This is a genomic window from Gilliamella sp. Occ3-1, from assembly GCF_001690655.1.
Lineage (GTDB): Bacteria > Pseudomonadota > Gammaproteobacteria > Enterobacterales > Orbaceae > Gilliamella > Gilliamella apicola_P.
On the sequence record NZ_LZHQ01000019.1, the window covers coordinates 1 to 44,058 of the forward strand.

The 44,058-nt window shown below is 35.6% G+C and carries 46 protein-coding genes and 1 pseudogene; 19 read left to right on the forward strand and 28 right to left on the reverse strand.

All coding sequences use genetic code 11. From position 1 onward, the window contains the following. The coding region (locus A9G43_RS05505; RefSeq protein ID WP_065606286.1) for a transposase at positions 1-220 on the reverse strand (220 nt) is incomplete at its 3' end. A gap of 222 nt (positions 221-442) precedes the next feature. On the opposite strand from A9G43_RS05505, the gene asnA reads away from it, so the two are divergent. Then, positions 443-1,435: an aspartate--ammonia ligase gene (gene asnA, locus A9G43_RS05510; RefSeq protein ID WP_065607305.1), complete on the forward strand. Its 993-nt coding sequence runs from the start codon at positions 443-445 to the stop codon at positions 1,433-1,435. 57 nt (positions 1,436-1,492) lie between these two features. On the opposite strand, the gene A9G43_RS05515 is transcribed toward asnA, so the two are convergent. The 3 genes from A9G43_RS05515 to A9G43_RS05525 form a co-directional block, all read right to left on the reverse strand. After that, positions 1,493-1,861, reverse strand: a complete 369-nt coding sequence (locus A9G43_RS05515; RefSeq protein WP_065607306.1) for a DUF1161 domain-containing protein — start codon at positions 1,859-1,861, stop codon at positions 1,493-1,495. Between the two features lie 337 nt (positions 1,862-2,198). Further along, on the reverse strand, positions 2,199-2,462 hold the full coding sequence (locus A9G43_RS05520) for a SemiSWEET family transporter (RefSeq protein ID WP_081298039.1): 264 nt from the start codon (positions 2,460-2,462) through the stop codon (positions 2,199-2,201). A 445-nt stretch (positions 2,463-2,907) separates the two neighbouring features. After that, positions 2,908-4,320 (reverse strand): aminotransferase-like domain-containing protein, encoded by a 1,413-nt coding sequence (locus A9G43_RS05525; RefSeq protein WP_065607308.1) that lies wholly within the window; start codon positions 4,318-4,320, stop codon positions 2,908-2,910. 194 nt (positions 4,321-4,514) lie between these two features. On the opposite strand from A9G43_RS05525, the gene pdxS reads away from it, so the two are divergent. The 5 genes from pdxS to A9G43_RS05550 all read left to right on the forward strand — a co-directional run bounded on the left by pdxS (position 4,515) and on the right by A9G43_RS05550 (position 8,496). Beyond that, the gene (gene pdxS / locus A9G43_RS05530; RefSeq protein ID WP_065574357.1) at positions 4,515-5,402 is read left to right on the forward strand and encodes a pyridoxal 5'-phosphate synthase lyase subunit PdxS; all 888 of its coding nucleotides are present in this window, start codon (positions 4,515-4,517) and stop codon (positions 5,400-5,402) included. Further along, positions 5,402-6,001: a pyridoxal 5'-phosphate synthase glutaminase subunit PdxT gene (gene pdxT, locus A9G43_RS05535; protein ID WP_065607310.1), complete on the forward strand. Its 600-nt coding sequence runs from the start codon at positions 5,402-5,404 to the stop codon at positions 5,999-6,001. The genes pdxS and pdxT overlap by 1 nt, the downstream gene beginning before the upstream one ends. A 722-nt stretch (positions 6,002-6,723) precedes the next feature. Further along, positions 6,724-7,080 (forward strand): ArsC family reductase, encoded by a 357-nt coding sequence (locus A9G43_RS05540; protein ID WP_065607311.1) that lies wholly within the window; start codon positions 6,724-6,726, stop codon positions 7,078-7,080. A 15-nt stretch (positions 7,081-7,095) separates the two neighbouring features. Next, positions 7,096-8,235, forward strand: a complete 1,140-nt coding sequence (gene dapE / locus A9G43_RS05545; protein WP_065607314.1) for a succinyl-diaminopimelate desuccinylase — start codon at positions 7,096-7,098, stop codon at positions 8,233-8,235. A 72-nt stretch (positions 8,236-8,307) separates the two neighbouring features. Continuing rightward, positions 8,308-8,496: a YpfN family protein gene (locus A9G43_RS05550; RefSeq protein WP_065607316.1), complete on the forward strand. Its 189-nt coding sequence runs from the start codon at positions 8,308-8,310 to the stop codon at positions 8,494-8,496. A gap of 8 nt (positions 8,497-8,504) precedes the next feature. On the opposite strand, the gene cysZ is transcribed toward A9G43_RS05550, so the two are convergent. The 7 genes from cysZ to A9G43_RS05585 all read right to left on the reverse strand — a co-directional run bounded on the left by cysZ (position 8,505) and on the right by A9G43_RS05585 (position 15,351). Continuing rightward, positions 8,505-9,335: a sulfate transporter CysZ gene (gene cysZ / locus A9G43_RS05555; RefSeq protein WP_081298040.1), complete on the reverse strand. Its 831-nt coding sequence runs from the start codon at positions 9,333-9,335 to the stop codon at positions 8,505-8,507. A 232-nt stretch (positions 9,336-9,567) separates the two neighbouring features. Next, a complete protein-coding gene (locus A9G43_RS05560) occupies positions 9,568-11,550 on the reverse strand; it encodes a GNAT family N-acetyltransferase (RefSeq protein WP_065607318.1) in 1,983 nt (660 codons plus the stop codon). 39 nt (positions 11,551-11,589) lie between these two features. Next, entirely contained in the window at positions 11,590-12,045 is a 456-nt protein-coding gene (locus A9G43_RS05565; RefSeq protein WP_065607320.1) for a DUF441 domain-containing protein, read from the reverse strand. Further along, positions 12,045-12,755, reverse strand: a complete 711-nt coding sequence (purC, locus tag A9G43_RS05570; RefSeq protein ID WP_065607322.1) for a phosphoribosylaminoimidazolesuccinocarboxamide synthase — start codon at positions 12,753-12,755, stop codon at positions 12,045-12,047. The genes A9G43_RS05565 and purC overlap by 1 nt, the downstream gene beginning before the upstream one ends. A gap of 65 nt (positions 12,756-12,820) precedes the next feature. Next, positions 12,821-13,588, reverse strand: a complete 768-nt coding sequence (gene bamC, locus A9G43_RS05575; protein ID WP_065607324.1) for an outer membrane protein assembly factor BamC — start codon at positions 13,586-13,588, stop codon at positions 12,821-12,823. Between the two features lie 30 nt (positions 13,589-13,618). Continuing rightward, a complete protein-coding gene (gene dapA / locus A9G43_RS05580) occupies positions 13,619-14,497 on the reverse strand; it encodes a 4-hydroxy-tetrahydrodipicolinate synthase (protein ID WP_065607326.1) in 879 nt (292 codons plus the stop codon). 95 nt (positions 14,498-14,592) lie between these two features. Beyond that, positions 14,593-15,351 (reverse strand): Nif3-like dinuclear metal center hexameric protein, encoded by a 759-nt coding sequence (locus A9G43_RS05585; protein ID WP_065607328.1) that lies wholly within the window; start codon positions 15,349-15,351, stop codon positions 14,593-14,595. A gap of 221 nt (positions 15,352-15,572) precedes the next feature. Here A9G43_RS05585 and rnt point away from each other — a divergent pair, with 221 nt between their 5' ends. Next, positions 15,573-16,259 carry a ribonuclease T gene (gene rnt / locus A9G43_RS05590; protein WP_218058621.1) on the forward strand — a complete coding sequence of 229 codons (687 nt, stop codon included), beginning with the start codon at positions 15,573-15,575 and terminating at the stop codon, positions 16,257-16,259. Between the two features lie 77 nt (positions 16,260-16,336). Here rnt and A9G43_RS05595 read toward each other — a convergent pair whose 3' ends face one another. The 7 genes from A9G43_RS05595 to nlpD all read right to left on the reverse strand — a co-directional run bounded on the left by A9G43_RS05595 (position 16,337) and on the right by nlpD (position 22,474). Further along, positions 16,337-16,663 carry a Grx4 family monothiol glutaredoxin gene (locus A9G43_RS05595; RefSeq protein WP_034914241.1) on the reverse strand — a complete coding sequence of 109 codons (327 nt, stop codon included), beginning with the start codon at positions 16,661-16,663 and terminating at the stop codon, positions 16,337-16,339. A gap of 500 nt (positions 16,664-17,163) precedes the next feature. Further along, positions 17,164-17,601: a hypothetical protein gene (locus A9G43_RS05600; protein WP_065607332.1), complete on the reverse strand. Its 438-nt coding sequence runs from the start codon at positions 17,599-17,601 to the stop codon at positions 17,164-17,166. An 18-nt stretch (positions 17,602-17,619) separates the two neighbouring features. Further along, positions 17,620-18,213 (reverse strand): UbiX family flavin prenyltransferase, encoded by a 594-nt coding sequence (locus A9G43_RS05605; protein ID WP_065607334.1) that lies wholly within the window; start codon positions 18,211-18,213, stop codon positions 17,620-17,622. Positions 18,214-18,450: 237 nt separating this feature from the next. Beyond that, positions 18,451-19,659, reverse strand: a complete 1,209-nt coding sequence (locus tag A9G43_RS05610) for an aldose 1-epimerase family protein (protein ID WP_065607336.1) — start codon at positions 19,657-19,659, stop codon at positions 18,451-18,453. A 178-nt stretch (positions 19,660-19,837) separates the two neighbouring features. Then, positions 19,838-20,416: a thymidine kinase gene (locus tag A9G43_RS05615; RefSeq protein WP_065607338.1), complete on the reverse strand. Its 579-nt coding sequence runs from the start codon at positions 20,414-20,416 to the stop codon at positions 19,838-19,840. A 113-nt stretch (positions 20,417-20,529) separates the two neighbouring features. Further along, positions 20,530-21,282 (reverse strand): 2,3-diphosphoglycerate-dependent phosphoglycerate mutase, encoded by a 753-nt coding sequence (gene gpmA / locus A9G43_RS05620; RefSeq protein ID WP_065607340.1) that lies wholly within the window; start codon positions 21,280-21,282, stop codon positions 20,530-20,532. 118 nt (positions 21,283-21,400) lie between these two features. Beyond that, the gene (gene nlpD / locus A9G43_RS05625; RefSeq protein ID WP_065607342.1) at positions 21,401-22,474 is read right to left on the reverse strand and encodes a murein hydrolase activator NlpD; all 1,074 of its coding nucleotides are present in this window, start codon (positions 22,472-22,474) and stop codon (positions 21,401-21,403) included. A gap of 443 nt (positions 22,475-22,917) precedes the next feature. On the opposite strand from nlpD, the gene rsmI reads away from it, so the two are divergent. The 3 genes from rsmI to moeA all read left to right on the forward strand — a co-directional run bounded on the left by rsmI (position 22,918) and on the right by moeA (position 26,434). Then, on the forward strand, positions 22,918-23,745 hold the full coding sequence (gene rsmI / locus A9G43_RS05630) for a 16S rRNA (cytidine(1402)-2'-O)-methyltransferase (protein ID WP_065607344.1): 828 nt from the start codon (positions 22,918-22,920) through the stop codon (positions 23,743-23,745). Positions 23,746-23,951: 206 nt separating this feature from the next. Then, positions 23,952-25,043, forward strand: coding sequence for a redox-regulated ATPase YchF (gene ychF, locus A9G43_RS05635; protein WP_065607346.1), 1,092 nt, complete (start codon positions 23,952-23,954; stop codon positions 25,041-25,043). 164 nt (positions 25,044-25,207) lie between these two features. Next, on the forward strand, positions 25,208-26,434 hold the full coding sequence (gene moeA, locus A9G43_RS05640) for a molybdopterin molybdotransferase MoeA (protein ID WP_065607348.1): 1,227 nt from the start codon (positions 25,208-25,210) through the stop codon (positions 26,432-26,434). Positions 26,435-26,519: 85 nt separating this feature from the next. Here moeA and A9G43_RS05645 read toward each other — a convergent pair whose 3' ends face one another. The 5 genes from A9G43_RS05645 to folB form a co-directional block, all read right to left on the reverse strand. Next, a complete protein-coding gene (locus A9G43_RS05645; RefSeq protein WP_065607350.1) occupies positions 26,520-26,948 on the reverse strand; it encodes an EamA family transporter in 429 nt (142 codons plus the stop codon). A gap of 1 nt (position 26,949) precedes the next feature. Continuing rightward, a complete protein-coding gene (locus A9G43_RS05650) occupies positions 26,950-27,156 on the reverse strand; it encodes a hypothetical protein (RefSeq protein ID WP_065560767.1) in 207 nt (68 codons plus the stop codon). Between the two features lie 63 nt (positions 27,157-27,219). Continuing rightward, positions 27,220-27,408: a hypothetical protein gene (locus A9G43_RS05655; RefSeq protein WP_065607352.1), complete on the reverse strand. Its 189-nt coding sequence runs from the start codon at positions 27,406-27,408 to the stop codon at positions 27,220-27,222. A gap of 27 nt (positions 27,409-27,435) precedes the next feature. Next, positions 27,436-28,032 carry an MBL fold metallo-hydrolase gene (locus A9G43_RS05660; RefSeq protein WP_141674034.1) on the reverse strand — a complete coding sequence of 199 codons (597 nt, stop codon included), beginning with the start codon at positions 28,030-28,032 and terminating at the stop codon, positions 27,436-27,438. A 212-nt stretch (positions 28,033-28,244) separates the two neighbouring features. Further along, positions 28,245-28,616 carry a dihydroneopterin aldolase gene (gene folB / locus A9G43_RS05665; RefSeq protein WP_065607356.1) on the reverse strand — a complete coding sequence of 124 codons (372 nt, stop codon included), beginning with the start codon at positions 28,614-28,616 and terminating at the stop codon, positions 28,245-28,247. Positions 28,617-28,713: 97 nt separating this feature from the next. Here folB and rsmE point away from each other — a divergent pair, with 97 nt between their 5' ends. The 8 genes from rsmE to A9G43_RS05705 all read left to right on the forward strand — a co-directional run bounded on the left by rsmE (position 28,714) and on the right by A9G43_RS05705 (position 38,439). After that, positions 28,714-29,439, forward strand: a complete 726-nt coding sequence (gene rsmE, locus A9G43_RS05670; RefSeq protein ID WP_065607357.1) for a 16S rRNA (uracil(1498)-N(3))-methyltransferase — start codon at positions 28,714-28,716, stop codon at positions 29,437-29,439. Positions 29,440-29,627: 188 nt separating this feature from the next. Beyond that, the gene (gene gshB, locus A9G43_RS05675; protein WP_065607359.1) at positions 29,628-30,584 is read left to right on the forward strand and encodes a glutathione synthase; all 957 of its coding nucleotides are present in this window, start codon (positions 29,628-29,630) and stop codon (positions 30,582-30,584) included. Between the two features lie 3 nt (positions 30,585-30,587). Beyond that, the gene (locus A9G43_RS05680; protein WP_065607361.1) at positions 30,588-31,040 is read left to right on the forward strand and encodes a GNAT family N-acetyltransferase; all 453 of its coding nucleotides are present in this window, start codon (positions 30,588-30,590) and stop codon (positions 31,038-31,040) included. Positions 31,041-31,061: 21 nt separating this feature from the next. After that, complete coding sequence (locus A9G43_RS05685) at positions 31,062-31,619, forward strand: YqgE/AlgH family protein (RefSeq protein WP_065607363.1); 558 nt, start codon at positions 31,062-31,064, stop codon at positions 31,617-31,619. A 3-nt stretch (positions 31,620-31,622) separates the two neighbouring features. Continuing rightward, a complete protein-coding gene (gene ruvX / locus A9G43_RS05690; RefSeq protein WP_034910963.1) occupies positions 31,623-32,033 on the forward strand; it encodes a Holliday junction resolvase RuvX in 411 nt (136 codons plus the stop codon). 98 nt (positions 32,034-32,131) lie between these two features. Continuing rightward, positions 32,132-33,169 carry a phosphoribosylformylglycinamidine cyclo-ligase gene (gene purM, locus A9G43_RS05695; protein ID WP_065607364.1) on the forward strand — a complete coding sequence of 346 codons (1,038 nt, stop codon included), beginning with the start codon at positions 32,132-32,134 and terminating at the stop codon, positions 33,167-33,169. Positions 33,170-33,461: 292 nt separating this feature from the next. Beyond that, entirely contained in the window at positions 33,462-37,004 is a 3,543-nt protein-coding gene (gene nifJ / locus A9G43_RS05700) for a pyruvate:ferredoxin (flavodoxin) oxidoreductase (RefSeq protein WP_065607366.1), read from the forward strand. Between the two features lie 247 nt (positions 37,005-37,251). Continuing rightward, complete coding sequence (locus A9G43_RS05705; RefSeq protein WP_065607369.1) at positions 37,252-38,439, forward strand: pyridoxal phosphate-dependent aminotransferase; 1,188 nt, start codon at positions 37,252-37,254, stop codon at positions 38,437-38,439. A gap of 139 nt (positions 38,440-38,578) precedes the next feature. Here A9G43_RS05705 and A9G43_RS05710 read toward each other — a convergent pair whose 3' ends face one another. The 4 genes from A9G43_RS05710 to zapB all read right to left on the reverse strand — a co-directional run bounded on the left by A9G43_RS05710 (position 38,579) and on the right by zapB (position 42,051). After that, positions 38,579-39,112, reverse strand: a complete 534-nt coding sequence (locus A9G43_RS05710) for a C40 family peptidase (protein WP_081298043.1) — start codon at positions 39,110-39,112, stop codon at positions 38,579-38,581. Then, positions 39,060-40,418 (reverse strand): DUF3482 domain-containing protein, encoded by a 1,359-nt coding sequence (locus A9G43_RS05715; RefSeq protein ID WP_065607371.1) that lies wholly within the window; start codon positions 40,416-40,418, stop codon positions 39,060-39,062. Before A9G43_RS05715 ends, A9G43_RS05710 begins: the two co-directional genes overlap by 53 nt. A 1-nt stretch (position 40,419) precedes the next feature. After that, positions 40,420-41,727, reverse strand: a complete 1,308-nt coding sequence (locus tag A9G43_RS05720) for a DUF2868 domain-containing protein (protein WP_065607372.1) — start codon at positions 41,725-41,727, stop codon at positions 40,420-40,422. A 78-nt stretch (positions 41,728-41,805) separates the two neighbouring features. Next, a complete protein-coding gene (zapB, locus tag A9G43_RS05725) occupies positions 41,806-42,051 on the reverse strand; it encodes a cell division protein ZapB (RefSeq protein WP_065607374.1) in 246 nt (81 codons plus the stop codon). Positions 42,052-42,151: 100 nt separating this feature from the next. Between zapB and tpiA the strand changes: the two genes are divergently transcribed. Continuing rightward, on the forward strand, positions 42,152-42,916 hold the full coding sequence (tpiA, locus tag A9G43_RS05730; protein WP_065607376.1) for a triose-phosphate isomerase: 765 nt from the start codon (positions 42,152-42,154) through the stop codon (positions 42,914-42,916). A 45-nt stretch (positions 42,917-42,961) separates the two neighbouring features. On the opposite strand, the pseudogene A9G43_RS11245 reads toward tpiA, so the two are convergent. Then, positions 42,962-44,058, reverse strand: a pseudogene (locus A9G43_RS11245) (transposase); the annotation flags it as partial.

The following is a 44,058-nucleotide window of genomic DNA, read 5'->3' on the forward strand; positions in this document are numbered from 1 at the left end:
TTAAGCTCAGTTCGGCAAACATCTGTTTAAGCTTACGGTTTTCAGCCTCCAGCTCCTTTAAGCGTTTGATATCCGAAGTTTCCATTCCGCCGTATTTTTCCCGCCATTTATAGAAAGTTGAATTACCCATGCCATATTTACGACAGAGTTCTTTAACCGGAATACCCGCTTCAGCTTCTTTTAAAATAGCGACGATTTGATGTTCAGTCATTTTTTTCATGTTTAAATCCTCTTTACTTTTATCATAGAGAATTTTCTACTTTTTTGCTGTATTATTTTAGGGGAGAGTTACATTTTAAAGTTCGGTTAGGTTTCAAACATTTTATCTATATGATAGAAAAATAATATCGGCTATCCAATGCTATACACCTCTATCTTCATCTTGCAAAATTTAATCATCTAGTTTACTTTACTTATACACGGAAATAACTAGAGCGTACACATGATGATATCTTTTAAAGAGCAGCAACAGCAAATTAGCTTTGTTAAGCAGTTTTTTGCTAATCAACTTGCCGAGCGTTTATCACTGATCGAAGTGCAAGCTCCGTTACTAAGTAAAGTTGGCGATGGTATTCAAGATAATTTGTCAGGAACCGAACACCCAGTGCAAGTTAAGGTAAAAGCAATACCTAATACACAATATGAAGTGGTACATTCACTAGCTAAATGGAAACGTAAAATCTTAAGCGATCACCATTTCGAAGTTGGCGAAGGAATCTACACTAATATGAAAGCATTACGCCCAGACGAAGATCAACTTTCGCCAATTCATTCAGTTTATGTTGATCAGTGGGATTGGGAAAAAGTAATTCGCCCAGAAGATCGCAATTTAACTTATCTAAAACAAACGGTCGAAAATATTTATGCTGCCATTAAAGCGACCGAAAAAATTGTTTCACAACAGTATCATCTTTCACAATTTTTACCCGAATCTATCACCTTTATCGATAGTGAGCAGTTATTAAAACGCTATCCAAATTTATCCCCAAAAGAGCGTGAAAACGCAATAACTAAAGAGCTTGGAGCCGTGTTTTTAATTGGTATTGGCGGTAAATTATCAAATAATGAAAAGCACGATGCTCGTGCACCTGATTATGATGACTGGAGCAGTGAAAACGATTTAGGATCTAATGGCTTAAATGGCGATATTTTAGTGTGGAATCCAATTTTGCATAGGGCATTTGAAATTTCATCAATGGGAATTCGGGTCGATCCTGAAACGTTAAAACGTCAATTAAAACTAACAAATGACGAAGATCGTTTAGAGTTTGCTTGGCATAAAGCATTAATCAATGGCGATTTGTTACAAACCATTGGTGGTGGAATTGGGCAATCACGTTTGGTTATGTTGCTTTTACAACAAAAACACATTGGTCAAGTACAATCAAGTGTATGGGACGATGATGTTAAAGCAAATTATAGCCATTTGCTATAATTCCAAGCATATAAATATAGGGCATTACGCCCTATATTTTCTGCAAAAATGATCTAATTAATTTTTAACAGGTAATTTACCCTCTGCTGCCGCAGATTCGGTTGGAGTGTTTATTGATTGTTTCGCTTTATCATTACTACTCTCAGTTTCATCTTTTGTTTTAGTTAGCTGAGTTTGGGTTTGCATTGCTAAATCATCCAAACGAACATAAACAATATTCTGGCGACCTCGATCGCATGATCCCACAATTTTTCCATTAATTTTTCGTTCTGAATTATCAGAAGGTTCAAGTTTTAATTGAAATCTTGATGGATCAACGCCATTATTTTTAATTTTTTCAACAATATTAGCACTAATTTCACCACAATTTGATGCTACTGCTAACATTGGTAAACTAAGTATAAATAAACCGGTTAATTTTTTCATTTCCTTTTCCTTTTGACGGTTATTTGTTTTTTGGATGCATCATAAAACTATCATTTTATCAGTAATATTAAAGCAAATCGATTAACTTGATTTATTCACTGTACAATTTGATAAGTATTTAACAAACCTGTTAATAACTTAATAACATTATAATTATTAAGTTATTTTTTTAATGGTTAAATATTAACCTGCACAATTTTCGATTTAATTTAAAAACAAAAATAGATCTTTTTTGCAATTCTTGTTGAAATTTATTATTAACTCTAACAATAACTTCCCCAAAAAAGCGATAATTTAAGAACAACTGATTACCTGTTACATAATGGCTTAATGTAAATTACAGAGCAGTAAAAAAGGCAATTAACCCAAAAAGCACTCCTGGCGAATTAGCAATTGCTAGTGGCCAATCTTTCTTTTCTTGTAGCAGCCCATAGCAGACCCATAGCGAGCAGTTAATGGAAGCGGCTAATGGTTGAATTGGATTTGTTTTCAATCCATGCAAATTATCGATGATTTGTGGAATATAAGAAACATACATCCCTAATGACGCCACTGTAGCGATAATACCTAAAATACGAAAAGCCTTAGATGAAAGATGCAAAATAGTCTCCTAATATCGTTTATGGTTTTCACCTGATGCTTGTAATTATAACGAGTTAGAATAGTGACAGTAAACTAACATATTTGTCTTAATAGTAAAGTAGAGTTAAAAAAGGTAAGTAATTAGCTAAATTTGGTTTAAGAACTATTGTTGTCTATAAGTGATTTTATATTTAATCATAATGTTATAAATTGTGGCAATTATTAGTATTGAGTTACAAAAGCAAATAACAAGAAGAAACTAATTTCAATAATTGGTTAAATGGTGTTATTTTGCGGATAATTCAAAAAGGGATTTAAGATACTTATGCACTGTATGACTTGATAATTACTGAATAAGCCTGTTGATAACTTTTTAATAAAATGATTATTATGGAGTTTTTTAAAAGATTACATATTGAACGACAATAAAATCAATTTTATTGTAACTAAAAAAGGAAGTATTTTTATAATTTTTCTGAAATTATTTCTTGATCAAAATGACCATAACTTAATCTGAGTGCCCCTAAGTTATCGCCAAAATCAACACCTTGCGATACCGTTACACCTTTTGATAACAGTTGGTTAAGTAAGGCTAATTCCTGCGCTACCGTTTTTACAGGTAAATGCGCATATAAATGAAAGCCACCTAGTGGGGGGTGATAAGTAATCTCACCACCGAAATAGCAATCCAACCAATGCATTAACTGCTCTGCTTTGATTTGTAATGTTTGCCGTAAGTGTTGTTGATGGACAGTGTGATGATGTTGTAGATATTCTTGAGCTAATAATTGTGGCAATATACTTAACCCCGAATCAATGTGTTGCCGAATATTGGCCAGATTTGTAATAATATCGCGCGGCGCCACCATCCACCCAATACGAATATTTGCCCCTATATATTTTGATAGCGATCCTAAATAGATAACTTGATTATGCTGATCCCATTTTTTAATGGGCAATACCGGCGAATTAGGTTTAAACGCTAAACTGCTATAGGCGTCATCCTCAACAATACCAATACATTGCGAGCGACAAAATGCAACAATTGCCTGTTTTCGTCTATTACTCATAACAAAGCCCATTGGGTTTTGAAATATAGGATTCAAAAACAACCATTTTATTTGATGTTGTTGTACGCAATTTGCTAGGCTTTCAATAGTAATACCTTCATTATCACATTCAATACCATATAAACGTAATCCAGCAGCCTGAAACAAAGGTAAAGAGTAAAAATAGGATGGAGATTCAATTCCAACTGTATCACCTGGCTTAAGTAAACCCTGTGTAATAAGAAATAACGACTGCTGCGTGCCCGATGTAATTAAAATTTCGTTAATATCAACTTGCATAGAAAACTGCGTTTGCATGTAAATTGCAATTTGAGCTTTAAGCGATGGTAAACCTAATTGTAATGTATCGCTGTTTTTTTCATGCATAATCAATTCATTTAACGAGGTATTGGGTAGCTGAAGTTTGGGAATTAAATTAGTTGGCAAATCACCATTAGCCAGATCACAAATTTGCACTTGTTGCGCACGCACTTGTGCCACTTTTTGTTGATAAAATGATTTTTTATCTCGATAAAAATGGGCTGGTAAACACCAATTGATCGATGAATACGTTTGCACGCCCCATTTTTTATTATTGACATAAGTGCCACTACCTCGACGTCGAAGTAATATGCTTCGTTCAGTCAACAGCTCCAGTGCATGTACAACAGTTGAGCGGTTAATCTGTAACATTTTAGCTAGCTCCCTTTCTGAAGGTAACCTTTCGCCTGCAATCAAAATTCCTTGCTCAATATAATGTTCAATTAAGTGAGTCAGTTGTTGAAAAAGCGATCCTTCAAATTGGGTTAGTTTTTGTTTTTGCCACATATTTTAGACACTTGTTTTTTTAGAAACACATTAAAAATAAAATAAAATCAATATTCTATCTGAACATTTTTATAGTAACACCAATAAACCTAAAATTGGATGGTTTTATTATAGTCCAATTGGCTGTTTCGTCTAACTGTTTCTTTTTGAATAATACTTTTCAAACAAGACCAATTTTCAACTAGGAGTAAAAAATGAATCAAATTACAGGAACACAGACCGTTAAACGTGGTATGGCACAAATGCAAAAAGGTGGCGTAATCATGGATGTTGTTAATGCTGAACAAGCTAAAATTGCCGAACAAGCTGGTGCAGTTGCGGTAATGGCTTTAGAGAGAGTACCGTCAGATATTCGAGCTGCTGGTGGTGTCGCTCGAATGGCAGATCCTACTATTGTTGAACAAGTCATGAATGCAGTTAGTATACCTGTCATGGCTAAGGCACGTATTGGCCACATTGTTGAAGCACGTATTTTAGAATCAATGGGGGTTGATTATATTGACGAAAGCGAAGTACTAACCCCAGCCGATGAACAGTACCATCTTCTAAAAGATGAATTTACCGTGCCTTTTGTTTGTGGCTGTCGTGATTTAGGTGAAGCACTACGTCGAATTGGTGAAGGAACATCAATGTTACGTACCAAAGGCGAACCAGGAACAGGGAATATTGTTGAAGCTGTTCGCCATATGCGTAAAGTAAATGAGCAAATCCGTTTGGTCACAGGAAAATCAAAAGATGAGCTAATGACTTTTGCTAAAGAAATTGGCGCACCTTATGAGCTTGTATTACAAGTAAAACAACTAGGTAAGTTACCAGTTGTAAATTTTGCCGCTGGCGGCGTTGCTACCCCTGCCGATGCGGCACTTATGATGCAACTGGGTGCCGACGGTGTTTTTGTTGGATCGGGCATTTTTAAATCTCAAAATCCAGAAAAGTTTGCCAAAGCCATTGTGCAAGCTACTACTTATTTTGATGATTATCCACGATTAGCCGAATTATCAAAAGGATTAGGCGAAGCCATGAAAGGGATTGAAATCAGCACACTTGCTCAATCAGAAAGAATGCAAGATCGAGGTTGGTAATGGCAAAATCATCCAAAATAAGCAATGTTAAGTACATTGGTGTGCTCAACTTACAAGGAGCAGTTAGTGAGCATATTTCGATGCTAAATAGTATCGATAATGTACAAGCTACACTAGTTCAGAAACCCGAACAATTAGCTAATTTAGATGGTTTAATCATTCCCGGCGGAGAGTCGACCACAATTAGTCGATTAGTTAAACAAAATGGGCTTTTAACGCCCATTCAACAATTTGCCAAACAAGGAAAAGGAATCTTAGGTACTTGTGCTGGACTAGTGCTCTGTGGCAAAACGGCAACTCATAACGAGGTCGAATTATTAGATTTGATGGATATTTGCGTTGAACGCAATGGTTTTGGTCGGCAAATTAACAGCTTTGAAACAATGTTAGAGATACCAAATATTGGTGAGCAAATTCCAGCAGTATTTATTCGTGCGCCTTATATTGCCAAAGCCGGTGAGCAAGTCAATCAGCTAGCTTTTATTGATAATCATTGTGTGATGGCACAGCAAGATAATATTTTGGTTTGCTCATTTCACCCCGAACTAACCGCCAATAATCGAATTATGCGTTACTTTGTTGATAAATGTTTTAATTAATTGATTAATATTTATTTTATGTTATTGATAATGGATTGTTAATGACTAGCTTAAGTGTTCTATAAAATTTTTGAACACAGCTAATAACCATAGCCAGCTATTCTGTCAGTAGATACCTATTGCTCTCGTCTGAGGGCTTTTTTAATTTATATGGCACCTACTCAGCGGTAAGCCTAGCTAGGCGAGAGACATTCAGAAACATATTTTTCTAAACCGCCTACTCGGCGGTAAACTGCTAAGTGTGGAGTAACAGCTCCCTGTTTTATTTCTAAACCGCCTACTCGGCGGTAAACGGATACAATCGGCAGAATATAGAGATTGTGAATTTCTAAACCGCCTACTCGGCGGTAAACTAGAATCCGATATACTATAAATCTTGTTTCGCAAAAGACAAATAGGATTTTTGCTTTTAAAAACCCTTTTTTTTAGAGCTTTTTTAGTGTGTTGTTTTTATTATATTTTATTTATTATTAAAAAAAGGGTTAGCACAAGTTTGATCTTTTCAAAATGAGTGAAATTATCTGTTCAAAAATTCATTTCTTAACTCACCATCCAAATTATTTAAAATTTTCAAACTTTCACTAATAACCATTTGGCTTTAACAACTAAGTTTAAATATGAGTATTAATATGAATTAATACAAATAAATCCCTTTAGTTTGCCGCTTCAGGCCGATAACTGTTATAATCTTTGCTATTATTTTCAATGTTGGATCACCTAATATGTATATCATCTACGGTATCAAAAACTGCAATACGATGAAAAAAGCTTTTACTTGGCTTGATGATCATCATGTAAGCTATCAATTTCATAATTATAAAACCGATGGGCTTTCAGAGGAGCTATTGGATGCTTTTTTACAATTGATTGATTGGCAAAGCTTGCTCAATACACGGGGCACTACTTGGCGTAATTTAGATGAATCTGTTCGTGCTGAAGTTAATAATACTCAAACAGCTAAAAAGATTATGTTAGCCAATCCATCTATTTTAAAACGCCCTTTACTTATCGATGGGAAGCGTGCATTGTTGGGCTTTTCAGAGGAACTTTATTCACAATTTATTTTGCAATCTAAATAAAAAATCGAGACCACTATGACTGAACCTGTTATTGCTCTGACTCAAGCACTCATCGCCGAAAAATCAATAAGTCCTGACGATAAAAATTGTCAAAAAATGATTATTGAACGGCTAAAACCGCTCGGTTTTACTATTGAAGAAGTTAATATTGGAAAGACCAAAAATTTATGGGCTTATCATGGCGAGGCTAACAGCAAAACCTTAATGTTTGCTGGACATACCGATGTCGTACCAGCTGGTGATGAAAGCAAATGGCTTTATCCTCCTTTTTCGCCAACCATTGATGAACAAGGCGTGCTTTATGGACGTGGTGCATCTGACATGAAAAGTGGCGTTGCTGCCATGGTTTGTGCGGCTGAAGATTTTGTTAAGCAACATCCAAATCACGCTGGGCGAGTAGCTTTTTTAATTACATCAGACGAAGAGGCCGATGCAACCGATGGCACTGTTAAGGTTGTCGATTTGCTAATGAAGCGTCAAGAACGTATTGATTATTGTATTGTGGGCGAACCGTCAAGCGATGCTGTACTTGGCGATCAAATTAAAAACGGTCGCCGTGGTTCACTAACAGCTAATTTAGTTGTGCATGGTATTCAAGGTCATGTGGCTTATCCTCACCTTGCCGATAACCCTGTCCATCGTTTTGCACCTGCATTAAATGAATTGGTTAGCACAGTTTGGGATAAAGGCAATCAGTATTTTCCTCAAACAACTATGCAAATTGCCAATATTAATAGCGGTACAGGTGCTGAAAACATTGTGCCAGGTGATCTAAGTGTGCAATTTAACTTTCGCTATAGTAGTGAATTAACTGATACGATAATTAAAGCGCACGTTGAGCAGATTTTACAAAAACATAATTTGAACTATACGTTATCTTGGCGATTATCAGGACATCCTTTTTTAACACCACAAGGCGATTTAACTAACGCTGCTGCAAGTGCTATTAAGGAATTTACCAACATTGATACCAAGCTATCGACCAGCGGCGGTACTTCAGATGGACGCTTTATTGCTAAGATGGGCTGTCAAGTGATCGAACTAGGTGTATTAAATAAGACTATTCACAAAGTCAACGAAAACGCCAACTGCAAAGATATAATTACCTTAACGGCAATTTATAACCGCATATTAGAAAAATTATTGTTGGCATAATTGTGGAAACAATTGTTGTTGACCTAGCAACTATAACTTGGCGATTACGATTTTAACCTAAGAGGAAGTACGATGGAATGGCTTAAAGATTACTGGTGGATAATTGTGGTGATTTTAATTGGGATTTTTATTAATACTATTAAGGCACTGAATCGACTAAGTTATAAAGCGTATCTTGAAAAAAAGAAAGGGATAAAACCTATCCCTTATCAAGATGACAACGATGATTGGCCATCAACAAATTCGACGAAGAAAAAATAACTCCCTGCTTAACGAAAGTCTTGGCTGCTACTATTAAATAAGGCTTGATGACGGTAACGATCAACCCACATTGCCGTTGCGCCACATACCGCAATAGGCATAACAATTAAATTAAGCAATGGCACCATGGTAAAGAAGCTAACTATAATACCAAAAGTTAAATTATCTACCCGATCTTGCTTGAGTAATTCACGCATACGCTGAAAAGTAATTTTGTGGTTATCAAAGGAGTAATCAGCATATTGAATATTAATTTGCCAAGCGGTAAATAAAAACCAAACCACTGGCGTTACTGATTGCCCAATAACAGGAATAAAGTAAGTTAGCAGTATCGGAATTGCCCATAATAAATAGTTAAGTAGTTTTTGTAGTTCACGTTTAAAAATACGAGGAAGATCCTTAATAAGACTTATCCACGACATATCTGCTGCGGGGATCCCCGTTAACTGTGCTTCAACCTGTTCAGCTAACAAGCCATTAAACGGAGCTGCTATGATATTGGTTACCGTACTAAAGAAATAACAAAATAAAATAACCAATGCTAAAATAACAATAAAAACAATAATATATCCAAGCCAATGTAACCAACTTGGCATATACGACACTCCCCAATCAACCATGCCCGAGATAGCCGTAAAGAACCAATAAAATAATGCTGACATAATCACAACATTGGCAATTAATGGTAAAAAAACAAATCGCTTAATACCTGGACTAAACGCCAATGACCAACCTTTAAAAAAATACTCAATACCTGTCGTGGGTTGATTTTTTGGATTTTGAGTTTGTTTTTTTGAATGGCGATGTTGTGCTTGGTTTTCTAATTTATTTTGCGTCACATTCGATTCCTTTTTAATTAAAACGAATTATGTTAAAACTAGTTCAGTTAAAACTAGTTAGGTAAAAATTAAGTTGAACTTAAACATGATAACTATTGTAAACATAGCCCTTGGTAACCTGCAATGATAATCAGCTATCTTTATTATTGGTTTTTTCGTCAAAAAGCACATTATTGCCATTATTTACTAACTATGAATCTCTAACTATGAATCTCTAACTATGAATCTCTAACTATGAATTACTAACTTGAATTGCTAACCATGTTTTGATCTCTTGCTTGATGGTTTGCATTAATGCATTTTTTCCTGCAAGTTGATATGAACTAATGAGCAAAGTTTGATTGTTTTTGCTTTTTATCAGTGCTGATAACACAGGCAATGTTAGTTGTTGCTGTGGTTGCGATTGTTGATGCGTTTGATTATAGCGAACTAATCGACACAGTGTGGCATAAGTGGCTTCAAACGGTCGATGATAGTAAGCAAACCCATTTAGTTCATCAAAATCGTAGGCGTCTAAATCTTGTGTTAATTGTGACTTATCTTTACTTTCAATCATCTCAGTAAATGGTAAATCAATAATATCTTTGAGCCAATAAACATTACGCTGTAATTTTTGTTTTAATTTAATGATTAGATTTCGTCCCGAATCGGTTAATGGCTTTAGCGCCATAACTGAATAACTACCACTATTTGCCTGTTTATGACTACTGACATGCACCAAAACAAATCCACAAGCAATCCAAAATTGGTAATTAGACGGGGTATAAGCAAAGCTAACCGATAAAAAGTCGATATTCTGTGCTTTGGCATCTTCAAAGATAGTTTGTACAAGTTGCCTTGCTATATTCCGTCGCCGATAGGCACTAATGACCGCAATACGATTAATCCGAACTGAGCGCAATTTAGCCGCCTGTTGCTCACCTGCGTGGGCGACTAACGACTGTGCTACTAAATTACCTTTTGGTCGACGCGTACCTTGCCACACTTCGGTTATTAAACTATCAGGTAAGTTACCTTCAACAACCGTGAGTGCAGCAGCTATTTGGTTATTGTTAGCTGTTGTTTGCCAAATTGTCAAATTTTGCGCATCAAACAGACGTCTTAAATCAACTAACGTAGTTTGGTAATGAGCTACTTTCAATAAATAAAATATCGATCTTAATATATCAACATTATTACGTTCAACTTTTGAATTTTGGATTGATGATGAGCTTACATCAAAATAATCGCCCTTTGTTAATAAACCATTAAGTAACAATCGATCGCTAAATTGCTCTAGCATATCGCCTGCCTGCCAGCGGATGGGGCTAAATAGCTCAAAATATTGATATGCTTTATTTGATAACAATTTCAACAAAAAGCCCTGTCCTGTGCCCTCATACCCATCAGCCGTCGTTATTAATAATACTCGAGTGTTATTTGTTTTAGCTAATTTTAACAATTTTTCCAGCATGGGAAGTGGGATCATGGCAGCTTCATCAATAATTAAATAATCGGCAACAGTAATACATGATTGAGCAATTAATTCATCTGGGGCAAAAAATGGGGTATCGGGCTTAGCAAAATCAAAAAAGGTGTTCAGTGCTGATTTATTTGGTGCTGTCACAATACAACGTTGGTAATGGCTAAATAACCCAGCTAGTGCCGATTTACCGCGTCCACGTTTAGCGACTAATACGTTAATAGGCTTAGTGCTATTTAATAATTGTTTTAAAGTTGCTTGTTGCTCGGCTAAATCACAAACGTTATCAATAATAACTTCAGGCAGGGATATCTTGGAGGATATAACCTGTTTTGATGAAATTTTAGGATAAATTGATAAACCAAATTCAGTTAAAGTCCGTATTAAATGTGCAACGAAATTAGGCACATTAATGGGCATTTGGCTTTCGTTCCAGCGTAAGCTATCTTGATCATGCCAAGTAGACAGATTTTTAGGCAATAATAAAACCAATATACTACCTTTAACTAACGTGCCAACAAGCATAGCAAAGGCATCAAGATTAAATCCTACCGTTGCATCAAAAATAGCATGTCGATACTGTTGCCCCAACAACTGTTTAGTTTGATTGGGCGGTATTACATCAGAAATTAATGTATTGGGTAAATAACTAGAAAGTTCGGAGTGAGATGTAACCGTTAACCAATCACCTGAGTAATGACAAATAGTTTGACTAAGTTGCTTGAATGACTGTGTTGCTTCACCCTGTAACACCCATAGCATCCTTGTGCTGTTGGGATAATTGTGCATAGGTTAACTTTTTCCAATTAACAACGACAAAATACCTGCAGCAATCAGAGGACCAACAGGAATACCTTTGAAAAAAGCCACACCAATTAGCGTACCAATAATTAAACCATTAATAATAGTAGGGTGCGCACCAATGAGGGATATACCTCGCGTACCAAGCCAAGATACTAAAATTCCAACAAAAATAGCTAATATAGATTGCCACGTGGTAAATGATTTAGCAATATCGCCTATTTTTAACGAGCCATCAGCTAAAGGCACCATCATTGCGGCAGTTAAAATAACAACACCAATTGTTAAGCCATATTGATTTAAAAATGGAAAATAAGTGGCAAGCGGCGTTAATTTAAACAGTAACAATAACAGCACTGCAAATGTCACGGTGTTATTGTGTGTTAAATAACACAGAGCCGCTAACCCCAAAAGTAAAAAGAAAGAGATATCAAACTGTGCAAACATTACAAAGGAACACCAATTCGTTTTGCTACTTCTTCATAGGCTTCAATCACACCGCCCAAACCTTGACGAAAGCGATCTTTGTCCATTTTTTTCATTGTCTCTTTTTCCCACAAACGGCAACCATCAGGAGAAAACTCATCACCCAAAGTGATTTCGCCTTTAAATAATCCAAATTCGAGTTTGTAATCAACCAATATTAGTCCTGCTTTATCAAACAAATCGGTCAAAATGGTGTTAATTTTAAAGCTAAGTTCTTTCATTCTAGCGAGTTGATCATCACTAGCCCAATCAAAAGCCTTGCAGTGTGATTCATTAACCATTGGATCATGCAATACATCGTTTTTTAGGAATAATTCAAACGTAGGAGGATTTAGAACTTTACCTTCTTCAATTCCTAAACGTTTAACTAAAGAGCCCGCTGCTCGATTACGTACCACACATTCAACAGGTACCATTTGCAATTTTTTGACAAGCACTTCATTGTCAGATAATAAGGCCTCAACTTGAGTTGGAATGCCAGCCTCGCGTAATTTGCTCATAATAAAATAGTTAAATTTATTATTAACCATGCCTTTACGATCTAGCTGTTCGATACGCAATCCGTCAAATGCCGATGTATCATTACGAAACTCAAGAATTAATAAATCAGAATTTTCGGTGGCATATACCGTTTTAGCTTTACCACGATAAAGCTCAGCCAACTTTTTCATGTTTATAACCTTATATCAATTGCCAATAAATAATTAAGGAGCTATTCGCTCCTTAAATTCGAAACTTATTCTTGATTTGCACTGTTCACGGCTGTTGCTGGTTTCTTACTTTTAGCATTTTCCTTTTCAATCTCTTCATTTTGTGCTTTTCGTGGCACAACGCGAACCGAATCAGGTGCAACATTATCCATTATATCATTAAACAAACCAACAACATAGCGCTGAACCTCAATGGGTTGCGAAATTAAATCGTCGAAACCTCGGGTTAACGAAATGATTGAAATAGTGATTGTTTCGGTATCGCCTAATAATTGTCTTGAAATTGAATAAGTGGCTTCAACCGCTTGATCTTCGTCTGCACGCGCCATAAAGGCTTTATTGGTTTTAATAGTATTATTGTCATGGCTAGCAATAGGGATATTTTTCCTACTTAAGCTATCAGGAATGCGATTCCATACATTATTGCTTAATGGCACATTAAAAGTAACTGAACCATTATTATAAACCGCAAGCACATCTTGAATAGTTGGGATTGGTAAAATTGGTGGTCTAATGTCAAGTTTTTTTCCTAAATTACCTTTAAACTCAGTTTTAACAACATAAAATTCACCACTTTCTGCAGGCACCGAAATACTTTCAGGAATAATTAACGGTTTTAACGTAGGTGATTTAAGGTAATCTTCATTACCTTCAACTTCCCGCTTAAAATTTTGATCACTGCTACAACTGACAAGAAATAGAGAAGTTACAGCGGTTAAAACCACTGTTTTTTTAATGACATTACCTTTAAATAGGGCTATGTTTGAAATTTTGTTTAATGTGCTATTTAACATAAATATCTGCTTTTTAAATTGAAAGTTATACTACAGTAAATTCGCCTCTTTTAATGCTTGTTCAACCATAGGAATTGACGATGTGCTTAACGATATCATTGGTAACCGAATTGTTGCACTTTGCATTAAACCTAATCTTGCGCAAGCCCACTTAGCTGGCGTTGGGTTAGGTTCAATGAATAAATTGTGATGTAAAGCCATTAACGTGTCATTTAAACTACGGGCTTCTTGAATTTGATTATTAGCCACAAGCTGACACACAGTAGCAACGACCTTAGCTGCAACATTAGCTGTAACAGAAATAACACCATCACCACCTAAAATCATAAAATCTAAAAAGGTTGAATCATCGCCACTCAGTAACTTAAAATCAGAGCCAACTAATTTTCGTGTAGGATAAACTCTTGAAAGATCGCCCGTTGCATCTTTTAATGCAACAATATTTTTGATTTTAGCTAACCGTCCAACAGTTTCAGGCTTAATATCACTGCTAGTGCGCCCTGGTACATTATATAGAATCTGTGGCAACTCCGTACTTTCAGCAATAGATTTAAAGTGCTGATACATGCCTTCTTGAGTCGGTTTGTTATAATAAGGTGCAACCGTTAAACAGCCTATGACACCAATATTCTCGATCTTACGGGTTAATTCTACAGCCTCCTTCGTTGCGTTTGCGCCAGTGCCAGCAATAATAGCAATGCGCCCATCTGCATAGTCAATTGTTCTTTTAATCACATCAATATGCTCATAGTGATCAAGTGTTGCTGATTCGCCTGTTGTACCAACCGAAACAATACCCGATGTTCCATTTGTAATATGATATTCGACCAATTTTTTTAAGCTTACGTGGTCCACGTTTCCTTTTGTATCCATGGGAGTAACAAGTGCGACCAGACTTCCTGTAAACATAAAATGACCTCTCATATAATTGGTTTATAACACAACGTAAAGAATAAAAATCTGTAAATAAGTATGCGATATTTCTAGACTAAATTCAACTTTTGTTATACAGGATTATCTATATCAACAAAAATAACCTCAACACCGTAACAACTGGCTAACCATTCACCCAATTTTTTAATACCATAACGCTCGGTAGCATGGTGTCCAGCGGCATAAAAATTAATGCCATATTCACGCGCAATGTGGATAGTGCGTTCAGACACTTCGCCAGTAAAAAAAGCATCCACTCCCATTAATGCTGCTTGTTCAATATAATCTTGCCCTCCACCACTACACCATGCAATTCGATTAATAACTTGCGGAGCATTATCACCACAAAATAGTACTTGTTGCTGGTTATTGTGTAATACTTGCTCAAGTTGGTATTTAAATTGTAAAGCAGTAAGTGGCGTGTTTAATGTACCAGTAAAAAGCAGATCGGTAATGTCATTGCGTTTATCGACTGAAATACCCAATAAATTAGCCAGTTCAATATTATTGCCCAAAACAGGATGGCCATCTAATGGCAAGTGATAACTATATAAATTAATATCGTTAGTTAATAGAGTTTTAATTCTTTGATATTTAATGCCTGTAATGATTTGCGGCTCACTCTTCCAAAAATAACCATGATGTACCAGAACCGCATCAGCCTTTAATTCAACCGCCTTATCTAACAATAACTGACTGGCGGTAACTCCTGTAACAATTTTATTCACTTGCTTACGCCCCTGGACTTGCATTCCATTTGGCGCATAGTCACGATAACGACTAATTTGCAGTTCATTATTAATAATTTGTTCTAATTCAAATTGGTGCATTATTTGCTCGGTTTTAATATTATGTCACAATGATTGATAATTATAATCACTTTAACCGATAATGACACCTATTCATTGGTTTTAATGTAATTTGTATAAAATTTACCGTAATATCTTTAACAAAGATTAATAAATTGAATATAAACTATTAAAGCCAATGCTAGGCGAACAGGTTAAAAGCTGGCATAATAGCGCTTTTTTGATAGATAAGAAAAATTAACGTGCCAAACGCCAAATTATGTGAACGCTTTCGAGGGTTTTATCCTGTTGTAATTGATATTGAAACATCTGGATTCGATCCAAAAATCAACGCTATTTTAGAAATCGCCGCTATCACCTTAAAAATGACCCCAGATGGCTGGCTAGAGCCAGATCAATCCTTACAATTTAATGTCAATCCATTTAGTGGTGCAATTTTAGAACCAGCAGCCCTTGCTTTTAATGGCATCGATCCTGATAATCCACTTCGTGGCGGTGTTGACGAAAAGCACACCTTAGACGAAATTTTTAAAATGGTTAGATCAGGCATAAAAGCTAGTGAATGTACTCGGGCGGTGATTGTTGCGCATAACGCACACTTTGATCATAGCTTTTTAATGGCAGCAGCTGAACGTACAGGAATGAAACGCAATCCATTTCACCCATTTGCTACTTTTGACACAGCGTCACTCAGTGGTTTGGTTTTTGGTCAAACAGTACTAGCCAAAGCCTGCCAAGTAGCACAAATCACATTCGATCATAAACAAGCTCACAGTGCGCTATACGATACACAAAAAACGGCAATGCTTTTTTGTAAAATCGTTAACCAATTTAAAGCACTAGGTGGATGGCCTTTGGCAGTTACAGATTCGGATGTAGATGCAAAAATCAAAAAGGATTTAGATAATAGACAACAAAAACAAGAGTAAACAGTATTAATTCACTAATTGATAAAAATAAAAAAGCGCGCCTATTTTGCGCGCTTAATTTACCATACTGCATTAAATTAGGATTTATACTTTTCCGCAGTTTGCTTAATAAGCGTTTGCAGTTCGCCTGTTTGAAACATCTCTAACATAATATCACAGCCACCTACTAATTCACCTTCAACCCATAATTGTGGAAACGTTGGCCAATTAGCGAATTTAGGTAATTCGGCACGAATATCAGGGTTTTGTAAAATATCAACGTAAGCAAACGCTTCACCACATTGCGACAAAACCTGCACCGCCTGAGCCGAAAAGCCACAGCTTGGCAATTTTGGCGAACCTTTCATATATAAAATAATCGGGTTATCGGCAATTTGTTTTTTGATTTTGTCGAGTGTTGTCATTTCAGTCGTCATGCATTTTCCTTGGAAATTTATTGTAATAATGCGAGCTATTTTACCGTACAATTGGGCTTGTTCCTACTGCTATCTTATAACAACGTTGTTTAATGAGGATTTTTGAAGCAAATAAATATATTAGATGTTTAAATTTTTCCAAAATTTATGTTCCTAATAATGTCCTAACTCACCAAACATCTCTGTTTAGCGTGCTAACTTCGCTTAATTGTTGGCATACATAGCGGAATTAAAAGGCAAGCATATTACCTTTGCGGTACTATAGGAGTTTGTTTCCATTATAAAACAGATGATATATCTTATTGATTTATATTGGTTTTTAATTCATTTTTTAGTAAAATAAACTAATTACTGGCTAATTTCTTTTTTTGTTCTAGTAGTTTTAGAGATTTTTGGCAAGCAGTACGAGGAATTCGTACAAAATTCCTAAGTTGAACATTTTATCCATTATTATTTGAACTGACTCGTAAATAATCTTTTAGAAAAATCTAAAAATCTTTTTCTTTTTTCCAATAAATTTTACGCCCAAATCCCAGTAAATTATTCGTCATTTTCACATAATGTAACTGTAATGCCCAGATTGGCGCTTTGAGTACTCTTGCAAAGGGAAATGCCCGATAATATAACGCATAGGCATGCTCAGCTTGTTGTGTTTGTAATCGTGTTGCTTGAGCTTGAAATTGGATCCCTTGGATCTGTGCAACCGTCTTAGGCGTAATACTGATGGTGCCCGCTATTAGTGGGTTTGTTAACATGGCTTTAGCGTGTTCGGTTTTTAATTCGGAAAGAAGATACAAACACATTACCGATTCATCAAAAACATAAAAGGTGTTACATGCCCATGGTTTGTTGTCAGGTAAGATTACGTTTAGCGATAATACATGATTATTTTTAATAAATTTTATGATTTTAGAGTCGGCTTGCATATTTTTTATTTATTGGTGTTATTCAGTTTTAGTGTTTAGGTGCAGATCTTCGCCCCATCGTGGTAGCGATGGGATGTTAATATCAAATAGGTCAAGTGCTCTTGCTACGCTATGGGTGATGATATCATCCAAACATTCAATATGCTGATATAAAGCTGGTACTGGCGGGCATATTACACCCCCCATAAGTGTCACGGTTTCCATGTTTTTTAGGTGAGTTAAATTTAAGGGTGATTCACGAACCATTAATACCAAGCGACGACGCTCTTTTAATGCAACATCAGCAGCACGAGTAAGTAAGTTATCTGATAAGCCATGTGCTATGGCAGCCAGAGTCCTCATTGAGCAAGGTGCAATTAGCATACCCATAGTTTTAAACGATCCGCTTGCAATGGCCGCACCAATATTATTGACAGAATATACTTTATCAGCTAGTGATTCTATTTGTGCTATGCTGGTGTTAGGAAATTCGTAAGTGCGCGTTATTTGTGCTGCTTTTGATATTACTAAATGAGTCTGAATATCAAGTGATTTTAAAAGCTCTAACGCTTTTATTCCATAAGCAAACCCTGTTGCACCACTAATGCCAATCACTATCCGCTGGAGAGTCATGTTTATCCTATATTAATAAAATTGTTAATCATTATTTTATTTAGCCTACAAATTATATTGTACATTCAAAAATAAGTGATATTAAAGCTAGTTATTAATTTAGTGACTATACCTATCTATTGATAGCGAATCAAGTAGCTAAGGCTACTATCATGAATATTAAAATAAGGGAAAAGTGTTGAGATTATTAAGTTGTTTTATGGCTACCATATAAGGTTGGTAGCCATTTTTAATAATTTACTCTTTAGCTATTGGTTCATTTACAATTTTTGTTTCTTGCTTACCTTGAATAGCTTTTATTTTTTGTTCATATTTTGTTACAGCATCTTTGCTAGATAATAAACTATAAGTTAAAGTAAATTCAGTGCTTTGTCCTGGTTTAAGTTGACGTACACGTTTTTGCTCACGTTCGATAGTCACTGGATAAGCGAAACTGGTGCCTGGCTCTAAGCCTGTAACATAGCCTTGCTTGAGGGTATCGGTGTTTTTCCATAATGATAGTACGGGTAACTGTTTAGTATTAAAACTAATACCTGCTGCTTTATCGCCAGTTTTATTGGTCACCATAACTTGTGTTTCGCCATTCTCCTCAGAAAAAGGATAAACATTAAATACCATTTCATCAAAATCTTTAGTTGGACCTAGATAAGTTTGCCACGTATTAAGGCCACCTTTTGCATAATCGTTAAATGGAGATATTTCTTTAACTGGTGCAACAAATTTAGCACCATCTTCAAGAATAGGTGTACCAAAATTACTATGGTAGATGATTTGATAATCACGGATATAATCACTCTTATTGGTGAGAACGTCGTGGACCGTAAATTCTCTACTTCCTGGCACATAGATCAGCGATACCCAAGTTTCTAAATTGCTTTTTTTGAAAGTATTTTCTTTAATTAACCCTTTAACTGTAATGGTGTACGGTGCTTTGTCCGATACATCAACAATTAATTTAGAAACAGGTGTATTTTGCGCACGACCATGAAGCGTATACATGATGCCACTATCTTGCACAACATGGCCTGTCCATTCAAAACCACAACGAACCATCATTTCGTTAAAACCGTCTAGCCAACCAAGCCCTGCCCGACTTTCTAAGTTAATATATTTAGGATGAACGACTTCATCTACTGGTGAATCCCATCCCATGCGAACACCATCACCAACAACAGACAAAATACCCAATCCACGAGTTGGAATTAATTTAATAGTGAAATTATCACTAGAAATTGTTAGTAGTTCAGTTCCGTCTTGTTTACCACCTTTAAGGATCGTATTTTGAATAGCGAATTTTGAACCTTTTATTCCTAAATCTTGATTTGAAACTGACCAATTACCTTTGGCAATACCTTTTTCGTTATCAGTTAATACAAATTCTTTAGCATTGGCATTATAACTAACTAAACTAATCACAACAGCTAGTGAAATAATTTTGATTTTCATGGTGATTCCTCATAGTTAACAAGATAATACTGAATCGTGTCAGTTAATATGACATAAAATAAAAAGAATCAACAAAAAGAAAATCGCAAAAATGAGAGTTTATTCACACTTTTCCAAAAGCATATTGCATATGTACAAGCAACTTGTTGAAAGAAATAAGTGTGAAATCTTAAGAGGATCAGTTTTTAGGCCTTATTTTCCCTGCTTTCCAGTGTTTTCGGCATACTGAGTGGTATTCGCTATCACCTAGATGAATAGAATTTCCAAATTTAACGATTTTACCGTCTTGTCCTTCCAATAAGATCATGGTTGCCTTTTTGCCACACCAGCATACAGTTTTGAGCTCTCTAAAATTGTCGGCTATTTCAAGTAGTGTTTTAGAGCCTTCAAACAGGTGTCCCATATAATCGGTTTTGATACCAAAAAACATGATTGGTACGCCATATTCGTCACATACATCAGATAACTTCCAAATAGTATTACGCGATAAAAACTGGCTTTCATCGATTAGTATACAGGCATAATTGCTTTGTTTGATATGCTCAATAATTTCATCAACCGTTGTGTCATCAAGCTGCAACGCTTTTTTACGTAATCCTAAGCGAGAGACAATTTCAACTGCCGAGTCACGAGTATCGACTGATGATTTAAGTAATAAAGTCTGCATATTATTACTTAAATAATTATGGTCAATTTGTAAAAGCTCTGTAGATTTTCCGGCATTCATTACGCCATATATATAATAGATTTTAGACAAAATTAAATTCTCAAAATTAGATTAAATCAATAAAAGTGGTTAAATAAAATGATAATTTGGATAATAAAAAAGGTAAGTTAAATAACCTACCTCTTTAATAGTTTATTGAATAATTATTTTGCTTTACCTTGGTTGGCAACAGCAGCTTGTTTTGCAGCGATTTCGTCAGCATTGCCTAGGTAGTAGTGTTTGATAACTTTCATATTGTCATCAAATTCATACACTAATGGCACACCAGTTGGGATGTTTAGTTCGATAATATCATCATCGCTGATGTTGTCTAAATGTTTTACCAATGCACGAAGTGAGTTACCATGAGCGGCAATGATAACACGTTCACCTTTAGCTACACGTGGAGCAATTGTTGATTCCCAGTAAGGTAGTACACGTTTAATAGTTAATGCTAGGCTTTCGGTTAATGGTAATTCTGATTCAGGTAGTTTGCTATAACGTGAATCGTGACCAGGGAAACGTTCATCTGATTTTTCAAGTGCAGGAGGTGTAATTGCAAAGCCACGACGCCATAATTTTACTTGTTCATCACCATATTTTGCTGCTGTTTCAGCTTTATTCAAACCTTGTAATGCACCATAATGACGTTCGTTTAGCTTCCAGCTTTTTTCAACAGGTAACCATGCTTGATCTACTTCGTCTAAAACGTGCCATAATGTGTGAATTGCACGTTTTAGTACTGAAGTATAAGCATAATCAAATGTGAAACCTTCTGTTTTTAGTAATTTACCTGCTTCAGCCGCTTCTTTGTTACCTTTATCAGATAAATCAACATCAGTCCAACCACAAAAACGGTTTTCTTGGTTCCAAACACTTTCTCCATGTCGAATTAGCACTAATTTTTTTACAGCCATGAGTATAACTCCTTTATTACGTAAATTAAATTTTTGGTATATTCCGTCTGTAGACACGCTAAGCCGTTGCCGAACATGCCATTTGTTTTGAGCCAATAGGATTGACTCAAAACACTTATTATTTAGGTAAATATTTTAACGGGTCAACCGATTGCGCTTTGTAACGGATTTCAAAGTGTAATCTCACTGACGAAGTACCCGTTGCTCCCATTGTGGCAATTTGTTCACCTGCACGTACTGTTTGCTGTTCTTTTACTAATATTGATTGGTTGTGCGCATATGCCGTTAAATAGTCATCATTATGTTTAATAATAATCAAATTACCATAACCTGGCAACGCATTGCCCGAATACACAACACGTCCATCAGCCGCAGCCATAATTTTATCGCCCATTGAACCTGAGATATCAATACCTTTACTTGCTTTCGTAAATTTTTCAATAATCTTACCTCGTGCAGGCCATCGCCACGAAATATTAGCAACGTTTGAGTTTATTGTATTTGCAGTTGATCTTCTGTTGGAATCGTCTAGCGGTTCGATTATAGTTTCAGTGGTTTCAGTTGTTGTTGGTTGTTTATATTTATCAGTCGTGGTAATTGAAGTTGTTGTTGTCTTGGTTATTGTTGGTTTGTTTTTGGCTTGTCCAATCACTACAGATGAGCTATCACTATTTGATTTAATTGCTGTTGTATTGTTCGTTGTAGTTTTTTGTGTGACCACTACGGCGCCACCACTAACGTCTAATACTTGTCCAACATTCAAAGCAAAAGGTTCTTTGATATTATTTTTAGCTGCTAGCGAACGGTAATCATTACCAGTAACCCATGCAATATAAAATAAGGTATCACCTCTCTTAACCGTATAAGTATCACCTTGGTATCCCCCTTTTGGAATATCGTCGTAATTACGGTTATAAACAATACGTTCATTACTAATCACCGTACTATTATTGCTGGTATTATTTGCCTCATTATTATTTGAAACCGTCTCCTGTCTTGATATCGGTGGATTGTAAGTAGCAGGAGTGGAAGATATTCTCCCACCTGTTGAAATATTAGCTGGTGGTTTGGTATAGACAGAAGAGGTTGATAACCCACCTCCGCCAGAAATATCTTCAATTTCGGCCTGCTCAGTTTGCGTACACGCAACAATTAACAAACTTAAGCAACTTAATGTAAGTATTTTTTTCAAAGCAACACCTTTTCATTCGTAAATTTCGTTTTTAACTATTTTGTATTCAAAGCATTTTTACGCATCTTGTTTTATTAGCACATTTTAGCGTTTTTATGGCAAAAAGCTATTATATTGATTAGTTATTGGTTAAATCAATAAATTCATTTAGAATTGTATGAGTTTTACCTATAGATTTGTTATTTGATTATTTTAGCAATACATAACTGCTAAACTGCTAAAAATTCAAATTAAATTAGTATAATTCCATTATTAGACAAAATATAAATTCCGTTATCACATGCCTAATTTTGCTATAAACAAGCTATTTTTTCTACTTTTAATTAACTATTTATTTTGGTTTTGTCGGATTTATTTTGAATGTAATGAGTATATACAATAAAATAGGTTTTCGTACAGTACCTTTGCCGTATTTCTATAAAAATTTAATGTGATTTAAAATAATGACTTTATATATTGTTGCCACCCCCATCGGAAACTTAGATGATATTACACTCAGAGCCATCAATATACTGAAAAGTGTCGATCTTATTGCGGCTGAAGATACTCGCCATAGTGGTTTACTTTTACAACATCTTGGAATAAAAGCAAAATTGTTTGCTTTACATGATCATAATGAACAAGAAAAGTCCAATATTTTGATTGAAAAACTTAAATCTGGGTTATCAATTGCTTTGATTTCTGATGCTGGCACTCCGTTAATTAATGATCCCGGATATCATTTAGTTAAGGCTTGTCGCGAAAATAACATAAAAGTAGTTCCCGTTCCTGGTGCTTGTGCTGCGATTGCTGCTTTATGTGCATCAGGGTTGCCGTCAGATAAGTTTATTTATGAAGGTTTTTTACCAGCTAAAACTAAAGCTCGCCAAGATTGTCTTATAAAATTGTTGGACGAACCACGAACAATGATTTTTTATGAATCAACACATCGTTTATTAGACACGCTTAACGATATGCAAACTATTTGGGGACCAAATAAGCAGATCATTTTAGCTAAGGAACTAACCAAAACATGGGAGACCATTGTCAGTTTTAAGGTTAATGAGTTGATTTATTGGCTAAACGAGGATACTTCTCGCCAAAAAGGTGAATTTGTATTGATTGTTCAAGGTCATATCAAATGTGATGATGATGTCGATCCTCAGGCAATTAGTACTCTTAAACTATTGCAAAAAGAATTACCGCTAAAAAAAGCAGCAGCCATTACTGCTGAAATATATGGACTTAAAAAAAATCAACTTTATCAAATTGGTTTAGATTCCGAACAATAATTGGGTCGTTAAGTTACATTACTTGGTATGGCTTATAAAAATAGTTTTTAGCAAACATTGGCTGGATAATAAACTAAATGATTATTACCAATTTGCTTAATTATTGGTTGATTTATTGATAAGAAGATTAGCACAAATAGCGCAATTTAGTATATAATCGCCCCTTATTTTTAAGATATTTTAAAACAAAAAAGGTAACAAACAGTATGGGATTTAAATGTGGGATTGTCGGATTACCGAATGTAGGTAAGTCAACGCTTTTTAACGCACTAACTAAAGCTAACATTGAAGCGGCTAATTTTCCGTTTTGTACTATCGAGCCAAATACTGGGGTTGTACCAATGCCCGATCCCCGTTTAGATGAGTTAGCTAAAATCGTTAAACCACAACGCACGTTACCTACTACCATGGAATTTGTTGATATTGCTGGGCTTGTTAAAGGCGCATCAAAAGGCGAAGGTTTAGGAAATCAATTTTTAGCTAATATCCGCGAAACAGAAGCTATTGGTCATGTAGTGCGTTGCTTTGAAAACGACAACATCATTCATGTAGCAGGAAAAATTGACCCAGCTGAAGATATCGAGATTATTAATACTGAACTCGCTTTATCCGATCTTGAAGCTTGTGAACGGGCAATGACTCGTTTACAAAAACGCGCTAAAGGTGGCGATAAAGACGCAAAATTTGAGCTTGAGATCCTCGAAAAATGTTTACCTCATCTAGAGCAGGGTAAAAAATTACTACTATTAGACTTTAGCAAAGAAGAACTTGAAGCAATTAAATATTTAAGTTTTTTAACATTAAAACCAACAATGTATATCGCTAATGTGAATGAAGATGGTTTTGAAAATAATCCTTATTTAGATAAAGTAAAAGCAATAGCAGAACAAGAAAAAGCTGTTGTCGTACCTGTTTGTGCTGCAATTGAAGCAGAACTAGCCGAACTTGATGATGCCGATCGTGATGAGTTTATGCAAGATTTAGGTTTAACCGAACCTGGCTTAAATCGTGTGATTCGTGCTGGCTATAGTTTACTTAATCTTCAAACTTATTTTACCGCAGGTGTTAAAGAAGTTCGTGCATGGACAATTTCGGTTGGCGATACCGCTCCACAAGCAGCAGGCAAAATTCATACCGATTTTGAAAAAGGCTTTATTCGTGCGCAAACCATTGCTTTTGATGATTTTATTAAATACGGTGGTGAACAAGGAGCTAAAGAGGCAGGCAAAATGCGTGCTGAAGGTAAAGATTATATCGTGCAAGATGGCGATATTATGAACTTCTTATTTAATGTATAGTTGATTATTTTACGTCGCCTTTTGGCGACGTTGTTATATTGATGTTCATAATAACTAATTAATATTGATATAAAATTTATTTTTTACTTAAACGTAGTGTTACCTGAAACTTTTTGTCAACTGAACCAATAATAGATTGGTAAATATAAGGACAGTCCACTTTTATGTTACTCACTTTTCAACAAGCCAAGCAACAAATACATCAAAGCGCCTCAACCATAAAATCTTTGCATAGTGAGAAAGTTACGTTATTTGATGCATTAGAAAGGATTACCGCTGAACCTGTAATTTCCCCTATTAATGTACCTAGTTTTGATAATTCAGCTATGGATGGTTATGTAGTTCGGTTAGCAGATCTTAAACAATCAAAATTGTTGCCGCTGGCTGGCGCTATTTTTGCTGGTGACGATATAAACAATCTTAATTGGCCAAAAGGTACTTGTTTGCGTATTATGACAGGTGCGCCTGTGCCAAATGATGCCGATGCCGTTGTTATGCAGGAGCAGACCGAAAAATCTGATTTGGGGATTGCCTTTTTAGGTAATATAAAAGCTGGCGATAATATTCGTCGTATAGGTGAAGATGTTAAAAAAGGTGCGATCACAGTCAACAAAGGGACTAAATTAACGATACCAACATTATCGACACTTGCAACATTAGGCATTAGTGATCTTGTTGTCTTTAAAAAATTAAAAGTCGCTATCTTATCAACGGGTGATGAATTAACCCCCATTGGTCAGCCATTATCTGGTAATTGTGCTATTTATGACAGCAATCGTTTTACCCTAAAATTATTATTAACCAAACTGAACTGTGAGGTTATTGATCTCGGCATTATTGCTGATGATCTTACCGAAATAAAAAAAGCGTTAATAACTGCATCAAGTCAAGCTGACTTGGTGATAACAAGTGGTGGCGTATCTGTCGGTGACGCTGATTATACAAAAATTGCTTTAGAAGAATTGGGTAAAATCAATTTTTGGAAAATTGCAATGAAGCCTGGTAAGCCTTTCGCTTTTGGCAAAATTGGGGACGCACTATTTTGTGGCTTGCCCGGTAATCCTGTTTCGGCTTTGATAACCTTTTATCAATTAGTTCAACCATTGATCTTAACACTTTCAGGACAACAATTGATTCCTACCAATTTATCTTTTAAAGCCAAAACCACTAACAATCTAAAGAAAAGTATTGGTCGATTAGATTTTCAAAGAGGAATATTACAAATTAATGAACAAGGTGAGTTAGAAGTAACAACAACTGGTCAACAAGGTTCTCATATTACGCAGTCATTTAACCAAGCTAACTGTTTTATTGTGCTTGAACAAGATCGTGGTAATGTTAGTGAAGGCGAAATGGTGAATGTTGAACTGTTTAATACATTACTTAAGTGATATTATATCAAGCCATGGTTTATGAATTCTGCCTCCTATAAAGCCACGCATATCAATAAACCAAGGCAATAGTGTTGGTGCACAATTAAAATAGTGCCACTAATATCGCACCAACTGCAATCATAGCGACACCAACGCCAGCTAACAACGAGATCTTTTCACCAAATAAAACAACGGCAAACACAACAGCAAAAACTACGCTTAATTTGTCAATTGGCGCAACTTGCGACACCTTGCCTTCTTTGATCGCCATAAAGTAAAATAGCCAAGATAACGCACCTGCAATACCGCTTAGCGCAATAATAAGTAATGCCTTTTTATCATTAAAAAAAGTGTTGATAAGATTTAATTTACCTTGAACAACAACCACACCGACTAAAAAAATGGCCATTACAACGGCACGAATTGCAGTTGCGGTGTTAGCATCAAGATGCTGTAAACCTATTTTCCCTAAAATAGCTACACTTGCCGCAGTAATAGCAGAAAGTAATGCGTAAATAAGCCATGCACTCATATTAGTATTTATCGACTTTAAATAGATATTGTTGATTATTGGAATTAGTATTACATTGTTGCGATTTATTCATTACACCACGACAATCTTCTAAAACACCGTGAACTTTTGACCAATGATAGGTCTTGCCTTCGTCGTTTTTCCCACCACATCCAACTAATGCTAGGCTAAACATTAAACAAGATAGCCCAATAACTGCTACTTTCATTTCTTTCTCCTTTTTGGCAAATACATTAAATAATTATAGGTATTATATTTGTTTCTATTGAAGTTATTTTAATTCATAATTGATACGTTTAATAGCTAAAGTACCACCTATTTTTAATAGATGAAAAGCGCGCTCGGCTTTGTATTCAATTAATAATTGAGGTGGTTCATCTAATGGTTCATCGGCTAATTCAAATGCCCCCCAATGAATGGCTATTGCGCAATGACAATTGAATTCATCATATAACTGCACAGCTTGTTTAGGATAGATATGCTGTGATTACATATACCAACGTGGTGCATAAGCCCCAATTGGTATTAATGCCAAGTCTATTGAAGGAAAACGCTTAGCGATCTCTTTTAATTCGACGGAGTAGCATGTATCCCCCATAAAATAGACCGTTTTTAATTGATCTTGATTATCAATATTAGATTGAATCATCCAACCACACCATAATGCTTTGTTTACATCAAATAACCCACGATTGCTCCAGTGTATAGACGATGTTGCCAAAAAAGTAAGCTCATCAACAGTTACACTATCCCTCCAATCTAATTCAATAATTTGTTTTACTTCCAATTTTAATAATACTTTTTTTAAACCAAAAGGAGCCATTATTACAATATTAGGAAAACGCACAATTAATTTCCGAATACTATGATAATCAAGATGATCATAGTGGTTATGTGAAATTACGATAAAATCAATCTGCGGTAGTTGTTCAATTTTTAAAGCTTGAGGTGTACGACGTTTCGGTCCGAACAATTGTAACGGCCAAGAACGTTTAGAAAAGATAGGATCTGTCAAAATCATTTTACCGCCTAAACGGATCAATGTTGTTGAGTGACCAATCCACCAAGCTCTATCATCGGGCAAGTAAGGTTTATTTTCTCAAACCGTGTCTGATTAAAGTTACCCTCTTTAGAAGGTAAAACGTTACGTTCAAAATGCTGCGTAAAAACTCACTTATTTTTATTTTAAAAGATTCGTCGTGCCTAAATCATTGAGCTGTATGATGCTTTTTGTTAGTAATTAAATCTTGCTTTTTATTATCTATCATTGTTACATTATCTTTACTACTAGTTAGTTTATTTATTTGCCATACGTTCAATTATTACAGCAACATTTCGAGCATTAGCTATTGCATTTGGTTTGGATACTTTAACTTTAAGCCAATTAACCGAGAATTGTTGAATAATACGCTCAGCAATACGCTCAGCAACACATTCAATCAATTCAAAATTCGAACATTCAACCAATTGTGTTATAGTTTGACTAACCACAAAATAATCTAAACAAAGTGATACGTTATCACTTTCTCCAGCAGGTTTATTATCCCACGCCATTTCAAGATCAATAATTAATTTTTGTTTAATAGTCTTTTCCCACTCATACACGCCGATGGTGGTTAAAACAGTTAATCCTTCGATTAATACCCTATCTTTGCTATATGTATTCATACCTGATTCCAAAACATAAGTTACATTAAATAGAGATTACCGAATCTTGATAAATTACGCTATAATTTATTGCAAATAATATAAGATATACAAAATTATGACTCGAATTTTTCAACCATTTACCATTGAGCCAAATAGTCTTGTTACCCTAGATGATAATGCATTTAACCATCTTATTCGTGTGTTACGCATGAAAGTAGGTGAAAATATTATCTTATTTGATGGTTCAAACCATATTACTCCCGCAGTTATATATGAAATCAATAAAAAAACAGTTATAGTAAAAACCTCTTTGCCCATTTTAGATAATCGTGAATCAACATTAGATATTCACTTAGGGCAAGTGATTTCACGCGGTGAAAAAATGGAGTTTACAATTCAAAAATCAGTCGAATTAGGCGTAGCGAGTATTACCCCACTCCTTTCTGAACGTTGTGGCGTCAAACTCCATGAAGAAAGGCTCGAAAAGAAAATTCAGCAATGGCAAAAAATTGTTATTTCTGCTTGTGAACAGTGCGGTCGAAACATGATTCCAGTTATTCATCCAGTAATGAAGTTAGAAAGTTGGTGTGCTAGTTTGACCGAAGGCTTAAAACTCAATCTACACCCCAAAGCTAAATATGGTATTAAACAGTTAACTAATACACATAAACAAATTTACTTACTAATTGGACCTGAGGGTGGTTTATCTGATAATGAAATTAGCATGACACATAACTATCATTTTTCAGACATTTTACTCGGCCCTAGAGTGTTGCGAACAGAAACTGCAGCATTAACTGCTCTCACCGCCTTACAAGTACATTTAGGCGATCTTGGATAAATATATCTTATACAAATGATAAGTAATGATTGCTTTGCAACTGAACTTGTAACGAGTATGATAACAGTAAATATTAAATTTTAATTTGGGTATTATGATTAAAAAACCTGTTAAGTTAAAAAGTTTCAGGTATACCCATGTTTCAGTATAAAACAATTTTATAAAGACAAAATAGGTAAGGAGTCATCATGATAAAGCTGGGCATTGTAATGGATCCAATTAGTCATATCAAAATAAAAAAAGACACCAGTTTTGCCATGTTACTTGAGGCACAAAAAAGGGGTTATGAACTTTTTTATATTGAAATGAATGACCTTTTTCTGGACACTGGTGAAGCTTATGCCACAACTCGATCTTTAACAGTTTATAACGATAAAGATCATTGGTTTGAACTTGGGCAAGAACAGACGATTCCACTTAGTAAGCTTGACACAATTTTAATGCGCAAAGATCCACCTTTTGATACTGAATATATCTATGCTACATATATTCTAGAGCGTGCCGAAGCTAACGGTGTGTTAGTCGTAAATAAACCACAAAGTCTACGCGATTGTAACGAAAAGCTTTTTACCGCTTGGTTTGCCGAGTTTACACCAAAAACCTTAGTTACACGTCAAACACAGCATATCAAAGCTTTTCACGAGCAACACCATGATATCATTTTAAAACCACTTGATGGCATGGGGGGGGCATCTATTTTTCGTATCAAACAAGACGATCCCAATGTTTCAGTGATTATTGAAACGTTAACCGAACATAACACACGTTATTGTATGGCTCAAAACTTTATTCCTGCGATTAAAGACGGTGATAAACGTGTATTAGTGGTTGATGGTGAACCTGTACCTTATTGTTTAGCACGAATCCCTCAAAAAGGTGAAACTCGTGGCAACCTTGCGGCTGGAGGACATGGCGAAGTTAGAGCCTTAAGCGAAAGCGATTGGCACATAGCTAAAAGCATCGCCCCAGTTTTAAAAGAAAAAGGTCTACTATTTGTAGGACTTGATATCATTGGTGATAAGTTGACCGAAATTAACGTTACCAGCCCAACTTGCGTTCGAGAAATTGAAGCTGCCAACCCTGACCTTTCAATCACCGGTATGTTAATGGACGCTATCGAATACCGATTAAATAAAAAGAGTTAAACAATGATTAGACAATATAAATCTGAAGATTTAAATAGCGTAATGACAATATGGTTGCAAGGTAATTTGCAAGCTCATAACTTTATCAATCCTGAGTTTTTTAAACAAAATTGTGATTTAGTAAAAATGTTAATTCCAATGTCTACTTTATACGTTCAAGACCTTGATGGAGTTAAAGGGTTTATCGGTATAACTGGAAATTATATTTCAGGTCTATTTGTAGATGAAGCTTTTCGCCGACAAGGAACAGGTAAAGCTCTTGTTGAAAAAGCAAAACAACGCCATACAGAACTCTTTGTACATGTTTATAAAAAAAATACTAATGCGATTAACTTTTATCTTTCTCAAAATTTTGAAATTGTTTCAGAATCGATCAATGAAGAAACAAATGAACCAGAATTATTAATGCACTGTAATGTTGAACACAGCGTTAAAATTGGCAAATGTGCATTATAAAATTAACTTGAATGTGAAACTATGAATTTAAAAAACCATTTTATTATCGCAATGCCAACACTTGATGATTCTTTGTTTAGTCATTCAGTTATTTATATTTGTGAACATAATCGTGATGGTGCCATGGGAATTATGATTAATAAACCAATTATTGATCTTAATGTTGCGACAGTTCTTACACGCCTAGAAATTACTTCACCAACAAGTTGTGCTGAATTAGAACAACCTGTATTTTGTGGAGGTCCCATTGCTGATGAACAAGGGTTTATTTTACATACGCCTCAACAAGGATTTGCTTCTAGTATTCAGATCTCAGATGACGTGATGATTAGCACCTCACTTGATGTGCTTAAATCAATAGGCTCACCTGAACAGCCCCAAAATATCTTTTTGGCTTTAGGTTATTCAAGCTGGCAATCTTTACAACTTGAGAACGAAATTGCCCGCAATGATTGGTTGGTCGTCGATGTTGATCCCAAAATTATTTATGAAGTTGCTATTGATGAACGTTGGCAAAAAGCCGCCCAATCACTTGGGGTTAATATGAATACTATTTCACACCAAATGGGAAATGCATGACCCATGGCAACCATTATCGCATTTGATTTTGGCACAGCCAGTATTGGAGCGGCTATTGGCCAAGATATAACTAAAACAGCCAATCCTTTATGCTCGTTTAAAGCCCGAGATGGTATTCCTAACTGGCAAACTATCGAAAAGGTCTTAAATGAGTGGAAACCCGACTTTTTAATAGTTGGGTTACCCTTAAATATGGATGGTACAGAACAACCTCTTACGGCTAGAGCACGCAAATTTGCTAACCGATTACACGGTATGTTTGGCTATCAAGTCCATCTACAAGATGAGCGCTTATCAACTGTTGAAGCTAAATCTCATATTTTTGCATCTCGTGGTTTTCGTGCACTGAAAAAAGGTCATGTAGATGCTACATCGGCAATCATTATTTTAGAAAGTTGGTTTGAAAATAATTAGTAATTTTATTTAATTGGTTATTTTGTAAATAATTAATCGCCATTAAATTTCATCCTTGCTAAAATAACAACAACTTTTTATTGTAAGGGCTACTTGTCGTGTCAAATAACAATTCTCTTAGTTATAAAAATGCTGGTGTCGATATCGATGCCGGTAATGAACTAGTTAATCGCATTAAATCTGTAGTAAAAGAAACCAAGCGTCCTGAGGTAATGGGAGGACTGGGAGGCTTTGGTGCACTATGTGCTATTCCGCAAAAATATAAAGAACCGATTTTAGTATCAGGCACTGATGGTGTGGGTACTAAATTACGCCTTGCAATGGATTTAAACCGTCATGAATCAATTGGCATTGATTTAGTGGCAATGTGTGTTAACGATCTGATTGTACAAGGTGCTGAACCTTTATTCTTCCTTGATTATTATGCTACCGGCAAACTTAATGTTGATGTTGCAGCCACTGTGGTAACTGGTATTGCTGAGGGTTGTAAACAAGCAGGTTGTGCTTTAGTTGGCGGTGAAACAGCTGAAATGCCGGGTATGTATCATGCTAATGACTATGATTTAGCTGGATTTTGTGTTGGCGTTGTTGAAAAGTCAGCCATGATCGATGGTAGCAAAGTACAAGATGGTGATGCATTAATTGCATTAGCATCAAGCGGTGCTCATTCTAATGGCTATTCATTAATGCGTAAAATAATTGAAGTCAGCGGTGTAAATCCTGCCACTGAACAGTTAAATGGCAAAACTCTTGCCGATCACCTACTTGTACCAACTAAGATCTACGTTAAGTCCGTTCTTGACCTTATTACTCAAGTTGATGTGCACGCCATTGCCCATATAACTGGCGGTGGGTTCTGGGAAAATATTCCTCGTGTTTTGCCTGAAAATACTCAAGCAGTCATTAATGAAGCTAGTTGGCAATGGCCAGCAATATTTAATTGGTTACAACAAGCGGGAAATGTTAGCCGTCACGAAATGTATCGAACTTTTAATTGTGGTGTTGGCTTAATTATTGCTTTACCAAAACAGTTAGCCGATAAAGCAATTACTTTACTAAATAATCATGGTGAAAAGGCTTGGCTATTAGGTGAAATTAAAAATTCAACGTCAAATGACCGTGTTATTATTAAGTAGTAAGTATTCTATTTTAGATATTATGCAACTTTAGATAAGTTGGATAATATCTTTTTTAGCCTACTACAAAGTTTATTGATTCAAAAAATCACCAATAGCATAACTAACTAGATACCATTGCTCTGTTTTTTCAATCATCATCTTTCGTCTATCCTGTAACCCAAAAATTCAACGCTTTTACTCAAAAATTAATATAAAAATAGCTCAAAGTAACCTGACTTTTTGATACAATAGTAAATAAAATTATTATAACAAAGTAATGTCGTAATACTTTAAAATAAAAGGTTTTTTAATGATCATATCAGACGCTAATAGTGCGGTATCATCCGTCGCTTATCGTGCAAACGAAGTCATCGCTATTTATCCAATTACACCAAGCTCAGCTATGGCAGAGCAGGCAGGTACATGGGCAGAATTTAACAAGCCAAACATATTTGGTGATACACCAAGAGTGATTGAAATGCAGTCCGAAGCAGGTGCAATTGCAACTGTTCATGGTTCATTAATGACAGGTGCACTTGCAACTTCGTTTACTTCATCACAAGGTTTGCTTTTAATGATCCCATCGCTGTACAAAATAGCCGGCGAACTGACTCCTTTTGTTTTGCATGTTGCAGCACGTACTGTTGCAACGCATGCTCTTTCAATTTTTGGCGATCATTCTGACGTGATGGCAATTAGGCAAACTGGTTTTGCGATGCTTTGTTCTAGCTCAGTGCAAGAAGCACAGGATTTTGCCTTAATTTCGCAAATGGCCAGCTTTAATAGCCTTGTTCCTTTTGTTCATTTTTTTGATGGATTTAGAACCTCACATGAAGTTAATAAAATCCATCCAATAAGTGATGACCAAATTCGTAATTTATTACCACACGAAGCTATTAAAGCCTATCGCTCACGAGCATTAACGCCTGATAAACCGGTAACTAGAGGTACATCAGCTAATCCTGATACATACTTCCAGTGCCGAGAAGCGATAAATACTTATTATGATAATGTTTATCAACATGTTGTTGATGCTATGGATGCTTTTGCAGCAGAAACAGGCCGAAAGTATCAACCTTTTGAATATTATGGTGCTAGTGATGCTGAGCATATTATTATAGTTATGGGATCTGGTGCTAGTACCGCCAAAGAAGTAGTGGATGTTTTACTTAAACAAAACGAAAAAGTTGGGGTTGTGATCGTTAGGCTATTCCGCCCATTTTCAGCCAATCATCTGCTCGAAGTTATTCCAAGTACTGTTAATAAAATTGCTGTGCTTGATAGAACTAAAGAGCCGGGGGCCCAAGCCGAACCGCTTTATTTAGATATTATGACCGCATTTGCTGAAAGCCTGTCGCGCAAAGAACGCGCAACTATGCCTCTTATTATAGGTGGACGCTATGGGTTATCATCTAAAGAATTTGATCCTCGTTGTGTACTTGCTATTTTTAATGAACTTGGATTAGATAAACCCAAACCACGTTTTACCGTTGGTATTTATGATGATATAACAGGGCTTTCTTTACCTTTACCTCACCAATCGATACCACAAAAATCTGCTCTTGAAGCGTTATTTTATGGGCTTGGCAGTGATGGCACGGTATCTGCAACCAAAAATAATATTAAAATTATTGGTGATAATTCTCCTTTTTATGTACAAGGATATTTTGTATATGACTCTAAAAAAGCAGGAGGTTTGACGACTTCACACTTACGAGTCAGCTTAGATCCAATTGATTCACCCTATTTAATTACCAGCGCACACTTTATTGGCTGCCACCAAGATCAGTTTATCGATAAATATCAAATTGTTGATAAGTTAAAGGACGATGGTATCTTTTTACTTAACACTCCATATAGCAAAGATAAAGTTTGGCATCGTCTACCTAAAGAAGTGCAAGCACAATTAATACAAAAACGAGCACACTTTTACATTGTAAATGCAGCAAAAATAGCTCGTGAATGTAATTTAGGCGCAAGAATTAATACCGTTATGCAGGCGGCATTTTTTCATCTAGCTGGAATTTTTAAAAACGATTTTAATATCGCCCAATTAAAAGAAGTCATTGCCAAAAGTTACAGCAGTAAAGGACAAGATTTAGTTGAAAATAACTGGAAAGCGCTCGACTTAGCTATAGCTTCGCTTGAACAAATACCACTTAGCTGTGTTGATCAAAGCAGTTCAACAATGCCATCTATTGTACCTGCTAACGCGCCTGATTTTGTTAAAACAGTCACTGCTGCAATGTTAGCTGGTTTAGGCGATAACTTGCCTGTATCAGCATTTCCGCCCGATGGAACTTGGCCTATAGGTACAACTAAGTGGGAAAAACGTAACATTGCTGAAGAGATCCCTATTTGGCAACCCGAACTGTGTACCCAATGTAATCATTGTGCGGTTGCTTGTCCTCATGCGGCTATTCGAGCTAAGGTTGTTGATCCTGATGAAATGATCAATGCGCCTGATTCATTAAGCTCACTTGAAGTAAAAGCCCGTGATATGAAAGGTCAACGCTACGTCCTACAAGTAGCGCCAGAAGATTGTACTGGATGCAACTTATGTGTCGAAGTTTGCCCAGCTCGTGATCGTAATAATTTTGAAATTAAAGCCATTAACATGCAATCACGTATCGATAATCTTGAGACTCAACGAGCTAACTTTGAGTACTTTACTGCATTGCCTGATCGTGATATCAGCACGCTTGAACGCATTGATGTGCGTACATCGCAATTACTTACACCGTTATTTGAATATTCGGGTGCTTGCGCAGGTTGTGGGGAAACACCATACATCAAATTGTTGACCCAACTTTATGGCGACCATTTAGCAATTGCTAATGCTACGGGATGTTCCTCAATTTATGGTGGCAACCTCCCATCATCGCCTTATACTACTGATCAAAATGGTCGTGGTCCAGCTTGGGCAAACTCATTATTTGAAGATAATGCAGAGTTTGCATTAGGGTATCGTATTACTTATAACCAACATAAAAAACGGGCGTTACGTTTGCTTGATTATGTTGCTGGCAACATTTCGCCCGAAATAGTCATCGCCTTAAAATCGCCAGAAACCTCTATAGCTGAAAAACGTCAACAAGTCAAGTTATTACGTAAACAGCTTGCACACTTAGATTCTTCGCAAGCACAAGAGTTGATGATAGATGCAAATTATTTGGTAGATAAGTCAGTTTGGGCTATTGGTGGCGATGGTTGGGCTTATGATATTGGATTCGGCGGGCTTGATCATGTTATGAGCTTAACTGATAACATAAATATATTGGTATTAGACACTCAGTGTTATTCCAACACTGGAGGTCAACAATCAAAAGCCACTCCAATGGGTGCTGTATCAAAATTTGCTGATTTGGGTAAGCATAAAGCACGCAAAGATCTTGGTGTTAGTGTAATGATGTACGGTCATGTATATGTAGCACAAATTGCGTTAGGTTCGCAACTAAATCAAACACTTAAAGCATTACAAGAAGCAGAAGCATATGATGGACCATCTTTAGTCATTGCTTATAGTCCTTGTGAAGAACATGGCTATGATCTAGCTAAATCGCATGAACAAATGAAAGATTTAGTTAAATCAGGATTCTGGCCATTGTATCGTTACGATCCACGCCGTATGGCAGAAGGCAAACCAGGATTAGTGCTAGATTCCAAAGTACCAAATAGTGAGTTGTTAACTGGTATCTTACTAAAAGAACAGCGTTTCCGTCGTTTAGAAATACTTGAACCTGTAATTGCAAATACCTTGCATGAACGTTCAACAAAAATGGCAGAGTCTAAATATAAATTCTTACAGATGCTAGCAACCTATTCGGATATTGAAACACCAGCAGATAGCTAACAATAGCTATACAAGGTAATTACAGGGCTGTTATTAATAACAGCCCTGTAATTACCGCTTTTGAGCAATAAAGCACCAGAATTGTGCATATTCAGATCACAATAGCTCACATAACAATCAAATGTCACTAACTTTATGTTATTGAGTACTATATAAATCAATTATCTAATGATCATTAAAAACTTGGTATTATTTTTGCATGGTTAATAATTGACCATATAAAGATTAATTAAGGGAGAGGTGAATCATGATATCCAATTTAAATGTCAGTAGAAGAAAATTAATCACATTTTCCAGTGCAGCAATTGCAGGGCTATCTATTAATCAATTATTATCTAAAGCTCATGCAATAGAATCGCAGAACTCGGTTTCATTCTCTCTACCTATGCTTGAAAATGTAGCAATACCAGATGCTAACAATCCAGTAAGGCTCAACTTTAACGAAAATGCGCTTGGTATGTCACCACGAGCAAAACAAGCTGCAATTGACGCTGTACCAAAAGCTAATCGCTATGCCAAAGCCGAAATACCATTGCTTAACAAACGATTAGCTAAACATCATAAAGTCGATGATACTCAAATTTTATTAACTGCAGGATCTTCAGAAGGCATTCGTAGTGCTATTGCTGCATTTGTTAAGCCAAATACTCAATTAGTCATTCCAGAGCTTACTTATGGTGATGGAGAACATTTTGCACAGATCTTTAATTTAAAAATTACTAAAGTACCCAGTTTGCCAGATTGGCAGATCGATATAAAAGGCATACAAAAAGCTGCTGAAGATTATAATGGTTTTTCAATTGTTTATTTGGTTAATCCAAACAATCCTACTTCGACAGTTTTTGCAACAAGTGAAATTGAATCTTGGATAAAAAGTAAGCCTAAAAATGCTATTTTTATTGTTGACGAAGCCTATGCTGAATTTGTTAATGATCCTGCATTTGAATCAGTTGATAAATTAATTACACAAGGTTGTGACAATGTTATATTGCTTAAAACATTCTCAAAAATCCATGCTATGGCAGGATTACGAGTGGGTTATGTGGTCAGTTCAATTGAAAACGTTAAGAATATAGCCCAATATGTTGCTGGTGAAAAACTTAATTATTGTGGGGTTTGCGCAGCTCTCGCATCAATAGATGATCAACCATTTTTAACATACTCTAAAAAAGCGGTTGATGTTTCAAGGCAAATTATGGAAAAAGCATTGTCTGACTTAGGATTGCATTATTTAAAATCTCAAACTAATTTTATGTTTCACAAAAGTCCAATTGATTTAAAAGATTATCGAGAACTAATGAAAAATAATTTTGTATTAATTGGTAGAGATTTCGCACCAGCAACAAATTGGTGTCGAATATCGCTAGGTTCGCCGAGTGAGATGCTTTATGTGGCAAAGGCGATGCGTGAATTAAAAGAAAAAGGAAAAATTTAGCAATCACTACTTCTGTTGTAAATAACATGTTATAAATAAAAATAAAATTCTTCAAATTAGCTAATATTTAAAGAATTTTATTTTTATTATGATTCATGAAATTAACTTATTCATTAAAATAAAAGTGAAAAGGAATAATCTAGCTACCCATAACACGGCGCGTCATCCAATAATGTTTCTTCCAATAATTTTCATTTAAATTTGAATAAGTTACACCTTTTGACGTTGAAGCATGTAAAAATTTACCGTCAGCATAATAAATACCAACATGTAGACCACTACGGCTGCGACCTGTTTTAAAGAATACTAAGTCGCCTGCTTTAGGGGTGTTTACCTTAATACCTAATCTAGCTTGCTCAGCAGCACTTCTTGGAAAGTTTTTCGAAAGTTTATTCTTAAAAAAGTTCATCACAAAACCAGAACAATCACTACCCGCTAAAGTCGTACCACCATAACGGTATGGCGTGTTTTGCCATTTTTTATAGTGAGATTCTATTTTAGATAACATAATAGGATCTGATTTAATAATTTTAGTAGAAACTTGACCTTGGCTAGTACTACAACCAAACAATATAAAAATAGAAAAGACCAATATTGTTATAAAAAAACTTTTTTTTAAACTAATGCAGTTGTTGAGCAACGTTCCTAATAGTCGATTGCCTTTTTTTGTCATTTCTTTTTGTTCCTTTATTTAACGTCGACCAATGCGAATAACGTCTTGCTAGCTTTAAGCTTTTAGGCAACACACCTTTTTCCCATTCGGTTTTATCTATTTTAAATAACCTAACAGGGCTAGTGTCCGCATGGCTACGATGATTTAAACTTTCTTTAAGGCGAATTAATCGCAAAGAAAGAAAACAAATAATAACATCATCAACACTTAATTTTCTATATCCAGAAAGCTGATACCGTATTCTCGAACCATAATGTTTTGCAGTTTGCATTAAACTACCAACTGCTGCACCAATTAACACAGCTGAACCTAGTGAGATTCCACCAGTCGCTAAATCGATACTCGCTCCAATTGTCGCACCCTGAACAAAGCCTTTAGTCAAATGAACACCCATCATTTTTAGAGCATCCACATTAAAAAGGTCAGCATTATAGCGCCCCTTTATTAAAGGCAAACTTTCTTCACTCTCTTGAGTTGAATCAAATTGATACAATTTTAATAATTCATTGATCGCTGTTTGTTCCCGCTTTCTAACTTTGTTTTGCATATCAGTTATTGCTTGATTATCTTCTGATTTAGCCATTTCATAAAATGCTGTAACATCGACAAGCGTTTCGGCAATAATCCGATTAGCGGTTTGATTACGAGAATCACGAATTTGTGCGATTTTATCTAGCCAGTTATCTAATATCTCTTTAGCAGGCTCAACTAGTAAAGCAAGGCTATGGTACAAGCGCTCCTCACCATCCAACGGAGGGAATATAGCGTCGAAACGGAGAATAGCATGAATTCCAATGCGTGACAGCAATCTTTTCCATTCTTTTTCATTTTGATTGCTATCAGCAATAAAGTTTAAAACGGCTAATATGGGTTTATCGCTATTAGTTAAAACAGCTAATTCATCGTGATATTTTGCCAATACAGGTTCTCGAACATCTATCACATAAATGGCAGCATCACTGTTTAACAGTTGTCTTATAACTTTAGCCTCTTGATCAAATAAATTTTCGGACTCAGGGCTTTGTAAAAAAAGTAATAATTTATCTACTCCATCAAGTTTTGCATTAGTAGGAACAAGTTGGTTAATATAATCATAAAGCGCTAAACTGTCTTCTAATCCAGGAGTGTCATAAAAGATTATCGATTTATTATGCTCAAGTGGCAATGTTATTGATTCAACATGTCTTGTGGTACCAGGGCTATCAGACACATGACCAAAATGACTGTTACGAATTAAAGTACGTAACAAAGATGTTTTGCCAACATTGGCATGACCAACCACTGATAATTTTAACTTTGATAACATTTTAGAGATCCTCGCTTAACCAATCAGGTTGAGCTAGCTTCAAAGATAGCGATTGCCAATTATGATACTGTTTACCTTGATTGATAAACCAAATACGAGTTTGTTGAGATTTATTAATCAGTTGATTGATAAAATTCAGTACTCCCCTATCAGGTGTTCTATCGGTATCAATAGCAATTAACAACTTTTTTGCCGGCGTTAATTGAAGGTAATCTAGAGTCTTACTGCGCTGTTCACGAGTATTCAAAAAACCTAAAAATGAAACAGTTTTAGGATAATGCCAACTTTCTTGCACATCGATGGCAACCAAAAAATTACCTTCACCAGCTTCAATTGAATGTGTTAAAAAATGCCATTGGTGACTGCTACTGCTTAATTTATCAGCATCCTCAATATTAACAAATAATGGCTGCAACTGATTAGCTAATATTTGATAATCAGGATGAGAGATATTTAGCTGAATTCGACGACTACTGATAAGCCAATTAACACCACAAAACACCATACATAAAAACCGCAGTATTAATCCATAAACAATAAATACACCTAGCAGCCAAATAGCCCACGATGATCGAATTTCACCAGCACTTAACGCATGTTCGCTTAGCTTTATAACTTCGTCCTTTGGAATTTCAAAGCCAAGTAATGACGGTAAATAGCCTAAATAATGAGTTAAACCAATAATCGTATCAGAACTGAGCAAAGTGGTTTGCCATTCAAAACTATAATGCTTAGTTGAAAATAGCACAACTAAAATTAATAATGCACAACTTAAAATCACAGTCCAAAACAGGTTAAGTACAAACCCAATAAGCCAACGAATGCGCGAGCCAAACAGTTCAACAAATGCAGGGATCAGTTGTTGCACTGTTTTTTTTTGAGAAAGCTTTTTAGCCAACCATAACCAACAATGAATCAACAAACTGCCACCAAAATTGGAAAAGAGGAAAAACGAACCCAGCCAAATAGTTAGTGTAATTAAATGAACACCTAATAAACTAAAAAGTGCCCAATATAAATTGATAGGATTTTGACTTAACACTCCCAATGCTAAAGAAACACCTAAAAAAACTGATAATAACAGCAATAATACAAAAGAGATCTTTACCGATCGCAACAATATTTTTTGCGCCAAATCTAACCCATTTTGTTTAGATAACCTGATAGCTCGCATCACAATTCGATCTGGAAGTGATAGGTGCTCGGTTCTTACTTGTCGATTGATGTCTTGATCAGCAGAACGTCCATACTCTTTTTCAATTAAATGTATGGTTTCGGTCAACCAGAGTGATCTTAGCTTTTGTCGCATTAAACTTAATCTTCACCATTAAAACAAATAAAGTATAAAAGAAACGCGACATAAGTCGCGTTTATAAAGTAAAATAAATTATTGTGTTATTTCACCAATTTTACTTAATAAATTTTGAATACGTTGTTGCCATACTTGTTGATCTTGTTTTAGTTTTTCGTTTTCGTCTCGTAATACTTTCATTTCATCTGAAGTATCATTAATTAATTGTTCCAACTCTTGATTACCTTTCTTTAAGGTTGCAATCTCTTGTTGTAACGTATTGATAGTATTGATAGTGTGTTGGATTCGACTTTCTAATTGATTTAGTATTTCTAATGACATATTTTTCCTCAAGCTAAAATTATTTGGTGTATAATGCTAATCATTATACCGAATTCATTCTAAAATCAACACCTTTTTAAATCTTAAGTTGGAGAAAATTATGCGAAAACCTCTTGTTATGGGTAATTGGAAATTAAATGGTAGTTTGGATATGGCTAAAAACTTAGTCGTAGGAATAAAAGATGAGCTATCAAACGACACTGCATGTGATATTGCAATTGCGCCACCTGTTATATACCTTGATTTTGTAAAACACCAATTAGGTAAATCTAATATTATTTTAGGAGCACAAGATGTAGGTATTAATTTATCCGGTGCTTTTACTGGTGAAGTATCAGTAAATATGTTAAAAGAAATTGGCGTGACTCATATTATTATTGGACATTCTGAACGCCGCACTTATCATAAAGAATCCGATGAATTTATTGCTAAAAAATTTGGTGTAATTAAAGAGGCTGGTCTCGTGCCTGTATTATGTATTGGTGAAACCGAAGCAGAAAATGAAGCCGGTCAAACACAATCTGTTTGTGCACAGCAAATTGATGCAGTAATAAAAATGCTCGGTGTTCAAGCTTTTAATGGCTCAGTTATTGCTTATGAACCAGTTTGGGCTATTGGAACTGGTAAATCAGCAACTCCTGAGCAAGCTCAAGCTGTTCATAAATTTATTCGTGACCATATTGCTAAACAAGATGTAAAAGTAGCACAACAATTGATCATTCAATATGGTGGCTCAGTTAACGAGAAAAATGCGGCAGATCTATTTACTCAACCCGATATTGATGGCGCATTAGTTGGTGGTGCATCGTTAAAAGCTGATGCTTTTGCAGCAATTGTTAAAGCGGCTGAACAGACAAGAAAATAATTCACAAAGATAGATAATAAAAAATATAAGACGCTTATTAGCGTCTCAGATTGATGACAAACCTCGATATAATTCGGGGTTTATTTTTTTATTTAAACCATAAATAGGATTTTTAATTTGGATTTTATTAAATAAATTAAAAAATAGCTTAAAAAAATGTAACAAAAATAGCTTTATCGCTATTTTCTTGATATTTTGAGTCGTTGCGGCCAATAAACACTGCATTTGAACCTGCGCTCTATGGTCTCTTTTCGTCGAGCATAGACTTTTTTTCCCACTGACTTAAACAAGTCTCGTTGGCTTTCTCTTTATCTGCTTCCCAGATATAGCGTGTGATGACTTTCTGTGTATTTTTACTCTGTGTACACTGTGACAATAACGGACAGACTTTGCAGGTTGTTGCATCAGAATGATAATGACGATAACCCAACACCGGATATATCTGCTCTGCCTGAAGTAAATGGCAAATGGGAGCCGTAAAATAACCCGCATCAAGACCGACACCAACCGGATTAAAGCCAAACCGCTCTAACTGGCGTTTTAATCGAGCCATGTAAGGCTGGGAATCATGAATATTTCCAGCTGTGACATAGGTATCGGTAATTAAATTATGTTTGCCATCAACCGTTCGGTGATCTACGTAGAAAAATCCTTTAGGCTTGCCTTCCCAATGCATAAAGCCACTGTCCAGATCTGTTGTACTGACTTTAATCTCCTTGTATTTCTCTACCGTCGATGGCTTTAAAGCTTTTTTCCGTTTAATTCTCTTTCTGCGTTGATGGCTTGATTAAGTGCATCAATATAATGACTGGGATCAACAATACGTTGCTCATTACGTGCCTTGCCTTTATTGGCATTTGCTTTTAGGTAAGTACTGTCCGTATATAAAACCCGACCACCTATCAACCCTTTGGCAATGGCCTGCTCAACAATATTATCAAAAATCTGTTGATAAATTTCACTGTCATTAAACCGACGGCGACGATTTTAGCTGAGTGTTGAGGCGTCAATCACTTTTTCGGTTAATCCCATTCCCAGAAACCAGCGGTAAGCTAAATTGACCTGAATTTCCTGAATCAGACGACGTTCACTGGGGATACCGAAAAGATACCCCAATAACATGATTTTAAACAGTCTGACCG

Excerpts from the sequence above, each read along its gene's own strand:
- gshB (WP_065607359.1), top strand. The coding sequence starts at position 29,628 with ATGATAAAGCTGGGCATTGTAATGGATCCAATTAGTCATATCAAAATA.
- A9G43_RS05550 (WP_065607316.1), top strand. The coding sequence starts at position 8,308 with ATGGAATGGCTTAAAGATTACTGGTGGATAATTGTGGTGATTTTAATT.
- gpmA (WP_065607340.1), bottom strand. The coding sequence starts at position 21,282 with ATGGCTGTAAAAAAATTAGTGCTAATTCGACATGGAGAAAGTGTTTGG.
- purC (WP_065607322.1), bottom strand. The coding sequence starts at position 12,755 with ATGAAAAAGTTGGCTGAGCTTTATCGTGGTAAAGCTAAAACGGTATAT.
- A9G43_RS05605 (WP_065607334.1), bottom strand. The coding sequence starts at position 18,213 with ATGACTCTCCAGCGGATAGTGATTGGCATTAGTGGTGCAACAGGGTTT.
- A9G43_RS05715 (WP_065607371.1), bottom strand. The coding sequence starts at position 40,418 with ATGTTATCAAAGTTAAAATTATCAGTGGTTGGTCATGCCAATGTTGGC.
- A9G43_RS05515 (WP_065607306.1), bottom strand. The coding sequence starts at position 1,861 with ATGAAAAAATTAACCGGTTTATTTATACTTAGTTTACCAATGTTAGCA.
- A9G43_RS05710 (WP_081298043.1), bottom strand. The coding sequence starts at position 39,112 with ATGACAAAAAAAGGCAATCGACTATTAGGAACGTTGCTCAACAACTGC.
- asnA (WP_065607305.1), top strand. The coding sequence starts at position 443 with ATGATGATATCTTTTAAAGAGCAGCAACAGCAAATTAGCTTTGTTAAG.
- A9G43_RS05595 (WP_034914241.1), bottom strand. The coding sequence starts at position 16,663 with ATGACAACACTCGACAAAATCAAAAAACAAATTGCCGATAACCCGATT.
- A9G43_RS05720 (WP_065607372.1), bottom strand. The coding sequence starts at position 41,727 with ATGCGACAAAAGCTAAGATCACTCTGGTTGACCGAAACCATACATTTA.
- zapB (WP_065607374.1), bottom strand. The coding sequence starts at position 42,051 with ATGTCATTAGAAATACTAAATCAATTAGAAAGTCGAATCCAACACACT.
- A9G43_RS05585 (WP_065607328.1), bottom strand. The coding sequence starts at position 15,351 with ATGCACCAATTTGAATTAGAACAAATTATTAATAATGAACTGCAAATT.
- tpiA (WP_065607376.1), top strand. The coding sequence starts at position 42,152 with ATGCGAAAACCTCTTGTTATGGGTAATTGGAAATTAAATGGTAGTTTG.
- A9G43_RS05650 (WP_065560767.1), bottom strand. The coding sequence starts at position 27,156 with ATGAAAGTAGCAGTTATTGGGCTATCTTGTTTAATGTTTAGCCTAGCA.
- A9G43_RS05610 (WP_065607336.1), bottom strand. The coding sequence starts at position 19,659 with ATGAAAATCAAAATTATTTCACTAGCTGTTGTGATTAGTTTAGTTAGT.
- A9G43_RS05705 (WP_065607369.1), top strand. The coding sequence starts at position 37,252 with ATGATATCCAATTTAAATGTCAGTAGAAGAAAATTAATCACATTTTCC.
- A9G43_RS05600 (WP_065607332.1), bottom strand. The coding sequence starts at position 17,601 with ATGCAAGCCGACTCTAAAATCATAAAATTTATTAAAAATAATCATGTA.
- dapA (WP_065607326.1), bottom strand. The coding sequence starts at position 14,497 with ATGTTTACAGGAAGTCTGGTCGCACTTGTTACTCCCATGGATACAAAA.
- folB (WP_065607356.1), bottom strand. The coding sequence starts at position 28,616 with ATGAATACATATAGCAAAGATAGGGTATTAATCGAAGGATTAACTGTT.
- dapE (WP_065607314.1), top strand. The coding sequence starts at position 7,096 with ATGACTGAACCTGTTATTGCTCTGACTCAAGCACTCATCGCCGAAAAA.
- ychF (WP_065607346.1), top strand. The coding sequence starts at position 23,952 with ATGGGATTTAAATGTGGGATTGTCGGATTACCGAATGTAGGTAAGTCA.
- ruvX (WP_034910963.1), top strand. The coding sequence starts at position 31,623 with ATGGCAACCATTATCGCATTTGATTTTGGCACAGCCAGTATTGGAGCG.
- A9G43_RS05645 (WP_065607350.1), bottom strand. The coding sequence starts at position 26,948 with ATGAGTGCATGGCTTATTTACGCATTACTTTCTGCTATTACTGCGGCA.
- pdxT (WP_065607310.1), top strand. The coding sequence starts at position 5,402 with ATGGCAAAATCATCCAAAATAAGCAATGTTAAGTACATTGGTGTGCTC.
- nifJ (WP_065607366.1), top strand. The coding sequence starts at position 33,462 with ATGATCATATCAGACGCTAATAGTGCGGTATCATCCGTCGCTTATCGT.
- A9G43_RS05685 (WP_065607363.1), top strand. The coding sequence starts at position 31,062 with ATGAATTTAAAAAACCATTTTATTATCGCAATGCCAACACTTGATGAT.
- moeA (WP_065607348.1), top strand. The coding sequence starts at position 25,208 with ATGTTACTCACTTTTCAACAAGCCAAGCAACAAATACATCAAAGCGCC.
- A9G43_RS05565 (WP_065607320.1), bottom strand. The coding sequence starts at position 12,045 with ATGTTTGCACAGTTTGATATCTCTTTCTTTTTACTTTTGGGGTTAGCG.
- pdxS (WP_065574357.1), top strand. The coding sequence starts at position 4,515 with ATGAATCAAATTACAGGAACACAGACCGTTAAACGTGGTATGGCACAA.
- A9G43_RS05525 (WP_065607308.1), bottom strand. The coding sequence starts at position 4,320 with ATGTGGCAAAAACAAAAACTAACCCAATTTGAAGGATCGCTTTTTCAA.
- bamC (WP_065607324.1), bottom strand. The coding sequence starts at position 13,588 with ATGTTAAATAGCACATTAAACAAAATTTCAAACATAGCCCTATTTAAA.
- A9G43_RS05680 (WP_065607361.1), top strand. The coding sequence starts at position 30,588 with ATGATTAGACAATATAAATCTGAAGATTTAAATAGCGTAATGACAATA.
- A9G43_RS05540 (WP_065607311.1), top strand. The coding sequence starts at position 6,724 with ATGTATATCATCTACGGTATCAAAAACTGCAATACGATGAAAAAAGCT.
- rsmE (WP_065607357.1), top strand. The coding sequence starts at position 28,714 with ATGACTCGAATTTTTCAACCATTTACCATTGAGCCAAATAGTCTTGTT.
- rsmI (WP_065607344.1), top strand. The coding sequence starts at position 22,918 with ATGACTTTATATATTGTTGCCACCCCCATCGGAAACTTAGATGATATT.